This window comes from Brevibacillus fortis, from assembly GCF_046196545.1.
Lineage (GTDB): Bacteria > Bacillota > Bacilli > Brevibacillales > Brevibacillaceae > Brevibacillus > Brevibacillus fortis_A.
Genome location: NZ_CP176370.1, coordinates 5700172 through 5757842, shown reverse-complemented (window position 1 = coordinate 5757842; position 57671 = coordinate 5700172). Strand labels below are relative to the sequence as shown.

The window sequence follows — 57671 nt, the reverse complement described above, 5'->3', positions numbered from 1 at the left end:
CTGCCGGAGATGGGCTTGAGAAAAGCACTGCAACAAATCAGCGCGTTGCATGCGGAGGCGGATGAATCGCCTGAGAAGATCATGGTTTGCAAAAGTGTGGAAGACATCGAGACCGCGAAGCGAATGGGGAAAATTGGTTTTGTCCTCTCTCTGGAAGGCGCGGAACCGTTATATAATGATCTGAGTATGCTCCGTGTATTTTACGAGCTGGGCGTGCGCCTTATGGGCCTTGTGTGGAGCAGGCGGAATTTCGTTGGAGACGGCAGTCATTTCAGTCCGGTACGGGAAGGGCGCAAGGGCGGGCTTACCGAGTTCGGCATCCGTGTCGTCGAAGAGTCAGAATCGATGGGCATCATCATTGATGTCAGTCATCTGAATGACGAAGGCTTCTGGGATCTGATCGAGGTAGCACGTAAGCCTATCATCGCTTCGCATTCCAATTGCCGGACATTAGCAAGTTCCATGCGCAATTTGACAGATGAGCAAATCAGGGCAATCGCATTCACTAATGGCGTAATTGGCATCAATGGCGTCAATCTGTTCGTAGCGGACACAGATGACCAGGCTGATATCGAGCACATGATCAACCACGTCGATCACATCGTGAAGCTGGTTGGGATTGAACACGTCGGACTGGGTCTGGACATCATTGAGCCATTTATGAAATACGATTCTCCCGATGTGTTTATCCAAGCAGGACGCAAAGATTTTGATGTCGTAAAAGGACATACCAAGGTTCCGGAGCTTGTGCGTGCCCTTGCCAAAAGAGGGTACAAGGATGAAGCGATTGAGCGTATTTTGGGCAAAAACTTCATTCGCGTGTTCAAGGACGTGTGGAAATCATAGAGAGATGAGGGAGTGGAACATTGACCATTACGATAGCGGTAATCTCTTCGGAAGAATTTTTGCCAAGGATCTTGAAGCATACCCAATCCATTGATTACATTCAACAGACCTCGTATACATACCAGAACCCAAAAGAGAGTGCTGCGTTGCTTGATCAAATCCATGATTGCGACGTGCTGCTTTTTGCCGGCCCACTTCCTTATTTTTTTGCCAAGGAAAAGGTAGAGCAAAAGAAGTTGCCTGCCGTGTACATCCCGCTTGATGAATATACCATTTCCCTCTCTTTGTTTCATACCTTGCTGAACGTACCAGGAGGACTGGACCGCATCTCGATAGATTTGCCAAAAGCGGAGTATATTGAGAAGGTCGCTGAAGAATTGGGCATTACTTCTACGCCTTGGTATGTAAAAGACTACAGTGAGATTATTGAAGAAGGCGGTACGAGATTTGACGTGGAGGAGATTATCCAGTTCCACAAGGAGCGCTGGGAACAGAAACAGAGCCATTTTGCTTTGACTGGCGTTGACTACGTATACAGTCGATTACGTGAGATGAATATCCCTTCCGCATCGCTCGTCAGTCCCGATAAAAATATTCGGGATGCCGTCAATCAAGCCGTTGCTTATGGTCAATTGAAAATTAGTAAAAATTCGCAAATCGCCGTGGGGATTGCAGCGATCCAGCAAAATGATGGTCCGCCAGTAGAAACAAAATGGCAGGATGCGACGATTATTTTGCTGCAAGAGCTGCTGGAGCTTGTCAAAGAGACCGACGCTTCCATTCAAAAATTGGGACTGGATCAATTCATCATCTATGGAACAAGAGGCAGCATCGAACAAATGATTGAATACGGGAAGATCATGCAAGTCGTGGGCAATGTCGATCTGCTTGCCAAAGTGACGGTTGCCATCGGGTTTGGTTTTGGCCTGACAGCGAAAGAGGCCGAATCGAACGCCCGCATTGCGATTTATCATGCACAAAAAACAAATGAAAGCAGTGCGTATCTGGTGACAGATGAAAAAGAAGTGATCGGTCCGCTGAATAGTGAATCGAAGACGTTCCAATTAAAAAGCGAGAACAAGGAAGTGCTGGAGATCGCGGAGAAGACTGGCGTGAGTGTCGCTACCATCACGAAAATCATGCAGTATGTCAAGCTTCGTCGCGATAACCGCTTCACCGCTTCCGATTTAGCCGAGTACCTCCAGATCAGTCGCCGCAGCTCGGAAAGAACCTTGAAAAAACTGATCGAGCATCAGGTCGTAGAGGTCGTCGGAGAAGAGCAGCCGTATCAGCAAGGACGCCCGCGGGCTGTGTATCGCCTTAATCATCCATGACTTTCCTCATGTAAAATCAACCTGTCCCGGTTTTTCCGTTTTCGAAGGAAGTCCGGGACATCCCATATCTGAGAAATAATCCGATCCAATTAGCGACTATATAACGACGCAAGTAGACTTCGAATGAAATGACTCGAAAAAGGAGGTCGCTACATGCTATCAGAACAGTCAAAAGGCCAAATACGCAGCGTTTTACTTATGTGTGTACTCGTCTTTTCCATAGTGGGCTGCAGCTCTGCTCCCACTCCGGCTACAGACGAGAAGCAAGCAAGTCAACCAGCAAAAAACTCCCAACCCAAAAAGGGAGGGACGATCACCATGGGCTACCAGATGGAGCCAGATACGCTGGACCCGCAAAAGACGTCGTTGTCAGCGGGAAATTTTGTTGGGGGCATGTTGGGGGGAGCTCTGCTGATCCTCGATCCCTTTACGTTTGAGTTGAAGCCGCATCTGGCTGAATCGTACACGATCTCGGAAGACGGCAAGACCATGACGTTCAAGATACGTCCTGGCGTGAAGTTCCATGATGGAACACCGCTCACTGCAGAAGTTTTTAAGCAAAGCTATGAACGTGCACTCGATCCGAAAACAGCCTCACCAGTTACGGGACCGGACGTATCTTCGATCAAATCCATTTCAGCTCCTGATGATTCCACATTGATCTTTCATTTGGATGAGCCCTCCGCTTCGTTACTTTCTAACTTATCATATAGCGGCTACCAGCAACCTATTTCCATAGAGGCACGAAACAAATACGGAAATGAGCTGGGGCGCAATCCTGTCGGGGTAGGTCCGTGGAAATTCGAGAGCTGGAAAACAGGCGAATCGATCACACTGGTACGAAACGACGATTATAAGTGGGCAGCTCCTTTTGCTCTGAATCAAGGACCTGTAAGGCCTGACAAGTTCGTTCTGAAATTTATTCAAGACGACCAGACCATGATGGCTGCTCTCGACAGTGGGACGATTGATATTGCCACTGTGTCCCCGAAAGACGCGAAGAAATACAAGGATCACAAAGATTTTACGGTGTTGGAAGGAATGCAGCCTGCAGAGTTCTTCATTGGGATGAATCTGGAAAATGAAATCCTGCAGGATGTCCGCGTGAGAAAAGCACTGAACTTGGCGATCAACAAAGACGCATTGATCATAGCGGATTTGCAAGGAGAGGGGGTGCCTGTCTACGGACCGATCCCGCCTACGATGATCGGATACGATGCGGCAGTTGAGCAGTACGGCTACAAGTACAATGCTGAGCAAGCCAGACAACTGCTGGAAGAGGCAGGATGGAAGCCAAACGCGCAAGGGATAAGGGAAAAGGATGGGAAGACGCTCAGCCTGACGATGCTCATCGAAGATACAAATCCCGGACATCAGCTGGTGCAAAGCATGTTCAAAGAGATTGGTGTCGAATTGCATATCCAAAAGTATGAATCAGCGACAGCTCTTGAACAGGCACTGAAGGGCGAGTTCGATTTGTTCTCAACGGATCATGGTAGCGTCGATCCAGATATTTTGCACTTGTTACTGCATTCGAGTCAGATCGGGGGCTTGAATTTCTTTCGCCTCAGTGATCAACAGCTCGATAACCTGCTAGATAAAGGACGAACGACAACAGATCAAGCGCAGCGACAGCAGGTTTTTGCAGACATTCAAAAAAGAGTCGTGGAACAGGCCTATTGGATTCCGCTCTATTCCGCAAAAACATTCGTGGTCGTCAGTAACCGGATTCAAGGCGTCAAGCCAAATCCAATAGCATCGTTGATTATTCAGGACATGTGGGTGAACGAGTAGGGCATGGCATTACAACATTCGAAAGAGGTGGAAAAAATGAGACAGCAAGGCTGGTTAGTAGAGTGGGAAGAATTGGTTGAAAAAGAAATGAGAGATGGCAGAGTTCCGGGCTTCGTCATGGGGGTGAATCTGAATGGACAGAGCCTGTTTCGCAAAAGCTTTGGCTACCGGGATCGTGAAAAGGAACTCGAAATCACTCCTGATACCGTGATGGGATTGGCCTCCGTTACGAAGTCTTTTACATGCATGGCGATCATGCAGCTACAGGAAGCGAACAAGCTCTCTGTTCATGATCCGGTGATCAAATACCTCCCTGAGTTTCGCACCCCGGATCGTCAAAAAACGGAGCAGATGACGATCCACCATTTTATGACCCACACGACGGGGATACCGCCGCTGCCGATTGATAACCTGGCGATTCGCAACTCCATGCTCGATGACATGGCTGAAGAGGATAACCCGATGAATCGGTACTTAAAAAAGGAGTACCAGAAACCGATCTATACGTTCGAAGAGCTGATGGAGGCTCTTGCCCTGGCGGAATATGAGCTGGTGGGCTCTCCAGGACAATTGTTCAGCTATTCGAATGATTGCTACTCTCTCTTGGGAGCGGTCATAGCCAGAGTGAGTGGGAAGTCGTATGACGTTTATGTCAAAGAGCATATTTTGGAACCAGCAAATATGAAGAGCAGCACCTTCCTTCTGAGCGATCTGCCTCACCTGCCGGATGTAACGACCATCTATCATTTTAAAGAGAGCAATGGCGTATCTGAGATTTACCCTGATCCAAATTGGGAGGATGGGCTACTCGTAGCGGCATCGGGGCATTTGAATTCAACGGTACATGACATGTTGAACTACGCTGAAATTTTCCGTACAGGAGGATGCGTGGGCAAGGAAAGGATTTTATCCGAGGAGAGCGTCAAACAAATGACCTATCCGCATGTCCAGAACAGCTACGGTAGGTATTACGGATATGGCTTATCCATTCAACCCGACTACTATGGGGGTACCTTGATCAGGCACGGTGGAGCGATCAAAGGTGTCGCCGCCCAATTAGCGATTGTTCCGGAGCGGGGCATTACATCTATGGCTTTGGCCAATTTGATCGGAAGCCCAGTGGAAAAAGCCACACTGACAGCACTCCATGCCGTAGAAGGACGTCCATTGAATACGCCACAGTATCAATTCGAGACATACAGTGTCCCTCTTGCCCAATTAGGAGAGTATGTCGGTCGTTATGCTAGTGGGGAAGGAATGGATATCATCGTATATGTGGTAGAGGATGTGCTGATGATGATAGATAAGACGTCGAATGCGTTTGGTGGAAAAAAGCTGAACTATCCATTGCGACCAATTGGAGAGCATCAATTTATCATCGATATGGAGGGAAGCGAGTTTACAGTTGGCTTTGTGAAAGGCGAAGACGGCTCTGTAAAAGCCATGTCCCTTTTTTATCGAATCATTCCACGAGTAGCAGCTGCGGAGGGGAGTCGATTATGAAAATAACATCTGTAAAGGTTCATGCCATAAGGTTGCCGCTAAAACGCCCATTTATTATCGCGTACGCCTCTTATGAGGATATGCCGTCTATTATTGTAAAAGTGGAGACAGACAATGGCTTGGTCGGACTAGGCGAAGCGGTACCAGATCAAAATGTCACCGGAGAGACTTGGGAGTCTACCTATACGATGCTCGTTCATAACCTGGCCCCAGTTGTGATCGGCGAGAATCCGTTTGATATCGAGAGAATCCATGAGAAGATGAACCAGGTTGTTTGGGGAGCCCCAGCAGCAAAAGCCGCCATTGATATTGCCTGCTATGATTTGATGGGAAAGGCGGCTGGTCAACCGGTCTATCATTTGTTGGGCGGAAAATATCACACGACTCTTTCCTTTCCATATGTGTTAAGCATTTTAGAGCCAGAGGTTATGGCAGATGAAGCTAGGCAAGCAGTGGCAGCTGGGTATGACTCTATCAAAATAAAGGTGGGGGCTGATCTTCGGACAGATATCCAGCGAATTCGGGGTGTTCGGCAGGCAGTTGGTCCTGACGTAGCGCTACGGGTGGACGCCAACCAAGGTTGGGAGAACCGTGCGAACTCCTTGCTTGTTTTGCAACAGATCGAGGATTGTCACATTGATTGGATGGAGCAGCCTGTCTTGGCTGATGATCTCGACGCTCTCGCGGAAATTCGCAGGCAAACAACAATTCCAATCATGGTAGACGAGGGACTGCACGGGACGAAGGAAATGCGAGAAGTCATCGCGAAGAAAGCTGCAGATAAAGTAAACATCAAATTGATGAAAAGTGGAGGGATATATCCTGCTCTCAAATTGGTGAATCAGGCGGAGATGGCCGGAATGGAGTGTCAGATTGGTTCGATGCTGGAGTCTTCGATTGGCAGTGCAGCTGGTGCCCATTTGTCGCTTGCGAAAAAGAATATCATTTCCAATGAATTGGCAGGACCGGCGATCATTTCGCGGGACGTCGCCGAGCTTATGGTTCACGGGAGTCAAATTGTCGTGTCAGATCAGCCAGGGTTAGGTGTAGAGCTAGACGAAGCGGTGCTTGCCGACATAACAGTTAAGTCAGAGCAGGTCATCGGAGCGAAGCGGCAACCCGTATAGGGAGATGACTGAATGCAAAATACGCGCGTAGAAATCGTCGAGGCATTGACAGAAAGCCAGCTTCAGATGATCAAGGCAATGGAGCAGGAGGCTTTTGGCGTACATGGAGCGATTGATGAATGGGTGCTCGTACCACTCGCGAGACATGGCTGCGTTGCACTTTTCATGGAAGCAGAGGAGGCGCGTCCTGTAGGGGTATGCCAGCTCATGAGGGATTTTCGTCAGCCAGACAAGTGCTACATGTATGGGTATTACATCCGAGCAGATCGTAAAGGGATGGGGTATGGGTTCTCTTTCTTGAACCGATTGCTGGAGCAGCTGCGTGAGGATGGGTTTCGTCAGATTTGCCTGACCGTAAGCCCTGATAATACTGGAGCAGTCGGACTCTATCAAAAAGCAGGCTTTGCGGTTATCGAGACACGGATTGCGGAATATGGTAGTGGAAACGATCGCTATTATATGGTGAAGACGCTATAATCCGACCCAAATTAGGCACCGGACATGTTCCGGTGTTTTTTTTGTTTACTTGACAATAACAAGACGATAAATCATTATGTTTATTAAATAACAAACAAATTGTTATTTTGTTTATTTGTTTATAGTGATGAAAAGTGAGGGAGAAACGATGAATCGTGAAGAACTGAAACAACTGTATAAAGAATCGAAAACGCAGGCAGGGGTGTATCAGATCAAAAACACCCAAAACCAAAAAATTTGGATCACCGCCACCCGCAACCTCAAGACAATGAACGGAAAGCTATTCAGTCTCAAAATGGGTTCACATATAAACAAGCAGCTTCAACGGGAATGGAATGAGTACGGAGAAGAGGCATTCGTCTCTGAAGTGTTGGAGGTTTTGAAAAAGAAGGAAGACGGATTCTTTGATGAAAAGGATGCCCTGAAGAAACTGGAACAAAAATGGCTCGACCAGCTCCAGCCGTACGGAGCGCGCGGATACAACCAGGAAAAAAAGATAGAACAATAATCAAACGAAAAGAGGGAAAGAAAATGAAAATACCTACCACCTTGAACCATAAGCCTGTTGTCGTGTCGGATAACTATGAGCGCGTTGATGGCAGATTAGCCAGGAACACAGATGCGAAGGCACTTTCCTTGGGATTGGCGGAGGGCAGCTCCAGAAGAAAGGTCGATCTATCTGCCAAGGTATGGAGATGCACGGGAGAAGAATGGTCAAAACAATCGGAGGAACTGCCCCTCCATCGTGTTCTTGATATGTCCATACTGATTTGTCGGTCTTTGGCACACTTTCGCGACGCATACAGATATGAGCATTATTATGACCCGCAGGAGCCCATCATCGACCGGGTCGCCCTGCAAGGGGATGCAATGACCGTGGCGATATGTACGGACAATGAGAGTCTTCATGAAGACATTAAGCTGTTCAGCCAAGCGCTGAGCAACGACGATGAGATGATCAGCGAACGTCTGCGCACATTAGCAAAACTATTAAAGGATATGGGGTATTGAAATGTTTTCCAATGTTTATGTTCGAACGATTATCCTATCCCGCGTGCTGCTACATTTGGGAATTTGGATCCGGAATTATGCCGTTCTTCTTTTCGTTAGCGAATTGACGAATAATAATCCGGTTTATGTATCACTGATTTCGGTTGCGGAATTTGCACCCATTTTTCTATTCGGCCTGATTGGAGGAACGTTTGCTGACCGATGGCGGCCGAAGCGGACAATGGTTTGGAGCGATCTGCTGTCTGCCGTGTCCGTCGGGGCTGTGCTGCTTGCACTCACGAATGGTGGATGGATGGCACTTCTCATCGGAACATTTATTTCCGCCAGCCTGTCTCAATTTTCTCAACCCTCGGCCATGAAACTGTACAAGCGTCATGTGCCAGCTGAACAACTGCAGGGCGCGATGGCAATGTCCCAAACGCTTGTCGCTGTCTTTACGGTTTTAGGTCCGGTCATCGGCACGTTTATTTTCATCCAGTTTGGAATTACAGTCTCTCTGATTCTGACAGCTGTTCTGTTCCTAGGGTCTTCCCTTATATTAGCGACACTTCCCCGTGACGAGGAGGAACCGAAGTCTGACGATGCCGGCGGCTTCATAAAGGAATTGAAGGCCGGACTGCGCTATATCGGGTCCAATCAATCCTTACGAACTCTCTGTTTGACTTTCTGTGCTGTCGGATTGGCGTCAGGTCTGACACAACCGCTTCAGATCTTCCTTGTCATCGAGAATTTGGGACAGGACAAACCATTTCTGCAGTGGTTGGTTATGGCCAATGGGGCAGCCATGTTGGCAGGAGGAGCGATCATAATCGGGATGGCCAAGAAGGTGAGGCCACAGATGTTGCTTATGGTAGGCTTGCTTGTCGCAGCCGTTTGTACGATGGGAATAGGCGCATCTACAATGATTTGGCTAACCATTTCTCTATTAGTGATCAGTGGTTTCTTTTTCCCTTGTATTCAAAGCGGAATCCAGACGCTTCTTGTACGGAACACAGAAGGGGCATTTATTGGCCGGGTATCTGGTACGATCACGCCTGTTTTTATGGGGATGATGGTGATTGGGATGTTTATATCCGGCTATCTGAAGGAGACGTTTTCCCTGGTTGCGGTATATGTGGTGAGCGGGGTTTTGATGATGATCGGTGCGTCAATGTTGCTCCCTCTTCTTGTTGAAAAAAGGAGCAAAGGCGTGAAGGACTCAGCACTATGAGGGGAGGAGAAGTATGATGACTGAAAATGAAAAATATGAGTTGTCACCCGAAAGACAGCTGACTGATGCAGAAAAAAAGCTTGTTTGGAAAAAGCCTTCCACTCATAAGGTCAGTGAAGAAGAACAGCGCATTCGTAAAGAAGTAAAACGCAACTGGAATCGCGGAGAAATGAAAATCGCCAATATATTGTTAGAAGGTGACGCCGGTTCTGGTAAAACACAACTAGCCAAAGCTTTATCGGCTAATTTTGGGCTGCCGTATACGAAAGTGACTTGTTTTGCTGATATGGATAAATCGGATATTATTGGCGCTATTTTGCCGGTCATTTCTTCTGAACGTTTAGAGAAAATGGAGCCTGCCGATCAAACGGTATGGAAAGCATTATATGAAAGCGATGGGTTTCAAAGCATAGCTGAAATTTTGATGGATGCACTGGGGATTACACAGGAACAGGCTGCTTTGAAGATGAAGCAATTACTGAAGCTTGCAGCAGCGGAAAACACCGATGGAGAAGCGATTGAGTACCGATTTTACCCTTCGGAAATCGTCAGAGCCTATCAAAAGGGTTATCTTCTGGAAATCCAAGAACCAAACGTGATTCGTGATGCTGCGGTGTTAATGGCATTAAACTCTGCCTTGGAGCTGGATGGCAGCATCAATCTTCCCACCGAGATCATACGCAGGCACCCAGACTTCATCGCGGTTATCACAACAAATCGCAGTTATGCGGGAACCAGACCGTTAAACGAAGCGCTGCGCGACAGGGTTCAGCATACGGAAAAGATGGACCTGCCGACCAAAGAAATCATGATCGAACGTGTAATAGCCAAAACTGGTTTTCAAGATGGAAAGGTGTTGGGTATTTTAGCGGACATGATTATGGTTCTAGACAGAACAGCGCGGGCCAATGCGATCAAGGGCGTGGCTGGAATGCGTTCCTTTTTCTACTGGGCAGATGCGATTGCCGGAGGAGCTTCCGCCAAAGAATCGCTTTATCATAAGGTCATCTACAAGATAACCACCGATTCGGAAGAAATAAAGCTTTTAGAAGAAGCTCTAAAAAATCATGGTTTGTTTGTCAGCTTGGAAGAAGCCGAGAGTGAACTAAAAAAAAACGAAAATCTGACGAAGCCATAGAGATCAGGACATGGGGAGATATAGACGACACTGATTTTGGCAAAGACAACCATGGAGAGGAAAAGGGAATCGCATTGAAAAAATCTGCCGATAGTGACGAAGGCTCTTCTCGTGTCTCTGATGATTCTACCCATATGGAACGTTCAGGCTTGGGGAAAGATGGCTCTCCCAACTATCATCGGGCAAATCCTGAATCCATGTCAGAGGAAGCGAAACAAAAGGAACGCGATTTCCGTAAAAAGCTGAATCGAGATGCAAGAGAGGTCATTTCCGATTCGATTCATAAAAAAGTAAAGCTCATTGTTCACCGTCCAGACTACGATGAGGAAAACCAACAGGAATATGTCCGGCTTTGTCAGGGACTCATGCCTATCGTGCAAGAGATTGCCAGAAAGACACTTCCATATCTGGAACATGAGATCTCTTCCGACTTTGCGAGGAATCGTTATTATGGTAGCAAATTTCAAGCAGACAGCGTTGCTTACAGGGATTACAAGTATTTTGCCAAGAAACGTCCTCCAACTGAATCCCCTTCTCTTGTGGTTGGTCTTAGGGTTGATGAATCCGCATCTATGTCAGCTTACGGTAGATTAGAAGCAGCAAAACGAGCAGTGATCGCGGTATATGAATATTGTCAGCTTTGTCATATCCCCATTTTGATCTATGGCGATACTGCGGATGTTTCCAGATTGGAGCAAATGTCGATCTTTGCCTATGCCGACTTCGATAAAGCGGATGCCAATGATCGCTTCAGGTTAATGAGAATTCAAGCGAGAAGTAATAATCGCGATGGAATGGCTCTTAGAATTATGGCGGAACGATTAGTAGCTTCCCCCCAAAAGACAAAACTGTTGATTAGCATAAGTGACGGACAACCGAAAGCAATGGATGACTATTCCGGAAGTTACGCCGTTACTGATATGAAACAGACCATCCAGGAATATGAACGAAAAGGAGTTACTTTTCTAGCAGCCGCAATCGGTCAAGACAAGGATGTGATAAGTGAAATCTATGGGAATGAAAGATTTTTGGATATTACCAATTTACATGAGTTCCCTGCAAAGTTAGTTCGGATTATTGCGCGGTATTTATGATTGAAGCGCGGGCATTCCTCTCTATCTATTTCGCATAGAGAGGATGCCCGCGCTCTATTATTTTTCAATATACGCGTATTTAAAGTAGGAACCGCCGAGAGGGAAGATCACGAAGTCCTTCACCTTGTCGTTTTTCACATAAGCATTGCCGCGGAAGTGCAGAGGTGCCAGCGGCATTTCTTCCATGAGAATTTTTTCAGCATCAAACATCAGCTGCTTGCGCTTTTGCTCGTCGGTCTCATAGTAGCTCTTATTGAGCAGATCGCGGTATTCCTTGTTGTCGAAGCGAACGACGTTGTTGCCACCCAAGTCCTTGTACATTTCGAGGAAATTGATTGGGTCGTTGAAATCGGCTCCCCATAGCCAGATGCCGAAGTCGTATTTGCCATTTTGGACATCCTCGTTGAACACTTTCCATTCTGAGGTGCGAATGTCAATATCGATCCCCAGTGTTTTCTTCCACTCGTCCTGGAGTGCTTGAGCCAGCTTCTTGTCCGTTTCTCCGGTGTCGTAGTAGTACGTGACTTTAGGGAATTGAGTCAATCCGAGCTCTTTCATGCCTTCTGCCAAAAGCTGCTTGGCCTTCGACACATCTTCTTTAAAGTAGCCGTCCGGATTCAACCCCATGGAAACCGGAACCCAGCCATAAGCGGGCGGAACACCGGTCTGCAGGATGTTATCCACCAATTGCTGTCGGTCGATAGAATACGAAAACGCCTGGCGAATTTTTTTGTTGGTAAAAGGAGGCTTCTCTGTATTGAAGATGACGGCTTTGGTGCCGGGGTTATCTGCGACGAGCAGCTTGCCCTCTTCCTTGATCTGACCGACCGCATCTGGCGACAATCCAAAGGAAGGGTAGCCTCCCCAATCCAGGTCGCCATTTTCAAACATGGACAGGGCGGTGTTATTATCCTCGATGATGACAATATGGATCTGATCTAGCTTGACGTTGGCGTTGTCCCAATAAGTAGGGCTTTTGCTGAAGGTGAGCTTGGATTTGTGCTCCCACGTATCCATGATAAAAGGGCCATTGCCGACAATTGTTTTCGCTTCTGTTGCCCACTGGGGGTTGCTCTCGATGGTCTTTTTATGAAGCGGGTAGTAGGTAGTGAATGAGGTCAATTCGCGGAAGAACGGTGTTGGTGAGCGTAAGGTGAAATCTAGTGTGTAGTCGTCCTTTGCCTTTACCCCGACGTCCTCTTGCTTGCCTTTTCCGGAGTAAAAATCCTCGCCCCCTTTGATATAGAAGAGCTGATAAGCGTAGCCGGAAGCGGTTTTGGGGTCGAGATTGCGCTTGATGGCGTACTCAAAATCGTGAGCGGTAACAGGATCGCCATTGCTCCATTTGGCGTCCTTTCGAATGGTAAAAGTAAAATGAGTGAAGTCAGGAGTATGCGTGTAGCTCTCCGCGATGGCGTTGATCATCTGGCCTTGACGATCGACGCTGGTCAGTCCTTCGAAGGTGAGATTGATCATGTCCATTGAGGTTGAATCTGTTGCAATGCCGGCATCCATGGTAGACGGCTCCCCGGTGATGCTCCATTGCAAGACCATTGGCTCTGAGGTAGTAGGCTTTGCTGTTGCTTCCGCTGGAGGGGATTGGATATTGTCGGCGGGCTTCGAGCTACAGCCGACTGAGAGACTAAACAACAAAACAGCAGTAGAAATGCCTAGTAGCCACTTGTTCATACAGTCCTCCTGTTGAATTATTTGAAAAATAAGAAAATTTATAGTTCCTCAAAAGAATAATGCACAGCAATCAGACAGTCATTCAACACAATGTATAAATATTCATTAAAAATCACAGGTACAAGTCGGAATAAATTCATACAATTTGTCCGTTACTTTAAATAACTATTGGTCTGAAGGGACAACAAAAGCCACCCGCAAAAGGTGGCTTTGTCATTCGAGCGGAAAGACAGGATTACTTGTTCATCGGCAAAACACCATCGCGCGATTTTCTCGTCCAAGGTGTTCCGAGATACGAAAGCGCCCAGCGATCAAGACCATACCAGCCCGCAACCTTCCAAGCCAGAACGAGCCAAGTGGCAAAAACAAAAAGAAGTGGATTGGTGCTTACCGTTCCTGCGAATAGAAAGCTGACGTTCATCAAGCCGCCGAAAAACGCTGCGATCCCTGTCAGGCAGCCGAGGATCAAGCCGAGTCCGACGAGTACCTCGCCCCAAGCAACGAGGAAGCCGAACACCTTGGCATTTGGCAATACCATATTTTCCAGGAACCAGGCGTACCACCCCGTTACGTCCTTTCCTTCGGCTGCTTTTGCCAAGGAGCCTTTTACGAACCCTTGGATCGCACCGCCAGCCGCATCTCCGGTCCAGCTATCGGACTGGACTTTTTTCCATCCTGCAGTAATCCATGAATAGCCGACATACAGTCTGATGATCAACCAGATCGCAGCCGATTTTGTGCTGGTAAACAGGAAGTGTGAAACAGGATTTTCAGGAATAATAATTTCGTTTTGACGATTTTGCATGTGGGTGTCCTCCTACATGTTTTGAACATCTTTGTTCGAGCCGATTTTAACATAACAAATGGCGGTGCAGTGCGGTTTTGGGCATAAGTTCATACGGTGTTCATTGACACTATAAGTACGGTGTTAATGGTAAATCCTAGTGTATATATTGCCAAAATACAGTAAATTCATGAAAGGATTGACAAGTTAAGATGTGGTAAATTATGTTAAGTTATGTTAAAAAATAAAACTTCTTGGAGCAGACTTATGAAACGAATGTGGATGTCTTTTCGTACTAAGCTTACCTTGATGATTTCTTTATTTACGATGCTGGTAGCCATTGTGTTGTCTATTATTGACTATGTTCAGTTCAAGGCGAATATTATTTCTGACCAAGCGGTACAGTACCAGCTGGTAGAGGATCATGTCACGAATGCAGTGAAGAATGTGGATATGGCATACGGCGTTTTTGAGAAAGACATGGAAACCCGCATGCAGCAAACACTGCAAGTGTTAACGAACAACTATCGGGAAAATCCAGCGGTGGAGACGTGGGACTATGCAGCCCTGCGTGAGCAGTATGGGATGGATATTTTCATCATTGACCGAAATATCAAGGTCGTTCATTCCAGCGTCAAAACCGATATTGGGCTTGACTTCAGCAATGCCGGGGCATTTACGGAGCTGTTGAAAAAGCGGATCGATGGAAATGAGTTTTCTGCAGATGGCATGGAGGTTTCCGTCAATACAGGCCAAATTAAAAAGTTCGCTTATCTCCCTACGTATGACCAGAGGTACCTGTTTGAAGTCAGTGTGAATTTGCAGGACAGCGCTCTTTTCCAGACATTTAACTTCTTGGCTGTGTCGCAGGCGATCACGGAGAAATACGACATGGTAAAAGATATTCTGGTCTTTTCTCATGATGGTTACGCTTTGGGGAGAACAGGGAGCGACGGGAAAGCCTTGCGGGTGATCGATCGTCACTTGCCGATTTTTACGGAAGCATACCAATCTCAACAGATCAGAGAGTTTCATGAAAAAACAGAGGAGAAAGATCTCACTTATCGCCTCGTCCCGTACAAGCTAGGCAAAGATCCCAATGATCTCAGCCGATCACGTGTCATCAAGATTGTGTATGACAATACCAAGCTGAACCAGAAGCTGGCGGACAATCTGGAGTCTGTTGTCTGGAAGCTGGTATGTTCCGTGGCAGGAGCGTTGCTGCTATCCTTCCTGCTGAGTCGCTGGATTACCCGCCCGATTGATCAAATGAGAGAGATCATTACGCAAACGGCTCAATTTGATTTGCGGGAAAAAATGGCGGTAAACGAGCAGGGAACGCAGGATGAGATTGGATTGACGGCACAGTCGATCATTGTCATGCGTGAGCAATTGAGCGAGGTTGTGAGCAAGCTGACAGTCGTGTCCCGCTCGGTCGCTGAAAATGCACAAAGCGCGAAGCAGTCAACTAACAAAGTAAGCGAGCAGTCCAGCGGAACAGCGGAGGCTACGGGCATCTTGCTCGCCCATATGCAGGAGACGATGGCGGCTACAGAAGAGATGAATGCGACCTTAAACGATATGGAGACGGTCATTCAGACGATTACGAAAAGAACAGAAGAAGCGGCTGCGACCGCGCAGGATGTCAGCTCGCGGGCAACTGCTTTGCGGCAACATGCATTGGCTGCGGATAAAATGACGACAGAGCTCTATATGAACGTAAAGGCGCAAACGGAAATCGCGATCACCGATTCGAAGGAATCGATGGAAAAAATCAACCTGTTGGCAGAGGCAATACTCACGATCTCTGAGCAGACGAATCTGTTGGCATTGAATGCGGCGATTGAAGCTGCACGTGCGGGAGACAGCGGTAGAGGGTTTTCTGTCGTAGCGGATGAGATACGCAGACTGGCGACGCAATCGTCTGAGGTCGTGATTGATATTCAACGCATTATTCAGGTCGCGGGCGAATCCGTAGACAATCTGGCGACTCATTCGTCGAGCGTATTGGAATTCATCGAAACGCGGGTCATTCCTGACTATGACAGCATGATGGAAACATCGGAGAAGTACAATTTGGATGCACACCGTTTCCATACGTTGCTGGCGGAATTCAATGCCTCTTTTGAAGAGTTGACTTCAACGATTAGCAATGTGGTTACTGTGGTGGAGCAAGTGACGAACTCCATGGAGAAAAGTGCACAAAGTGTGGAGGCGATTACAGAGCAATCTCGCATAATCGCGGACAATAATCAACAGATCGCGTCTATTTCCGAACGGAATGTCGGCTTGACACAGACGATGGAAGAGATCGTGCATCGGTTCAAAATGTAAGAGGGCCCCCCTTTCTGGTGAAAACGGAGAGGGGGTTTTGTTGTAATATATTTGCAGGAAGGATGTAGGGCGGAAAATAATAAGTTTCCACGGAGGTTATGTATGAAAACCTTTATTTACATGGTCAGGCACGGAGAATCACCAAAAACCGAAGGGGACGAAAGAACACGAGGACTGACTGAAAAAGGTAGGTCAGATGCCCGTATCATTACGCAATTGTTGAAAGACGAGGGGATCGATGCGTTCATTTCAAGTCCGTATAAAAGGGCAATGGCAACCATAGAAGAATTAGCCCAGTCCGTAGGGAAAGAGATCGTCGTTTTAGAAGAGCTGAGAGAACTCGTTTTTATCGGAAACAATCAAATTATGGCTGATAGCGAATTGTATCCATTAGTAAAGAAGATGTTTACTGAGCCAGACTTTTCTTTGCTTGGAGGAGAGTCTATCACAATTTGTCGGAATCGTGTGGTAAGTACGTTGCGAAAAATTTTAGAGCAATATAGAGGGCAGAAAGTTGTAATCGGAACGCATGGTGCCGTTATGACATTGATGATGGGGTACTTTGACAGTCAGTACGACTTGGATTTTTTATTGACGATGTCCAAGCCTGATATTTACAAAATGGAATTTCAGGGTGAAGTGCTCGTGGAAGCGAAGCGATTATGGAGGAACTGACTTCCTATAGGAAGAAGGAGGCTTTACATATGGATATAAAAGAGTATATCAAGAATGGTTTTGAAGCTTACTATGCCCGATATAATCAAGTAACAGAGGAAGGCTTTTGCAGATGGATGCGGCCAGATGTCCCTGATGTCATGAAGGTAGCTGATGTCGATGAAGAATGGTCCAGATGGAAGCTGGTTCCTTCTATCGTAAGTCAGGAGGATGTGGCTTCGCTCGAAGAAGAATTCGGGCTGACATTTCCGGAGTGGTACAAGGCGTTTATTTCAACCTATCATCACTATTTCGATGTCATTCCTGAGCAAGGGATCGATGAGCCTCTCGAACGTATTAAGGATATGTACAATCCATTGCTTTGCAAGTTAGGCTACCTTCCTTTTTCATGGGATGCGGAGTACGGCAAGCTATACTGTATCGATTTGCAAGAAAGCCCGGATGAAGAGAAGTGTGCCATCTACGGGATTGAACATGAAATATTATTTGAGATGGATGAAGAAAATACAGATCGTAACAAGCTTAAAGAGTCACTTGTCTTTTTGTATTCGAATTTCAAATCCTATTTCGACCACACTTTTTTAGAACGTGCATGACGCGAAATCAAACCCTCTTTCACTAAAATAGGAAAGAGGGTTTTGCTTGTGAGATTTTTGTGAGAATCGTTTGATACGCTAGGAGCCGGCTATGACTCTATAAATTTTAATTTATCAGGATTTCGAACGAAGTAGAGGTTACGAATGACTCCGTGTTCGATATGCAAAAACACAACGGTGTCGATTCTGCCGTCCTGTTTGATCACAAACCCGGTCTGGTTGTTTAAAGGTGCGAGCTCTACAGAGAAATTTGGACGCTTCGAGAAGCTGCGAATCAAGCCGAGTAAGAAGGAAGCCACGCGTTCGCCAGACAAGATCGGATGCAGGGCTGCGGTAACCTTGCCGCCACCGTCGGAGAGCAATACTGCATCTGTGGCAAGCAGAGTAAGTAATGTCTCGACATTTCCGTGCTCCAGCGCAGACAGAAAACGGCTGATCCATTCTTCGCCGAGCTCTTTTTCTGGGGGGAGATGAGGTTCCTCTGAGTCAATCCCCATTTTCTTTTTAGCCCGACTAACGATCTTGCGGCAATTCGCTTCGCTTTTTCCAACCAGCTCGGCAATCTCGTCGTATTGGAAGTCAAAGGCTTCTCGCAAAACGAACACCGCTCGTTCTGGGGGAGACAGCCGCTCCAACAGGACGAGCATTGCGTAGGAGAGCAAATCTTTGGTAATGACAGAATCATAGCTGTCTGCATCAGGGGTAGAGATGGGCTCTGGCAGCCATGGTCCAGTATACAGCTCCCGTTTTTTGCGGGCCGATTTTAACAAATCGAGGCAGCGGTTTGTTGTCATTTTGCACAGGTAAGCCTTCGGTTCTAGCATCTGTTCCAGCGAGAGATCATGGGCCTTCACGAATACGTCCTGCACGATATCCTCCGCATCCGTGGCCGAGCCGAGCATCTGATAGGCGAGGCGGAACATGAGCCCCTTATATTGTTTGTACAGAGCCTCCATGGCTGTGTCACTTCCTCTTGTGTCTTCGTACGTCCCTATTTTTTCCTATTTTATCATGCTGGCAATATTCCAGGTAAACTGGCGAAGTTTCCACCCCAATTTTCCTGTCAAAATAATATCGAGTCCCCATTTTCTCGTCCAAACCATTCCGCGTTCAGGGCCGAGTCCGACGCAGTAAAAGTCCATGTAGCTTTTGTGTGCAGGGGCAGGGGTGCCGTCCAAATCAGCCAGCACAATTTTGCCCAAACGTATCGCCTGTCCGGAGGCTTCCTTGCATGTCATCGTGTCCGCTTGACCGCTGGTTGGATCTACGATGCGTGCACAATCGCCAATACTGTACACCCCCGGCGTTCCCGCTACACGATAGGATTCATCGACGACCACCTGTCCGTGTGTGGTCAGTGGCACGCCCATGCTGCGCAATGCGGGATTAGGCTGCAAGCCGAGCGACCAGACGCATAGTCCGACAGCTATCGTGCGACCGCTGGCTAGCGTCAGCTTTCCGTCCCGCTCATGAAGTGCCTTTTGACTATGCAGAATGGTTACGCCGCCATCCGTGAGTGCACTCTCCAGCTTGCGCCCCATTTTGGCAGACCCTTCCGCAAACAAACGATTTTGTGCGTTGATGAGATAGACCTTGACTTCATCAGGATGGATGCCGAGGTTCTTCGCTTCCTCGCGCATGGCAAAAGCCAGCTCCGCAGCGGTCTCTATCCCGCTAATGCCCGCTCCCGCAACGGCGATGGTCAACAATCGCTCTCGTTCGGATGGCTGCTTTTCATGGACAGCTTGGCGCATGTTGGCAAGCCACTTATCCCGAATCGCTTCGGCCGCATCGACGCCCGTCAAAGCGATACCGCCTTGTTCTGGCTCTGGTTGGCGAATGACGCTTCCTACTGCCAGGATGAGCATGTCGTAGGGCAACGCCTGTTCTTGGCCATTTTTGTTCAGGAATAAGAGGGTCTTCTCCTTCCCTGTGATAGATGTGACTGTACCTTGTACGAATTCGACGCCCTCTGGAAACATACTTTTTAGCGGAATCGAGATGTCTGTTTTGGCAACCGCTGGTTTGAACAACAGGACTTTGCGAAGGTGATGAGGCTCTTTATCGAGTAAGATGAAGCGGATCGGGCGTCCTTTGCACGTATCCCGAACGGCTTTTAGCGCGTTGATACCTGCGTGCCCGCCCCCGACAATCACACATGTTTGTTCTTTCATGCCAATCAGCTCCTCGTTTGGATTTGACCATATAACGAGAGAGGGAGCGGTTGTGTGACACACAAGAGGAAAATGTCGAAGAAAATCGAATAGGGAATAGATGGGAAGATAGACATCTGAGTTCGTAGGAGGATTCCAAGCATGTCATACAACATCTACACTTTCGCACAAAGATCGGATCTAAACGATCAAGCAGATGCACTAATCGAAGCAAGCTGGTCTGCCTTCATGCTGAATGACGAGGTGGCTAACGAATATTACGGTCATCTGTATGACTGGTTCTCCCCTTATCAATTTATGCTGACGGACGAGTCTGACCAGGTGATGGCTGTAGGAAATGCGATTCCATTTTATTGGGATGGCACTGCGGAAGGGCTGCCAAAAGGCTGGGATGATGTCTTTCTGCAAGGGATTGAAGACTACCGCCAAGAAAAACAGCCAAACGCGTTATCGGCACTCTCCATCTCCATCGATCCCCGCTATCGCGGACTCGGTCTCAGCAAGCAGATGGTTACAGCGATGAAGGATATCGCCAAGGAAAATGGCTTGGCGTACTTGGTGGCACCTGTCCGTCCATCGCTCAAGCACAAGTACCCGCTCACGCCCATGGACAAGTATGTTCAGTGGAAAACGACCGATGACGCTCCGTTTGATCCGTGGGTGCGCACGCATTGGAAGCTGGGAGCGACGATCATGCAGGTGGCGCCGGAATCCATGCTGATCAGAGGAAGTCTGACGGATTGGGAAAGCTGGACAGGGATGAAATTCCCCGAGTCCGGATCGTACATCATTCCAGACGCATTAGTTCCGGTGCAGGTTGACGTGGAAAAGGACGAAGTGGTATATATCGAGCCGAATATTTGGATGCAGCATTTTTTATAGATCGATTCAAAAGGTTTGGTTTTTGGAAAAGGAAGAACAAACAGCGAAGTAGCCGTTGTGGAAGCCACAGCGGTTTCTTTTTGCATTTTCTGTCACCTTTTTGCCGTGAGATGGATCATACCTACTAGCAAGCAATCAACGGATGAGGTGAACGGGTTGAACGAAGCAGAAACAATGCCAGCGAGTCTGGAGGTTACACGGGAAGCCAGACTGAAATGGCTGATGCAGCAATACGGGGAGAAGATTTTTCATCTGGTGTGTCTCACAGTAAAGAATCATGCCTTGGCAGACGATATTACCCAAAACGTGTTTATCAAAGCATATCGGCATCTCGATCAGTTCCGCGGGGACGGACAGATCAAGCATTGGCTCTACAAGATTGCGATGAATGAAAGCAAAAAGCATTTTCGGTCATGGTCGTTCCGCAACATTTTTCCGACGATGGATGATCATCTGGGCGACCTGATGGATCGGCAGGCAAACAATCAGGTAGAGGAAGAGATTTTAAATCGGGTGAAGCGGGAAGAGGTCGTCACGTACATTCAATCCCTCGTACCGAAGTACAGGCAGGTTATCCTCTTACATTATTACGAAGACCTGTCTATTGCGGAAGTGGCAGACATTCTCGGGGTTTCGCAGGAGGTCGTCCGTACGCGTTTGCATCGAGCCAGGAAGCAATTAAAGGAGACCATGTCGAAGGAGGTAAAAGGATGAGCGACGATCGCATGTGGAAAGAATGGAGTCAATCAGCAAAGCAATCCGTCCGTGAAAAATATCCGTTTCATTTGGAAAAATTCGAGCAGGAAGTATTCACAAAAATTCAGCGTGAGAAACGTCGCCGTCGTTGGCAAGTAACCTCTTGGGCAGCAGGAGTGGCAGTTGCTGCGACTTTTTTCTTCCAGATTGTTCAGCCCTTTGAGGGAAATTTGTGGGGACTGACGGGCGCAGAGCGAGGCCAGGAAGTATTTGAATGGATCACACCAGATGAAGGTTTCATGCATGCTTTGAAGAACGGCTATCCGATTTTGCCTGAGGTGAAATTGGAGAAGGACGGTTTTGTTTATCAGATCAGGGATGCCATGGTCGATCACAGACGGATTACGTTTACGCTGTTAATCTCCGGTGAAAAAATGGAGGAGATTGCGCGGATTCCGGACGAATCGAAAAGAAGCGAGATGCTCTATGGGAGTCTTCGTGTAGATTTTGGGGAGCTGAAAGAAATAGGTCATGCTCCGAAAGATTTTCAAGTAATCGATGGTGTGCATTATCTTATCATCACACCGAATTACCGAATTGACGAGAAAAAAATGCGGGAGTTTATGAATCAGACGAAGCCCGTTCTGCCTGTGCAAATTGTAGATATGCGCAAGAAAGAAGCTGATGAAGTGGTAGCCGAGCTGTTGCTGCCCCTGCCAAGGTCCGTCACTGTAGCAGAAAAAGTAATCCAACCGGATGCAGGTGTAGATGCTGTGCTTGAAACAGACAGCCTGTTAACGAGTCTGAAAGTAAACCAGATCGTAGCTTCTCCGACTGTGATGGAAGCGGAGCTGGAAGCTACTTTGCAGGATGGGTTCGAGCTGCATCGCTTGGAGAATGTCAAGCTGGTAGATGGGAGTGGAAAGGAATATCCGGCAATGGATGACCGAATCAATAAGAATCTGGAACGGGTTCGAGGTGGCGATGCTACCCGGGTTCAGGGCAGCGACAAGTATACCATGCAGTTTTTCCCATCTCTCTTCTTTGGAGACGTACCGGAAAAACTCGAGCTTCGATTCGACGAGGTATCTGCTTTCAAGCAAATTGAGGAGCATCTCGTGCTGGATCGGAATGCCAAATATCCGCAAAGCATTCCATTTGGCAAAAAGAAAAAGCTGAACATAGAAAAGGTGTATTACGACAAAGGCAAGCTTTTCATCGTCATCCCGAACAAGAGACCGGAAGATATTAACTTGCGTGTAGATGGTCAGTACTACAAGGATTTCATTATCGCAGAGAATCTGGAGACTGTTTCGCTTACTTACAAGGTACCGAAACAGGATACGTATCAGATGGAGATGAGCGGACTGGAGTTTGAGAGATTTCCCATTAAAGGTGTAATACCTATTACGAAATAAGAAAGCCTTTGCACGAACCAGGGGGTCTGGTATTGTGCAAAGGCTTTTTACTGTTTTTTACACCCAACCGAGTACTCTTGCCACCTGGGCAGTCAAGAACGTTACTCCGATCGCAATGGCTAGAGGGAAGTGCGGATAGAAGTGTCCATTTCACACTTTTCGTTTCCTTGTAAATATTGAACAAGGTAGTGCCGCAAGGGTAATGAAGCAGAGAGAACAGCATCATATTGAGTGCTGTCAACCAAGTCCACCCGTGCTGCAAGAAGACATCCTTGATGTTGTCGATGCCGTCCACATCAACCATGGCACCGGAGGACATGTACCCCATCAGAAGGATCGGCAGCACGATTTCATTCGCGGGCAAGCCGAGAATAAAAGCCATGAGAATATAGCCATCGAGCCCAATGATATGCGCAAACGGATCAAAAAACGCAGCCATGTGGGCGAGGATGCTATCCCCTCCAACATAGATATTGCCCAAAATCCAAGTGATGACACCAGCAGGGGCGGCTACAATGACGGCCCTTTTCAATACGCTCCACGATTTATCTTTGCTTGCGATCAGGATGGTTTTCCAAATCTGCGGACGACGGTATGGGGGCAGCTCCAGCGTATAGTGTGTTGGTACCCCGCGCAAGGCTGTTTTGGATAGCGTCCAGGAAACAGTAAGAGTGATAACGATTCCAAAAAGTACCATACCCATGACGATAAGAGCAGTAATCAGAGATTGCCATCCGCTGGTCGTGCTGGTCGCCATAAATAGCGACGCCAATAAGATCAAAGTGGGCCAGCGACCATTGCACGGGACGAAATTGTTGGTCAGAATCGCCAACATTCGCTCCCGGGGAGATTCGATAATCCGGGTGGAAAGGATGGCCGCTGCGTTACAGCCAAACCCCATCGACATGGTCAATGCCTGTTTTCCGTGTCCGCCTGCATTTTTAAACAGACGATCCATGTTGAACGCGACGCGCGGCAGATATCCGAAGTTCTCGAGCAGGGCAAAGACTGGGAAAAAGATAGCCATTGGCGGCAGCATGACGCTGACAACCCATGAGGTACCGCGAAAGAATCCGAGAACCAGAATCCCGTGCAGCCAATCAGGTGCATGTACAGCCTGAAAGCCAGCAGTTAGATAACCCTCGACAACACCGAACATGTCGGCAAGCATTCCGGATGGAACATTGGCACCTGCGATCGTAATCCAGAATACCGCGCCTAAAATCGCCAGCATGATGGGGTAGCCCCATATCTTGGACGTCACAATTTTATCCAGCTTATATGCACTAGATAGCTTTTGCTTGTCTTCGTATGTCACTGCTTCCTTGCAAATACTGCGACTGGTGCGGTAAATGTCACTCACAATCGTGTCCCGAACTGCACTGCCTTCCACTGAGTTGCGGGCTACGGAAAGAAGCGCATCCAGGGGATCAGTCGAATTAGTGGCAAACGGTTTGCCCATGGGTCAAGCACTCCTTCCCTGAAGAGGTAGCTGGTTCTTGCATGCGCTCCTTCAAAGTTCGCAACAAACTTTCATCACCATCTAACAACCGCAGAGCGATCCATCTTGTCGGAAAGCGGCTACCCAAGGTTTTCTCGATGAGCGGCTCCAACTGTGCCAGCTTGGATTCAATCTGGTCACTGTAGGTTATCTGTACAGGATTGGGCACGATTGTTCCGTTCGCTACTTTCTCCACCTGATCGAGCAAATTCTCGATCCCAATATGATTTCTGGCGGAAATGGCGATACAGGGAGCGCCTAATCTTTGCGAGATTTTTTCCAGATCAATACGAATACCAAGCCTTTTCGCCTCATCGATCAAATTGACGCATACGACAACGCGAGGGGTCATTTCCAACACCTGCAAGGCTAAATTGAGATTCCGTTCCAATGAAGTTGCGTCCAGTACCACAATGGTGACGTCAGGTTGCTCGAAGATAATGTAATCCCTCGCCACTTCTTCATCCGCCGAGTTTGAATACAAGGAATACGTACCTGGCAAATCGATGATCCGAAAAGTCGTATTTCCCCGAGAGAATTCTCCCTCAGCCATTACGACTGTCTTTCCTGCCCAGTTTCCCGTATGTTGGCGAAGCCCCGTCAATGTGTTGAATAATGTACTCTTACCGGTATTCGGATTTCCTGCCAAGGCAATCCTGTAGGAATTCATTTTTCGTCACTTCCCACGTACTCCCCGAATATGAGGGAGCTTTCTTCTTTGCGCAGGGCGATGATCGTGTTATTTACCCGAAAGGCAATGGGATCGCCTAGCGGACTTTTTTGCATAACTTCAACGATGTTGCCGGGGACGAAGCCGAGATCCAGCAATCGCCTGCGCAGTATACCCTGAACGTCAATCCGATCCAGACAGATGTGGCTACCAATCAAGGCATCAGACAAAGGAATGCTGATAGACGGCATGATGTTCACTCTCCTTTTTCGTTAAGGACAAACTGTTGGCTTAGGGCAAAAATGAGGGTAAAAAAAAGTGCATGTAGTCGTTATCTTCATGATTTTAGTTTAAGATAAGATTCTTTCCCAGGCAACAAAGTTTTTGCTTAAGGAAACTTTTTCGTCATAAAAAACTGCACCTCCAATCGTTAATGGTCTAACAACTGGGGTACAGTATCTAACGGCTAAATTCGTTCCACTGGGCTTGTCAGGCAAGTAGGCCCACCTGTTCCTTTATAAGAAATCTCCTCGCCCTCATAGTCGTACACAGTCGCACCCGCGTCGAGAAGGCGTTGCTTCGTAATCGGGTTCCCTGCCACGACCATACACACTCGTGGAGCGAGGGCGAGAACATTGCTGCCAAGGTTTTCGTACTCATCATCCGGTACCTCGATTAACTGAATGCCTCTGTCGATGAGCAGTTGGCGGAAAAATACTGGCATCAGCTTGGAGTAGACGACTGCCAAATCATGATCGACCATGCTGATAATCGACATCAGATGCAAACATTCGGCAGGACCGCGATCATACGGGAGCTGTACCACGATGATTTCATCTGTGAAATCTTTGACCATTTCCGTAATTTGAGCGATAGCCGCTTCATTCGTACGGAAGCCAAGACCGATCGCGAGTGTTTTGTCATCCAGCCAGACGAGATCGCCGCCATCTGACAAGGCATCGCCTGTGAGCTGTCCCAGGATCGGAATATTGTTTTCTTCTAAAAAGGCTTTGTATACTTCTGCTTCTCCCTGACGTAGTTCCTTGCCAGATTTAAGGATGATTGCCCCTTTGGAAGTGAATTTCACCGGGTCATGGGCGTAAATGGAATCCAGTCCGGTTTTATCGGATTGTGGCAAGTGCAGGACGTTTTCTACATGCTCGCGCAAAATCGATTCGAATTTGGCGTATTCATGCAGAGCGCGGTCCCAGTCAGGGCGGTCTGTATAGTTAAAGGTTTTCCACGATTGATCGAGATGTTCTTGACTGATAAATGCTTGATGGGGATGCTTGATGATGACGGTTTTCATCTTTTTGACCATGGATTGGCTGCCTTGGAACATAGTTGCCTCCCTTTTTCCACATTGCAGAATATTATTCATATTTCGAAATGTTCATCATTAGTTTACACATTCTGATTTCTGACTGTCAATCTGTGATTCCTACCTGGAGTTTTTTTGCGATTCACAAAATTAGAGCAAATGGTTTAACATAGTTTCATATGAGAAGATAGATAAAAAAGGGGGGATGACCGTGATTCAATCGTTTGATCGAGCGATGGCGATTGCAACGGCACTTTCGTCGGATGAACATAGAAAATGGTGGACGATCAATGATTTAGCGAAGGAATGCCAGCTCCCGGTCAGCACCATTTATCGACTGTTGTACACGTTGATGAACCATGGACTGGTAGAGCAGGATGCTGCGACCAAGCAATATACGTTGGGGATTAAGTGGATGGAGTTCGGTTTACGCGTACTTGATCGAATCGATTATCGCAAAGTGATCAAGCCGATGATCGAGGAGCTCGCCAGAGAAGTGAACGAAAGTGTTTATTTCAGTCAGCCTAGCGGACTCGAATCCATTGTCGTCGAACGTGTAGACAGTCAGCATAATATCCGCATCTATGACCAGTTGGGCTTGCGGATTCCAATGCATATCGGTGCGGCCAATAAAGTCGTGCTTGCCCACATGCCTGTGGAAGAAGCGAGACAAACGGTAATCCAGCTCGTGGGTGAAGAGCAGGCGCCTGCTTTTATGGAGAAGCTCCAGGAGATCAGAGCTGCTGGTCATGCGGTCAGCTTTGCGGAGCGGACGGAAAACACGGCCTCTGTCGCAGCGCCGGTGATAGACTACAATCAAAAGGTAATCGGGGCGTTAAGCATTGGAATTGTCACATATGATTTGAAGGAGGAGCGACTCCAGTATTTGATTGAACGGGTAAAGGATGTCGCTCTCAAAACCTCGCAACGGCTAGGCGGCCTGTCAAAGGCTTGACTGGCCTTTTTTTATTTTCATTTCCTTGTAACATTTCCCTTTTGCTTTCGACTATTGGGCTATGAACGTAAAAAAAGAGGAAGCCAGGAGGAAATTCAAAATGAAACCATACGCAACCAAAAAGCTGATGATCACAGTAGGAGCTGCTGCTTTGCTCTTCTCAACCCCATTGTGGGTTGCGCAACCACAAGTAACTGTACAAGCCGCGGCAGCCCAATCGACACAACCCCAATTGAGCAAATTAGCCCAAAAAACCGTAGACAGGCTGAACAAACACTACCCGGAATTAAAAAATGCGGAAAAAACCATTTCGCGTAACAATCAGGAGCGAGATGTCTTCCACATCCAATTCCGCATCTTCAGCAACAAGGAGCGGACGGAAGTATCCCTGTATGCGGATGCCAAAATCGATGCAAACAACGGTATGCTGTTATTCTTCTCTGCACACGACATTCCCAAAAAGAAACCGACTGTAAGTCCTACGGAAGCGATGGGAAAAGAAAAAGCGCCGAGTATTCTGAAGGATTTCATCGGTGACGCCATCAAGCAATACCAAATAGACGAGGTAACAGTTGATGGTGAGGGTGCAGAGGCCGTGGCAAATGTGCGTTTCGTTCGGGTTGTGAATCAGATTCCGGTAAAAGACGATCTTTACGTAGTAGGGATCAATGGAGTAGGCGAGCTAGACTATATAAACGCAGGAAGCACAACAGGATTGCAGATGGACGCAAGTAAATTCGCCGCTCCGTCAGGGGTTAAGAATCCAGACGAATTCGGCAAACAATTAGAAGACATGCTCCACCTTAGCTATGAGCAAAAAGCAAGAGACATAAGCGCTGGCTTTCGCCCAGTCTACAGCCTGAATTTTTCCGGATATCTGGATGCACGATCAGGAGCCGAGGTAGAGTCCGGATGGACCAAGAAAAATAAGTACGGGAAACCAATCCCGATAACGTCTGGCAACCAGCGGGTCTTCGCCAAAACTAATGAGGAGATAGCCACCGCACTCTCCACTTTTATTTCATTGCCTGAAGGAATTGAGTTTAAAATAACCAAAGGTGCGCCAGTTCTCGAGGGGGAAAAGGAGTATGATGCCGTGGTTGGAAACAAAAAGTTCTCAGTGAGGACAGTGAATGATCAGATTGCGTACTTCCATGTACTTGAAAACCCACCAAAGCAGAAAGTGATTACAGAGGCAGCTGCCGAGGAAAAAGCAGTGGCGTTTCTGCAACCGTTTGTAGACGCAGAGGTAATGGAGCTGGTACCACAAATGATTAACAGAGAAGCAGGCAAGCAAACGTTTCTATTTTCCCCTGTACACCAAGGGATTATGGTTGAGGGACAGGGCTATTCAGTAAAAGTTGACATGCATACGGGAGACATTGTATCCGCCAGTTTACCAGTAACTACTGGTAAATTATCCTATGATGATGCCTCAAATGTCGTAGGGCCCGAGCAAGCCGTACAAGCATTGTTGAAAGCTAATCCGCTTACACTGCGCTACGTGTTTCCTTCCCTTAACGGACGGTACCAGGGAATACCTGTCCTTGTTTATGAGCCGAAAGAAAGAAACGGAAAGGTTGACGCGGTTACAGGTCAATTTATCAAGTAGGGAGCAGGGAGAGGAAATCCAGTGCAGGACAGAGTCGATTACGAAGCGCGGATTAAAGCGATCTATCGCGAGCATTACCGTGATGTCTATCAATATCTCTACTACTTTACGGGGAAGCGTGAGCATGCGGAGGATTTGACACAGGAAGTGTTTATCCGGGTCTTGGACGCTTTGGCCAGATATGAAGAGCGTTCCAGTGTGAAGACATGGATTTTGCATATTGCCAAGCATGTCGCCATCGATGATTACCGGAAGAGGCGGGTGCAAACGCTTTTTGGCATGGATTTGTTAAAAGGGCTGCCTTCTCTTCTGGGAAGGCCGGAAGCGGAGCTGGCTTCCAAGGAAGAACAGCTGGAAATTGAGCAGGCGATGCAGAAAATGAAGCCGCATCATCGGAATGTACTGATTTTGCGTGGCATCAAGGCCTACAGTATTCGGGAAACGGCAGAAATCCTCGGGACAAGCGAAGCCAAGGTCCGCGTAGATTTTCACCGGGCAACAAAAGAACTCAAAAAAGTTTTGCATGTCGATTGGATAGGAGGGTTGGCCAATGAATACTCCAAATGACGAGCAATTCTTCGCGGCTCTTCCTCGGTCAAAGGATGCGGAACCAAGGAGCGAATTCGTAGAAGCGCTGGAAGCAAAGCTGGTGCAACGGGCGCGCACCAAAACGAATCGTCCGAAAAGAATCGTCCTCAAGCTGGCGACATGGACAGTTTCCGCTGCAACGGTGGCAGCAGCAATATGGATGATGGGGGTAACCCCGGAGATATTCAAGCAATCTCGGTTTGAATCACAAGCGCATCTGGTACCCCGCTCCTTCTCATCGACAGAAATAAAAGAAAGCGAGCTAAGCCAAGCGGCGATTAGAACATTGGAAAAGCTGTACGAGAAATATCCTCCTTTTCGGGAAGCGGAAAAGAGGGTCTACGTAACCAAAGCTCCTCGCGAGGTGTACGACATAGATTTTCGCACGTTCAGCAACAAAGATCGAACAGAAGTGTCGCTATATGCTAAAGCGAAATTGGACGCCAAAAGCGGGCTCTTGCTCGGGTTGGACCTAGTAAAAATTCCAGGGCAAGAGAAAGTCGAAGGAGCGCCTTCCAAGGAGAGAATAGAGCGACAGGCGAAGGCATTTATAGAACCGTTTCTAGGCAAAAATCTGGAACAGTATCGGATCGAACAAGTAGATGGGCAAGAGGGAGCAGATACCGTTTCGCATGAAGCCGTCCGATTGCAACGCTACGTGAATGACGTGCAGGTAGAAGGAGACAATTATGTGATCGGCATGAGCGATGCCGGGCATATTCGCTACATCAATTCAGGGGATTCAACGGGAATGAACCTGGACATTGGGCGGTTTCCTCCAATAGCTGAGCTGCCTTCACCGAAGAAAGCGGAGAGCGGACTTGCGGAAGTCATGCAACTGACGTATCAGAGAGTCGGGAAGAAGGATGTGGACTACGTTCTTCGTTATAGGGAAAACTTCTCCGGGTATCTTGACGCTCGTACTGGCAAGGAAGTGAAAACGACCTTGTGGCGCGGGGAGTCGTTTCGCGACAGTATTGCCGTCAAGCCCGGAGGCAAGAAGACAATGGTTACATCGGAAAAAGAGGCTGCGGCCGCCATGGAGTTCTTCGGTCAGAAGGTGGAGGGCTTCACATTGACCGGGAGTAATGTGCCCGATTATATGATGGGAGACAACGAACGGGAATACCAGGCCAAAAAAGGAGAGCGATTCATGCGGCTGACTACTGTCAACAATCGGGCTGCATCGTTCAAGATATCTTATCCGGAGCTGCGAGAAGGTGATCCGACACTTGCCGTCGCAGAATTGCAGGAGCGAGCGATCTTGTTTTTGGAGCCGTATTTGGATTCACGGGTGAAGACTGTTCGGATGCGGGAGCAAATTTATGTGATGGGCAGACAGGTTGAATTGAACTTTGTCCGAGAAGTAAACGGCGTAATGGTGCCGGATCAGTTTTACAAGATCACGCTTGACGGGCAGACAGGAGAAATTATCGGGGCCACTTTGACATTCCCTCATGAGCAGGAGACCTTCCCGGATGCGTCCAAGGTAATTTCAGCGGAAGCGGCGGCGCGGGTTTATCTCCAACATAAATCGTTAAGTCCCCGTTATGTATTCCCGCTTGAAAACAATAGGATTCAAGAGCAACCGATCTTGGTCTATTCGGCAGAGATATTGAAAAGCAACGGGGATGTAGATGCCATTACAGGAGAATGGCTGCCATACGAATAAAGAGAGACACCAGGGGGAGACTCCTGGTGTTTCGTTTTGCATAACGCCTTCCCAGAAATTGAATAGTAAAACTTGAGGGGAAGGGCAACCCACCGTCATTTGCATCATTAGCGATCGAATGGAAAAAGGCACAGTCCCTCTGCAAAACCTGCATGCAGCTACTGTGCCTTATACGGGAGCATAATGGTGAACTTGGTTCCTACTCGTGGTTTGCTCGATACATTGACTGTTCCGCCAATCGCATGAATGACATGATAGGAATACGTCAATCCAAGACCGGTCCCAGTTGTTTTCGTAGAAAAGTAAATCGTTCCGAGGCGGCTAATCTGTCCTGCATCCATGCCGATACCGTTATCCTTGATGACCAACAGTGCTTTGTTTCGCTCGATGAGCAAGTCCAGAGAGACTTTTCCGTCCGAAATATCCGAGCACGCCTCGATGGCATTTTTGATGAAATTCACCAACACTTGCTTGAACTCGTCTGGATTGGCCTTGATCGTCACAGGTCTCTCAAAGTCTTGCAGCGTAAGCTCCACGTTATGCATATTGGCAAAGGGGAGCATCACTTCGCGGATGGCATGCAGATGCTCGCTAAGATTAATGATCTCATGCCGTTCCTTGAGCGGCTTGGAAATCGCAAGATATTCGGTCAAAATGGCTTCAGTGCGTTGGATTTCGTCGAGACTGATACGAATGTATTGATCAACTTTTACCAAATTTTCTGGGCATTCCTGTATTAATTTCAAGAAGCCTTTGACTGCTGTCAGCGGATTCCGAACCTCGTGTGCGAGCGATGCAGCAACATGGCTCATCGTCTGGATTTTTTCATTTTGCGCGTGGCGGATAAACAGCTCCTTATCCGAAACGCATTTGCTGAAAAGCGACATTAATAACCAGAGGCCGAAAAAGTTTTGAATAGGAATCACTATGGTGTAGTAAACGAGGTGTTGAGTTACATAGGTGGGAAAAAAGTAATAAGTAGTCCCTAAAGCAACCGTAGAAAAAATCGCACTCGTCATAAAAAGATACAGTGTTTTCCGATAACTGGCTTTGTAGTGCCGATACAAAAAGAGTGACAAGACAAAATTGACTGTAAGGATCAGCATCGCAACCCATGTTCCTTCGCCACCTAGGTAGTACCGATAAACCAAGGCTTCAATCAGAAGGAGCAAGGCAATCTCGATTCCGCCATAAACCAGTCCGAAAAGAATGATGACATGTCGGATATCAAAAAACATGCCATTCGTGACACTCGGGGCGAAGGTCATCGCGAGAAACATGCAGGCTGAGCTGGTGATGCCAATAAAGGAACGGCTGTAGTTCCTCATTTTGTCACGGTAATAGATGTTGAAAAACACAAACGGGATAATGGCGAAAAACCATTGAAGAATAACTTCTTTTAATAGACTCATGTAGCATCCCCATCGCAAATATTTGCTAGGCTTGTATCAATCTACGATAATTCGACAAGACACAACAAAATCCCTCTTGTTGTTACAGAAGAAACTGGAATATTTATCAAGAAAATTCTTTCGGTAAACCCAGTTGACAGATAGGTAATTGCCAGATTATATTCTGTATATACTTATACAAACGTTTTGAAAATAGAAACTACTCTTATCAAGAGAAGGCTGAGGGAATGGCCCTATGAAGCCCGGCAACCTAGCACGAGAGAATGCGTTCTTTCGAGCCAAGGTGCTAACTCCAACAGGTAGAATACCTGACAGATAAGAGGCGAGAATCTTGTCGATTTTTGTCCTCTTTCTCTGTGAAAGAGGATTTTTTGCATTTATCATCTGTTTTCAAAGAGAAAAAGGGGGAACATTTGCGATGAAAAAGAAACTGGGATTACTGACTTCACTTGTTGTGGCTGCGTCCGTTCTCGTTACAGCATGCGGCGGAGGAACAAGCACCGGAACCGGTAGCACGAACCAGCCGGGTGGAGAGAACGCGAAGAGAATCGCATTAATCATGCGTCAAAATGTAGGGACGTTCTCCGCACAATATATCAATGGCGTGAAGACAGAGGTGGAGAAAAACGGCGGCGAGTTGACCGTATTCAACGCAGATACCGATTTGGCAAAAATGGCGTCCAACCTCGATGCGGCTGTGAACCAAAAATTTGATGGCATTCTGATCGACCATGGTACGGCAGAAGCGTTGCAGCAGGGCACGCAAAAAGCCGTGGATAAAAAAATCCCGGTCGTCCTGTTTGATACAGACATCAACATTCCGGGTGTGCCAGTTGTGGCGCAGGATGACAACAAGTTGGCAGAGCTGAGCCTGGAGAAGCTGGCAGCAGATACAAATGGCAAAGGCAGCATCGTAAAAATTTGGGTAGCTGGCTTTGCGCCGATGGAAAAACGTCAAGTCACGTATGAAGCTTTCCAGAAGAAATACCCGGACATAAAAGAGATTGCTGCATTCGGCTCCGCTACCAACAATACGGCACTCGATACACAAACGCAGATGGAAGCGATCTTGAAAAAGTATCCGAACAAAGGTGACATTACAGCAGTATGGGCAGCTTGGGATGAATTTGCCAAAGGGGCGACGCGGGCCATTCAGCAAGCAGGCCGTACGGAAATCAAAGTATACTCCATCGATTTGAGCGATGAGGATCTGCAAATGATCCAGGCGGAAAACTCTCCGTGGACAGCGACGGCAGCAGTAGACCCATCCAATATCGGACGCATTCATGCTCAAACCGTGTTCCAAAAAATCAAAGGCGAGCAAGTGCCAGACAACGTGAAGCTGAATCCAGTGCTGGTGAAACAGGAAGACCTGCCGAAGGATAAAAAAGTAACGATGGGCGACCTGTCCCAATACGTACAAGAGTGGGGCAAGTAAGAACCAAATTGGCTTTTCCCGTTGATCTGTTTCCGTCAACGGGATTTTTCCTTATAGAGGTTGGGACACGCAGGTAAACAGGAGGTGTGAAACATGTCCACATTGCAGATGAAAGGGATGGCGAAGCAGTTTTCTGGGGTTCCTGCCCTGCGATCCGTCGATTTTGAGGTGCGCGCAGGAGAGGTTCACGCACTGCTCGGAGCTAATGGCGCGGGAAAGAGTACCCTGATGAAAATCCTCACAGGAGCGTATCAGGCAGATGGCGGTACGATCACCATCGATGGACAGGCCGTGTCGATTCAATCTCCGCAGGACGCCAAAGCACAGGGCATTCAATGTGTATATCAGGAAGTGGACACCGCCTTGATCCCGTATTTGAGCGTTGCCGAGAACATATTGGCGGGCCAGCTCGTCCAGGCGAAAACCAAGGGACTGATCAACTGGCAGAGCTTGTACAACGAATCAGAGCAGATTTTAAAAAACTTCGGCTTCTCCATTCCGGTGAGGATGCTCGTCGAAGAATGTACGCTTTCGGAAAAGCAATTGATTTTGATTGCACGGGCTACCGTTCAAAGGGCGAAGTACGTCATTTTCGATGAACCGACAGCGCCGTTGAGCACGAAGGAGAGCGAGCGGCTGTTTCAAATCATTGCGCAGTTGAAAAAAGCTGGAGTCGGGATCATTTATATCTCCCACCGCCTACCGGAAATCTTTGAAATCTGTGATCGGATCACCATTATGCGCGATGGACAGCATGTTGTGACCACAGACACGACCAAGACCAACATGGACGAAGTGATCGCGAACATGCTGGGCAAAAGCTTCGACGAGGAGTTCCCGAAGCTGGAAGTGCCGATTGGCGAAACGATTTTTGAAGCGTCAGGTGTGGCTGGCGGCAAAGTACGGGGAGTCGACCTGCAGGTTCGCGAGGGAGAGATCGTGGGCGTCGTCGGTCTGGTTGGGGCAGGGAAGACTGAGCTCGCCCGATTGCTCTTCGGTGCGGATGAGGCAAAGGCTGGTGCCATTCGATTGCATGGAACACGTGTCCAACTGCGCTCGCCAAAAGACGCCGTCGATGCAGGAATCGTGCTCGTCCCGGAGGAAAGGCGCAAGGAAGGAATTTTCGTAGAGGAGTCTGTGCAGAACAACCTGTCTGTCGCCTCGTTGAAAAAGAAGTCCTGGCTCGGTTTTATCAAAAGAGGGTCGGAAGCGGCTAACGCAAGAGAGCTCGTGCAGCGCCTTGGTGTAAAAACAGCCGATATCAAGCAGCTGGTCGGTTTCCTCAGCGGCGGAAACCAGCAAAAAGTCGCTATCGGCAAATGGCTGGATACAAACGCTCACCTCTTTATGTTTGACGAGCCGACAAAAGGGGTCGATATCGGCGCGAAAAGCGATATTTACCGCCTGATCGGAAATCTCGCTGAGCAGAAAAAGGGTGTCCTGTATTTCTCCTGTGAGTTTCAGGAAGTCATCGGGATCGCAGACCGGATTCTCGTCATGTTCGAGGGTAGGATCGTGAAGGAATTGAGTCGCGAGGAAGCAACACAAGAGCTGATTATGTACTACGCAAGCGGAGGTGAGTAACGTGGCAGATAAAAAGTTTAGCTTATTTGATTTTATTTACAAATACGGAACGGTTGCAGTAATCGTTATTGTCATGTTGTTATTCAGTTTGACCAACCCGTATTTCTTCACGTACGACAACTTGACAGACATTCTTCGCTCCATCTCGATTGTGACGTTTGTTGCGATTGGCGTTACGTTCTCGCTGATTGTCGGGGGCTTTGACTTGTCTGTCGGATCGACGGTTTCATTGACCACAGTCGTTTCTGCTTCGATGATGGTTTGGTACGAACAAGGAGTCTTCACGACACTGGTTGTTCCGATTGTACTCAGCTTGCTCGTCGGGCTGGTCAACGCCTTCCTGGTCGTGAAAATCCGCATTCCTGATTTGCTGGCTACGCTGGCGATGCTCTACATCGTCAACGGCATTCATATGACGTATTCCCAAGGCTACTCGATCTACGCAAACATGCCGATGCAGGACGGCTCACAGGCTCCGGGAAAATTCCAGGAATGGTTCCTCTGGCTGGGCCAAGGAGAAATTCTCTCCGTTCCTGTTCCCGTTATCCTGACCTTTTTACTTGTCGCGATTACGCATGTGTACTTGACCTATACGAGACAGGGGCGGATGCTGTACATGACAGGCGGCAATTTGGAAGCAGCTCGTCTGTCGGGGATTCCTGTGAATCGCTATCGTACCTTGGCTTATGTGCTCTCCGCTCTTTTTGCAGGCTTGGGCGGGATGCTCTTGGCAGCGCGGATTGGTACCGGGCAGGTGAGTAGCGGCGGTTCTATGCTGATGGATGCAGTAGCGGCTGCTTTCGTAGGCTTCTCCGTTTTTGGTGCAGGAAAGCCAAACGTATTCGGTACATTTGTCGGAGCCATCCTGATCGGGGTACTGCTCAACGGTATGACGATGCTCAATCTGCCGTATTACGCTTACGATATTATTAAGGGGACGGTTTTGGCGCTCGCCCTGGCTGTGACCTATTATCAACTGCGCAGAAAACGAAACACTTAGAATCGTAACGTTCTTCTTGCTTTTCTCTCATCAATTTATCATCTTCCTATTATTCCCTTCTCTTTTTTGAAGCTTAGTATTGGTCTTACTCAAGTGAGACCAATGCGAAAGCAAATTCAAATAAAGAGAAGGGATGTTGTTTTTATGCGTATACTCGTTGTGCCTTCGGGCTTTAAGGAAAGTTTAGATGCCGAGCAAGCAGCAGCGTGCATGAAAGAAGGAATTCTTCGCGTACTCCCGCTCTCCCAAGTACAAACACTGCCGATGGTAGACGGAGGAGAAGGCTTTACAAAAGCGATTGTGAAAATTTCGAATGGCTCGATTATCGATAAGGAAGTAACAGGCCCTGTAGGAGAAAAGGTTCCTTCCCATTTCGGGATATTCGGATCGAAAACGACTGGTCAAACGGCTGTGATTGAGATGGCAGCAGCAGCGGGATTGCGACTGGTTCCAAGAAACTTGCGTGATCCGCGCAAAACGACGACACATGGCGTCGGTGAATTGATCAAAGCGGCGCTGGACATGGGGGCAGATCGTATTTTGCTAGGCTGTGGCGATTCCGGTACTTCCGATGGCGGGGCAGGCATGGCGCAAGCACTTGGCGCGAAATTTTTGGATGCAAGCGGTCGAGAAATCCGTATTGAAGGCGGAATCTCGCTGGCAAAAGTAATGAAAATCGATGTTTCCGGCATGGACAAAAGACTCAAGCAGGTGCAAATCGATGTGGCTTGCAACTGGTTTAACAAGCTGTGTGGGGAAAACGGAGTCGCTCGCGTGTTTGGCCCGCAAAAAGGAGCAACACCTGAGCAAGTGGTTGAGCTGGAAGAAGCACTCGAACAATTCGCGGCTATTATCGAGCGGGATTTCGGTATCGACGTCAGAGAAATGCCGGGCAGTGGTGCATCGGGTGGCTTGGGTGCCGGACTGCATGCGCTGACGGGTGCGAATCTGTATCCACGCTACGACATCATCATGAAGTACATTGATTTAGATCGGATGCTTCAAGAGACAGACCTTGTGTTTACGGCGGAAGGCAGCATTGATTTTCAAACACCGCGAGGAAAAATTCCAGTGGAAGTGGCGAAGCGGGCGAAAAAGCATGCCTTGCCAGTAGTGGCTTTGGTTGGGACTGTTGGCAAAGGTGCGAGACTCAATTATGAGCACGGAATTGATGCGTACACGAGTATTTTGCCGATGCCGTCTACGTTGGAAGAAGCGTTCATGCATGCGCAGAAATGGCTGACTGATTGCTCGGAAAGCTCCATGAGAACCATCATGGTGGGGCTACAGCTCGCAAATCGTTTAATGGCAAAGGAGCAAGTATCGTGATTGCACAGACTGTTGCAAAGGAAAGACCTGCCTGGGTCCTTCCGATTGTCCTAATTATGTTCGTTGAATTACTGCTCATGCTGCCGTCTTCCCTGACATTTGAAGCCAAATGGAGCTTGTTCTGCTTCTGTGTCGCCGTGATTCTGTGGACGACCACCTCGCTGAACTCCGCCTATGTAGCGATTGGCTCCGTGTTACTCCTCGTCGTGACAGGAACGGCTGACCAGGAAATTTTGTTCGACTCGCTCGCCTCCGATGTCATCTGGTTAATGATTGGCTCATTCATTCTCGGCGGTGCTCTTCAAGTGACTGGCTTGGCAGGCAAACTCACAGATCTGGTCGTGAGCCGCGCAAAGAATGTCAAAAGCTTGTTTTGGCTCTTGACGGTCGTCGTTCAATTTCTCGCTTTCTTTATCCCGTCTACTTCTGGACGTGCAGCGGTGCTACTGCCTGTTTTCCACTCGCTGACCTCAGAAATCGGGAACAAGCAAATTACGAAAGCCATGGCGATCCTGATTCCGACGATTATTTTAGTATCGACGAGCTCCACCATGATCGGAGCAGGCTCCCATTTTATCGCACTCGATATGCTGAAGGAGTTCAATGGGGGAGGGATTAGCTTTGCGGAGTGGCTGTTGTGGGGACTGCCGTTTGGGATAGTGGCCAGCGTTGTTACTTGCCGGATTGTTCTGGCTCTGTTTCTCACCAAAGAAGAGATGCAGCGCCCACTTGCGAGCAGAAAGCTCTCTCTCACCTTGTCCCGCAACGAAAAATATACGGTTGCTGTGATCGGGGCGATGGTCATTTTCTGGCTGACAGAGCGTTTGCATGGAATCGAGATTGCTACCACGACAGTCGTCGGCGCCTTTCTTTTGACACTCCCCAATGTGGGCGTCATGAAGTGGAAGGATGGCGTACAGTCTGTCTCGTGGAACCTGATTCTGTTTGTAGGGGCAGCCATTGCACTCGGAAAGTCGTTGTTGGAAAGTGGCGCGGCAGAGTGGATCATGAAGAAGCTGTTCACGATCACCGAGCAGCTGGAAGGGGAATCGTCACTGTTGATCATTGTGGTCATTACTTTGCTGACATTGACATCCCATCTGTACATTACATCGCATACAACGAGAGCCGTCATTCTGGTTCCACCGCTCCTCTACTTTGCGAGCAGCCTTGATTTGAATGAAGTGACCGTGTTGTTCTTAGGAATCGTCGGTATGAACTACTGCCTGACCTTCCCTGTCAGCTCCAAAGCCTTGCTCATGTTCCAGGAGAGCGGCAAGGAGACCTTTTTGCCTAAGGATTTGCTGCGATTGAGCTTGTATGCAGGTGTAGCCCACGCAATTCTGATGGTCGTCTTTTATTACGCGTACTGGCAGTGGGTGGGGTTATCGATATAAGTAAAAAATTATATCTTTCGTACGGCTTGCTCTTTGATCCACAGCCAATATTTGCTAAACTCATCTGGATAATGGATGCAAGGTTTAGGAGGATTACATGTCGGAGCGAATATTAATTGTGGAAGATGAAGAGAAAATTGCTCGTGTGATTCAATTAGAGCTGGAATACGAAGGATACGAAAGCGAGATCGCCAAAACAGGGCTAGAGGCGCTGGAACAATACAATCAAGGTGGATGGAACTTGATTTTGCTCGATGTACTGCTGCCAGGCTTGTCAGGCATAGAAGTGCTTCGTCGGATTCGGGTAAAGGACTCCACGACGCCAGTCATTTTGTTGACGGCCAGAAATGCTGTCGTGGACAAAGTAAATGGACTCGATCAAGGCGCGAACGACTACATCACGAAACCTTTTGAAATCGAAGAGCTGCTGGCGCGCATCCGTTCCTGCCTCCGCTTGTCCCAAATGACGAGGATAGTGGAAGCCAGCTCCAAAGTAGAAGTAGCGGATTTAAGCCTGGATGAAAAATCGCGGGAAGTGACGAGAGGCTCCAGTCAGATCGAGCTGACACCGCGTGAATTCGACTTGCTGCTTTATCTGATGCAGAATAAAAACCAAGTTCTGAATCGTGAACAGATTCTTACACATGTATGGGGATTTGACTATTTCGGAGACACAAATGTCGTTGACGTGTATATCCGTTACTTGCGTAAAAAGGTGGACCAAGGGTATGAAACCCCGCTTTTGCATACAGTACGAGGCGTTGGTTATATGCTGAAGGGGTAGATTATGAAAATTAAAAATAAAATTCATTTGTTCTCCACGGTCGCACTCTTGCTCCTGTTGCTCATGGTCAACAGCTTCATTTACTTCATGTTCTACAAAGTGACAACAGACGGAGAGCTGGATCGTCTGCAACGAGAAGTTCTGCATATCCAGAGTGGACTCAATCAGATCGGTGTAGAAAGTTTCGACCCGGCCACGCTACTGCAGCCGTATTTGCCATCGAACGGGATGATCCGGATTATCGATCAGCAATCGCGAGCCATCGTTACGCAGGAAGTAGACAGCACGCAGCCAATCCCTGCACCGAAGCCCATCTTTGAAAGAAAAGCGAGTGACGGTGTCTTCGATGTCAACGGAGCGAAATACGCGTACGTCAAGGTCCCAATCATTTGGACGAATGGAAAAATTGTCACGTTAGAAGTCATTGAAAGTATTGCGGGTTTGCAAAAAAATTTGAGCCTGCTGCAAAACGTTCTGTTATTTGCATCGTTGTTCGTGCTGATTCCTGCTTTTTTTGCCGGACGCATGTTGAGCAATCTGATTTTGCGACCAGTCAACTCGATGATTCAAACGATGGAAGACATTCAAGCGCGCAGTATTTTTAAGAAAATACCGCTTGAGCACACATCCAAAGATGAATTGCACGCGTTAGGAAGCACCTTTAACAAGATGATGGATTTATTACAGCAAAACTTCGAGAAGCAGCAGCAGTTCGTCTCAGATGCTTCCCATGAATTGAAAACGCCGCTGACCGTAGTAGAAAGCTATGCAAAGCTATTGAAGCGTTGGGGGACGAAAAAGCCGGAGGTTCTGGCAGAGTCAGTGGAAGCGATCTATTCGGAAGCCGTGCGCATGAAGGATATGACCAATCAAATGCTGCTACTCGCAAACAATAGCGCCGAATGGAATCTGGATGTCAAAGAAATCGACTTGGTCCCGTTGTGCCAAACGACCATTGCACAATTGACCAATGCGTATGGCAGAGGCTTTCAACTGGGAGCAAACCACGAATCGGTTCCTGTCATGGCCGATGAACAAAAACTAAAACAAGTGCTCGTCGTTTTACTCGACAATGCGATGAAATACAGCTCCAATGAGATAGAGGTTGGAGTGGGCATTCAAGGGGACCGCCCTTATTTCTCGGTGAAGGATTACGGAATGGGGATTCCCAAAGAAGATTTGCAGCATGTTTTTGATCGTTTCTTCCGTGTAGACAAAGCCCGCAGCCGCGAAACAGGGGGCGTAGGACTCGGTCTTTCCATTGCCAAACAGATCGTTGATGCCCATCAAGGCGATATTGCACTGGATAGCGAAGAAGGGAAATGGACGCTCGTGACCGTTTTTCTGCCAGGGCAGGTTAAGAAATAGCAGGAGGTACGTATGAATAAAAAATGGAAAATAGGGCTGCTGGCGAGCTTTCTGTTGGTCACCACGGCATTTGGCATGCAGCGGATCTTCGCGAGTATGGATTTGCAGTCATTATCAGAGGAGGAAGTCAAACAGATCGTGACGGCCCGCTACCCGGGGAAGATTGAATCGATCTCCATGACAGATGTAGGAGAAAACAGCATTTACAACCTCCAACTCCTCAATGAGCGCGGAACGTATAGTGTGATGGTGAATGCACAAACGGGCGAAATTATTGATTTGAAGGAGATCTCCTTGGTCGCAGCGACTGCGCAGCCGAAGGCAAACGAAACGGCGACGAATCCAACGCAGCCAGGTTCAAATCCGACAGCCAGCACAGCGCAAACGAATAACGGCGGGAAGGATGCTTCAGGCAACGCGATCAAGCCAGCTACAACTCAAACCCAAACACAGCAGCAGCCGAAACCGAATCAAAGCTCGAATCCACCAGCGCAGCCACAGACCAAAATTACCGAACAGCAAGCGAAACAGATTGCGACGGAAAGAACGAGTGGCGGCAAGATCGATGATGTTGACTTAATCGAGACAAAGAGTGGAGCAGTCTATCGGGTGATCACGAAAAAAGATTCCCAAACGGTAGATGTGCGCATACATGCCATTACCGGAAAAGTGCTTTCGACGACCACCATCGACAATAGCTCTACCGATGATGATGACGATGATGATCAGACACCAGCCGATAAAAATGGCAGTGCTCCGGCGGATTCATCTGCAAGTGATGACACCAACACCAATGACACCGACGACGATGATCTAGATGATCGTGATGATGATTAGGATTTAGCATTCAAATAGAGAAAGCCGTCAGTGTCTGCATTGACGGTTTTTTCGTTCGGGAGGGAAAGCGATGAGTATATATCCGACGGAAGCCGTTCGGGGGACGATGGAGAGATGGTTTGCTATTTTTCCCGGTATGCTTGAATTGTCTCAGCAGCGAATCAAAACGCGCGATAACTGGAGAACTTGGGAGATAAAATTAGGTCATGAGCGTACCAAGCTGGAAATCGACAAAAAAACGGGTTATATAACGGAGTTTCGTTTGGAGGAAGAAATTCATCAAGATTCGGTTGCTTCTGGAGAGCCGATCGATGCCGAGACAGCAACGCAACGTATCATAGAAGTGGCGGAAGCACTGTATGGCGACCATCTGAATGAGATGGTGAGAGATGGCATGGCGAGCTTGTCGGAGTATCGTGAGGAAAAGAAGTGGAAACTTTCTTATCGTTATTGTTTTCACGACAATCCGCTTGCCAGCGTGTATCTGTTTATTACGTTAGACGAGTGGGGTAATTTGACTGACATCTACTACCGGGGATTTCATGATTTTGATCCGAAAAACAAGCCTTCCAAGCCAAAAGTGATAACAATGGAGGAGGCAAAACAAGCGTATCTTGCTTTGTATCAGGAAAATTTGATGCTCGCCTGCGACGAACAGGAAGAAGGGATACTCCAGTATCTCCCTGATGAGCCACCGATGGACTATGCCGTTATTCATGCCGAGACAGGGCAAATCACCAAGACCGTGATAGGAGGCAGACGACCGAAAGAAAAACACTCAGAGATTATTCCTGTAGTAACCCGAGGGGGATCTCTTATTTTTGCAAACGTGCAAGAGATTGAGTTGTGGGTGAAGGAATCTTTTCAAATTGATGTAACCGAAGCCGATATCGAAAGAAAAACGCTTGTGACACCGAACGAGCATGGGGTTACATTTCATCCTAAGATCGGTTATTTCAAATATATTGATGCTGCGAAGAAGCCAGACTGGCCTTCTACTATCCATTACTTCTGGTCGCTTCCAGAAGCAGAAGACGCGGAAACTGTCTACGATCCTGATTTTGTATGTGTTACTCTCAATCGCCAGACCAACGAGCTACTTGCCTTTACGGTTAATCAAAAAATGGAGTATATAGCACCGCGGCTGTCGGACCGCGATGCTTTGCGAATAGCTACGTGCTACTTGGAAAAATACATCGAGCAGGGAATTACCGAGCTGCATTACTATGAATTATGTTATTTACGCGGGACAGGCAATACGTATTACTTCTATGAGCGCAAAAATGGGATCGTATTGACAAACCGGGTGTACTCCGTGAAAGTAAATCCTTGGACAGGCCAGGTTACGGGTTTTTACAAGCATGATGTACGTAAGAATAAGGTGATTCCCGATCCGGTCTCTTGTGTGTCAGCTCGGGAAGCGGCGGAGAGCTTCATGAGCCTGTATGACATGGAACTGGAATATGTGCAAGTGGAAGACAGAAATACAAGTAGAAGGGAAAAGGCCTCTGTTCCGATTCCAATCTATCGGCTCAAATACGCAAGGCAAGAGCGCTATCAATATTTGGATGCGATCACCAATCAATTCAAGCCCAGGACGTAACCCAAAGTGAAACGGCAGATACTCTTTCACGTAGAATGAAAAGAAGGGAGAGGATGTATCTGTTTTTTGTTGGATTAACGCTTTGCATGATCGCATGGATAGCGGGAGGCGTATTTCTATATCAAGGGGATTATGTAACGGGAGGAGTCTTGAACGTTGTTGGGCTTCTTGTTTTGATTAGCATGTTCCTTTATTATTCGACAAACCGGAGAAAGCGTAAAAATTGTTCGCCAGATTGCAACTATCTTCCCGTTGATTGTCCGAATTGTGATGCAACCGATTGCGATTGCAAGCCAGATTGAGGGAGTTGATGAAGATCAATATGCAGTGGATTCCCTGTCATCGGCGACCAGATCGTTCCTTTTATATCGGTGGTAAGAAAATGCCGCTATGTGCCAGATGTGTTTCGATACTAGCTGGATACCTGCTGGCGCCTGTTTTTGCAGGGATGCATATCGTGACCTCTTACTATTTGATTGGATTCCTGTTATTGCCGATGCTGATTGATGGCTTTACCCAACAATGGAAGTGGCGAACAAGCAATAACAAGCTGCGATTTTTCACTGGGCTCAGTTTTGGAATCGGACAGTCTTTACTCATTTCCAATGTCGTTTGGTTTTTGGTAGAGAGACTCACGTGAAGCGATATGCCTCTATGTACACAAAAATTTCAATATTATGGTAATCCTTTCACCTGGGACATCCCTCCTATATAATACTGGTGGGGGGATATTAGTGATCCATTATAAGACATACATACGTGGTGAAGAGTGCGAATGGGTGACTTTTGTCCATGGGGCAGGGGGCAGCTCATCGATTTGGTATAAACAACTCAAGGCATACAAAGAGAATTTCAATGTTCTTCTAGTAGATATGCGTGGTCACGGAAAATCTAAGAACATCCCAGGCAAGCTGTTCAAAACATACACCTTTGATGATGTCAGCAGAGATATCATTGAGGTTTTGGATCATTTAAAAATCACTTCCACCCATTTTGTGGGGATTTCCTTGGGGACGATCATCGTACAGATTATTTCAGAGCAGGCCCCAGAGAGAATGCGCTCGATGGTTTTGGCAGGAGCTGTGACGCACATGAACGTGCGGTCGCGGGTGCTAATCACGCTGGGGAATATGGTCAAGCATTTCATCCCGTACATGTGGCTGTATCGACTGTTTGCATGGGTAATCATGCCGAGTAAGCGTCATAAAGAATCGCGTTCCTTGTTTATCCGCGAAGCCAAAAAGCTTTGTCAAAAAGAATTCAAGAGATGGTTCAAGCTGACAAAAGGCATTAATCGATTCCTGGGAACCCTCTTTGATAAAGAGCCTCCCATCCCTACCTTGTTCATTATGGGTGATGAAGACCATATGTTTTTGCCGTTCGTCCAGATGCGTGTGAAAAAAAGACAATTTGCACAGTTGAGTCTAGTCGCTGACTGCGGTCATGTCGTCAATGTCGATCAGCCGGAAGAATTTAACCGAATCTCCATCGGGTTTATTCAAAAGCAGTCGACAATAGCGCAAGGAATGTATGCATGGAATCCAGCCTAGCTTCGTAAGATAAGAGCCGCAGAGGATGCTTCTGGGGTTCTTTGTTTTTGCTTCGGTTGCGATTGGCGAAGAAAAATGTTCCAATGAAGAAATGGGTTAGATAAATACTGGCAAGGAGGGAAACACATGTCGATTCAAAATGAAAATGATTTGATCTGCTTGAAGCGGATCGGTAGTATTGTGGCAGAAGCAAGAGAGGCGATGATAAAAGCAGTGCGGGCAGGCGTGACAACAAAAGAACTCGACCGGATTGGCGGAGAGATCTTGGCAAAGTACGGAGCGCGGTCTGCACCGAATATCACCTATGATTTTCCGGGGCACACATGCATCAGTGTCAATCACATTGTTGCGCATGGCATCCCTGATCATACTGTCCTGCAAAATGGCGATATCATCAATATTGATGTCTCGGCAGAGCTGGATGGATACTTTGCCGATACAGGTGCTTCTATCGTGGTAGGGGAAGGCGAGCCTGAGAAACAATCCTTATGCCAATGCGCCGAGGAGTCGTTGTACAAGGCATTGGATGCGGCAAAGGCGGGATCGAAGCTAAGCCAGATTGGTCGCATTGTTCACCAAGAGGCCAGGAAAAAAGGCTTTACAGTCGTCAAAAACCTGACGGGTCATGGTATCGGCAAAAGCTTGCATGAAGAGCCTGCTTACATTTTGAATTACTATGATAAAAAGGATAGACGCTTGCTCACAGAAGGTCTCGTGTTGGCGGTTGAAACATTCATTTCAACGGGGACGGAATATGTGGATGATGGCAGGGACGGTTGGGCGATCATTACGCCTGATAAGAGTTACGTAGCTCAATACGAGCACACCATCGTTGTGACGAAGGGAAAGCCAATTATTTTAACAGCTTGATTGCAGGGAGACCTCAGATTGATGAGGTCTTTTTTTGTAAAGAAAAACTTGCAGAATAGCCAATGATTGTATATTCTATATATAGGAATATATGTTCGTATTAAGTGGAGGAGGTTTCTTTCCATGAATCGGTGCGGGTGGGTGAATCAAGACCCGATCTATATGGATTATCACGATCACGAGTGGGGAGTTCCTGTCTATGAAGATCGTTTGCTCTTTGAATATTTGAATTTGGAAGGCGCTCAAGCCGGACTCAGCTGGTACACGATCTTGAAGAAGCGAGAAAATTATCGAAGAGCGTTTGATAACTTTGAAGCGGAGAAAATCGTTCAATACGATGAAGCCAAGATCGAGCAATTGCTGACAGATGAAGGCATCGTTCGCAACAGGCTGAAGATTCGCGGTGTCGTGAAGAACGCCCACGCGTATTTGCGGATTGTGGAGGAGTTTGGGTCTTTTAGCAGCTATATTTGGTCGTTTGTAGGCGGAAAGCCGATTCATAATCATTTTCAGGAAATGAAGGATGTGCCTGCTTCTACCGAAATTAGCGACAAGATGAGCAAGGACTTGAAAAAGCGCGGTTTTACGTTTGTCGGTTCAACAATTTGCTACGCCTTTATGCAAGCAGTTGGCATGGTCAATGATCACGTTGCGACATGTGATCTCTATCCAAAAAACTAGGACGAGCTAACGGAGAGGGGAGAATGACATGAACGAAAATGATCTCTTAATCTTAAACTTTGAGGAAGTAAGACGTAGAAGTATCAAAGTATGGAAGGCAATTCCTAAAGAAATGCTGAACTGGAAGCCTGACGATAAAGCGTTCACGTGCGGAGAAATGATTCGCCATGTCATTGAGGGTGAGTTTTTGTATCACCAGATTTTGATCCAACGGGGAAGCGCCGCCTTGTCTGACATCCACAATCCGTATGAAACCAAAGAGTTTTCGAGCGTAGAAGAAGATGTGGCCTTTGCGAAGCCGTATCGAGAAGAATTTCTCCGCTTCGTCAGAGGGTTGTCCAAGAGCGACCTAGAGAGTGTCCGCATCGATCGATCCGATGTAGGCTATGTCCGTACGCTTGGAGACATGCTGCTGCGAATCGCCTACCATGAGTCGGTACATACCGGTCAACTGCTAGATTATATGCGAACGATGGGTGTTGAACGCCCGAATATTTGGGATTAAAAGAGTGCGAAAGATAGAAAAGCAAGCTAGCTCTTCTGTTGCGAATGCGAGAGGGGCTTGCTTTTTTATTTTTAAAGGATCTTCTTCATTTAAGGTGTTTCTTGCATGATGGGCAGATAAAACCTAAAAAGTATGAGAATTATGTACTTTCGTGGAGTAAGGACAGTAGTTGTGTAAGAGTAATTTCATACTTCTACACAGGCACGATCTCCAATTGGGATCGTGTTTTTTGATGTCTTTTTTGATATTTATGCTGAGGATCAACCGGGAAAATCATCTCCAAAAATCTGGTAGAAAGAACTTGAACTTATTTCCGTTGTATGAGATACTTGTACTACAAATAGAACGAGTGTTCCTATTTTCCGGATGAAAAAGACAGAAGGTGAAACAAGTGACAGATGAGCAGTTGAAAGAGCATTGCAGAAAAGTGCTCAAGAGGATTGCTTGGCGATTGCAGTACGCCGCCAAGAAGCGTTTGTACAGGGAGACGGTTATCAAAGAGGGGATGCGGGGAACGGAAGCGATCGAGGACAACCTGTCGGACCTGTATGTTCAGGAGGTGTTGATGCAACTCCCAGAAAAAGCCCGAACCATTATCAAACATGTCGTCCTTCAAGGAATGACAGAAGAACAGGTAGCCAAAAAACTGAATATGACCAGACAAGGAGTGAGTAAATGCAAAAACAAATATTTGCGCCAATTGGCCGAGAAGCTGACTCGTTCAGCCTGACCCTCCAAAAAGCCCAGTCAGGGGATAATCGGGCCGTGCTGACCATCCTCGACTTTCTGCTTCCCGACATGGAGTACCTTGCTTCCTTTATCAAACTACCTCGCGAAGAGAGCATGCAAGAAATGAAAACCGCGATGCTCGAAGCGATCCGCAGTGGAGAAGTGATGCTATGATGACGATTGATTACGTTCAGGTTCTCGCGGTTGTCGTGTGCTTCCTTGCTTTAATCGTCACGTTTAAGCAGGTAGATTTGCAGATTCGGATTAATAATCTGTTCAACCTGCAATTAAAGGCAAACAAAGAGAAAAAGAAAGAGCAACTGGAACAAAAAAAGGAGACTCCGACTGACGATCGGAATCCCCATTGAAGGCTTGGGGCAAAGAATACAACTGGTGAGTATCCTCTTTGCCCCCTTTCATTATACAAGAAAATGATGATGCAAAGGAGATACGTACGAAATGATAGAAGCAGCATTAATCGGAGCAGCTGTTTTATTGATCGGAGTCATTATCGGACAGATCGGTTTGTCTCAAAGATTAAGAAAAGATGCAAGAGTCAACGAAAACCGATAAGCAATCATACGGACTTCATATATATGACCGAGGGGGAATAGTGCCTTGATCAGCAAAGATGTTTTCATGGAAGCAGTATGCGAGGTGTGTCCGGCAACGTGTTGGGGAAAGAAATCACATTGCCAGGTTCATGATAAGCACGTAGGAAAAATCGATTCTTGCCCGGAGTGGGACAAGTACATGCGGGATCAAGAGGCAAAGGGGCAGCAAAAGACAGTATCCGCTAGAAAAGAAGGCTTCGTCCGGCTGAGTGAGCAAGCCCCCATCGTAGATTTTTTACAAAAGGCCGAGGAAGAAATCCGCGACTACAATTACATGCAAATCGAGATCGTGCGTATCCAGCGTTTTTTGCGCGAGGCGGGGGAAGGAATGGTCTCTCAGTACGGATTGGATGCATGCATGCCAAAAGGAAAGGGCACCACGGGAGATCGGACGCATGCGGAGGTGGCACGCAGGGAGCGAAAGTGGAAGAGGCTGCAAAATTTGCAGGATAAAATCGAGCGGATTAATAAAGCGGTAGAGATGATTCCGGGTGAGCAAGAGCGATTCGTAGTCGAAGCTTTGTTGGATGGCGATAAGAACAATCTGATTGCCAAAGAGATCGGTGTGTCCCGTCAGCGGTATTATGAAATCAAGCGCAGTGCGGTGATGAAGATGGCATGGGCGATGTATGGCGATCAGGCTCAGCAGACTGGATAATGATAAACAGTGCCCGACTCAATAGACGAGAAGCTGTCAGGAAGATGACAGTTTCTTTTCATTTTCGCAAGCATGTTGAGGCTGACAAAGGTTGACACTACCTGACACATAGGGTCATTTTCCCGGTTTTTTCTCCGAATCGGTTATACTTGAGTCAAGCGAAACAAGTAAGAGAGATACGAGCCATCCGATGAAGCTGTCGGGTGGCTTTTTATGTACGCCGAGGACTTAAATGTCCGGCGAGCGGGGAAAACGGCGATTGGCGCCATACGATGTTGCGAGTTCAAAGCCATAGGCTACTCGCTCCCTGCTCGGCGGGCATTTGCCGTGGATGTCTTGCCAAGTGAAGTAGTGGGGGGAAGAGACATGTGACGAAGACAGAAGAGAATACCGCAAGTATGGGAGGTGGAAGCTTAATGGATCGTGAGCTAGCCGTTCTCAGTGAACTGGTAAAGGAAGCGTATCCAGAGCTCACTACTGTTGTAAATGTGGACGACTGGATGGCGCAGCGATTCCAGCCGCCTATCGCGTTTCTTTTGACGCAAGGGGTCCGTGAAGAAGGAAGAAGCCTCACTTCCTATAAGGTGGTTTCAGAAGCAGCCATCGTCCTCCACTATCCAAAGGTAGCAGGTGTCTATCAGCCACTTTCAGCAGAGCCGCTGCGTGAGCTCCTTCGCCAAAGGCAATTCAGCTATCAAGACAAGACGTCTGGATTGTCCATCGAAATCGACAGCTCCACGTTGCGTATTTGGCGGGATAAAAAGGACCGGACGGAAATCGCGTTCCAGTTCACCTACAACGTGGCATTGCAGAGAGCGGCCACAGAAAAAATCAACGAATTCGATGTAGAGGGGGTCCGATCATAGTGGCACGAAAAGAACAACAAGCACAGGCCTCAGAGCTTGTGCAAACCAAACAAGAGTGGATCAAGAGCGCCGCTTATCTTGGAGCCGAACGGTTCGAGGTAGCAGGTGCTCTTTTTTCTGAAGCAAATGATCAACTACTGGCAGAAGGACAAGTGAAGAGCCGACTGACCAAATACAAAGGCGGGGTGTAAGCATGACCATTCAACGTGAACGTCCGGGTGTAACGGTCGAACTGATCGCAAAAGCAAAAGAACGTGTAGTACCGAAGAACGGTGTCGTACTGGTGCCGTATCAAGCAGAGTGGGGCGCTCCAGATGAGCTGGTGAAGCTGGGGAGCTTTGAGGAGCGACTTGCCCAGACATTTGGCAAGGTCGATACCGTGGAGCTGGCAGCAGAAGGCGGTGCAACGATCCTCGCGTACCGCATGACGAATGGCACAGCCACAAAAGCAGCGTATGAGCAGGCCGATGCGATCAGAGTCGAGGCTCTGTATCCAGGTTTGGTAGGTAACGACTTGAAGGTGACGATCACTGCCTCGACGTCTGAGCCAGGCAAAAAGGAACTCCAGGTAACAGGCCCGCTGCAAACCGAGAAGTTTTCGTTTGCGGATGCGAATGAGCTGGCAGCGAAAACGAGCCAATCCAACTATGTGCGTGTGAAAAAGCTGGGCGAGACTGCCGTTACAATCGTGCCAGAAACAGCGCTGACAGGAGCGAAAAGTGGCACAGTAGCGCTTAGCTCAGCTGACTCGACTAAGCTGTTCATGGCTGTGTCCGGTGCTGATTTTGACACGATGTATCTGCCGTTTGACGATGCGGCTGTACAAGCAGCAGCGAAGCAATTCATGAGCGATCGTCGCACACAAAACAAGAAGCTCAGCACGCTGGTGATCGGCGGCAAAGCGGCGGACGACGAGAACATGGCGAAGCACATCGAACGCTCTGTGGCGCAAAATGCCCGTTTTGTCGTGAATAGTGCTATCGCTGGTCAGCACAACAACGGAAAAGTATACGGCAGCCTGGAGTGGGCCGCATGGGTAGCGGGTATGATCGCCGCGACACCTGCGCATGAATCGCTGACGGCCGTCGTCGTACCATTGAAAAAAGCGCTCAAGGATTGGGGTCACACCGATATTTTGAGTGCGCTGGGCTCTGGTACGCTAATCGCAACTCGCGACGGAGATGTGTACATCATCGAGAGCGCCGTGAATACGCTGGCGGTGCTAGGTACGCATGAGCGCGAGGACTACGGCAAAATCCGTGTCAGCATGACGCTGGATCAGATCGTAAACGACATCAGCCAAGTCGGCAAGAAATACAAAGGCAAGCTCGGCAACAACGATTTGGGCGGCGCGGTATTTGTCTCTGCCGTCAATGCGTACCTGACCGTCCGCGAACAGCAGGGTGCGATTGATACAGGCTGGACATTCACGGATCAAAAGAATGGCATCGGGGATCGCCGTGGTTTCCTCTTGTCTGCGAAGCCGCTTGATGCCATCGAATACTTTGACATTGACTGGGAGGTGCTGTAATTGGCTATTGCACGCGATATTAAACTGAAGAACTGCCAAATTTACGATGAAAACGGAGACCCGATCTTCGGTACCCTGGAAGGAAAAATGGTCCTCAAGGTAGAGTACGGCGACACGAATCGTCTGCAAAAAGGAAAAATCCAGACCGTCAACGACTGGCATGTAGAAGTGACATTGAAAATTACCGCAACCAACGCTGCGCTGAAATACTACTGCGTCGATCAATTGACGCAGGGCAAGACCCCAGTCCTCCCATTCCTGATCGGCGAGACGCTGGACAAGGAAGCGGGCAACTCCGAACGCGTCCGCATCTCCAATATCGTGCTGAACCCAGACGAAATTACGCTGTGGGAAGCCAAAGCAGACGGCAACGATCATGCGACATACGATTTGAAAGGGATGTCCATCGAAAAGCCGGACTACCTGGATGAATTGCCAGCCTACACTGAATAGGAGAGTGCTTGACTATGAACAAAAACAAACTTGAGAAATTTTTGGCCAAAGCCAATGAACAAGCTTCGCGAAAAGAAATCACCGTAACCATCGACGGTGACGAATGGAAGGTTCGCCAACTGAATTTGTCCGAGCTGCGCGATTGCGAACGCATGGCTGACAAAGGCGAGAAAACGGACTGGTTCCTGTACAACGATGCACGTCTGGTGAAAGCCACCGAGCACGACTTCCCTTGGAATCAGGAAGAGCTGAAGAAAGCGTACAAGGTGGGCACCAAGTACGAGCTCGTCGAGAAAATTTTCCGCGACAATCCAGAGGGCTACACCAAGCTGCTCAATGCGGTCCGTGAAGTCAATGCAACCCAGACGGAAGAAGAAGCCATTGAAGAAGCAAAAAACTAATCCGATCTGACGGCGAGGCCTGGCATATTTGCCGCGCTTTTTTAAAAGGCAGAGGCCGCCCGTCGGATCTACTCGAGTACGAAGTCGATTTGTACAAGCAGAAGCTGTTTATTTTTGCTTGTCAGATGATTGAGGCGGAGGATGAGGAAAGAGCTGGGGGGTAGGTCTCCTGGCTTTTTTCGGGTTCTGCTGGGTGGGGAGAGACATCAGGGGAAGACAGGGGGTGAAAGAATGGCAACTGAAAAAGCGAAATTAAAAGCAGCTCGTCAGGAAATGACCAATATGGTCAAGGAGACCGAAAAGCTCACGAAGGCCATGGGTGAAACTAGTAAAGAGATGCAAAAGATGGCGAGAGAGTTCTCTGATGGTATGTCGCAGATGCAACAGGACATGCGGAAGCTGCGTGAGGAAACCAACAAGCTGGACAAGGTGACGGCGAAGCCGAAGATTGAGTTCAAAGACATGATGAGCAAGCTGGGCGAAGTGAAAAAGGAACTTGTCGGGCTTGGAGGTTTGGTTACTGGGGTAGCCTTGGGAGCTAGTATGGCGTCAGTAACAGACGAGGCGAAGTTAGTCGCTAGAGAGCGTGCGTTGTATGCTGCTAGCGGGAAATCCGAAGATAAAATCAGGGACTTTGAAGAGACTGCAAAACAAATGACCACGCTCAATCCATACATGAGCCTTTCTAAGGCAATGGATCTTATTTCCAAAGGTGAGCTGGCCAATGCTGACAATGGTGCACAATACGCCAAGCAAGCAGCACTGCTCAATGTTACGACCAAATTTGCTCCAGAGGACACCGTGAAGATGATGGCCGCGATGGGGGCATCCACTCAAACACAAAATGCAGAAAATCTGGCCAATGCGCTTCAGCATATGAGCAATAATGGTGGGGCGAGTGTCAACCTCAAGTTCGTAGAGGCGATGGCCGAACTGAATGCTCAAAAAGGCAATTTCCTCAAAACACCTGAACAAATGGCGACGAGTTTTGAGGCCATGGGGAAGGTTTTGAATGATACAAAGTCATTTAGTATTCTGCGTGAAGGTGCGTTGAAGCAGTTAACCGCTAAAGGCGCATTGACTAGCCAATTCCAGAGTGAATATGTAAACCAAGGTATGAGCGTGGAAGAAGCAAAGACCAGAGCGGAAGAAGAAGCGAAAAGGCTAACAACAGCTCTCTCGACTGGGGATAAAGACGCTCAGAACATTGCCTTAGCAAAAGTACTGATGTCCACATCTTTGATGAAGAACGATCCGAAAAATCCAACTAAACAACAAGATATAATGACGGCTTTAGTAGGTAGTGGCGGGGTGCAATTATCGTCCAGCTTGGAAGAAATCAAGAAAATTGCTACTGGTGCGACTGGTTCGAAAGTGAATGTATCCGAGGCGCAATTGGCTTATGATGCGGCTGTCAATGAGAATGAATTCATGAAGATGATGCAAGCGCAAAACACAGCGAAAAATGCAGCAATGGACGCTGTCACGCAGATTGCTAGCGATTTGTCTGGAGTAGCTGTAACGATTTCGAATGTGACTGCTGGATTCTTTAACTGGTTTAACACTTGGTCCTCAGAGGCAAGGCTCGCTGCAGTTTATGTAGGCGGTGCTTTTGCAGCACTTTCTACGCTTGGTGTCATGCTTGCCAGTACAGTTACGTCCATGAAAGGTCTATTGACTACAACAAGAGATTTTTTCGGCAGAAAAAAAGAGAAATCTGCTTCCAATGAGAACGCATCGCTTGCCCCTGATAAAGGCAATTTGGGGGCAGGTGGGAGCAAAGGCTGTTGCTGTTGTTGTGATGGCAAGACAACACTGAGACCTTCTTTTAAAAATAAATCGAAGAAAAAAGGTGCTTCAGGTAGCTCTCAAGGAGGTAATAAGCCTAGTTCGGATACTGGGGGTGCACTAGGAGAAGGGACCAAAGCTAACCGCAAGCGCCGAAACGCTTCTCCAACTGCTTCTACAGCAGGGCACACACCTGATACTGTTATGGGTGGTTCCCAACGAGAAACGGCCAAAACAGCAGAAAAAAGCAAGAGCAGCGCCCCAGCTACATCTCCGGCAGGTAACCAACCTGAACCAGATAGTGGCGGCAATCATGCAGAGACTGATAAAGCTGCCAGCAAAGGCGCCTGGAAAAGCATGTTCAAAGGGGGACTCAAAAGGATACCTCTTCTTGGAAATTTACTAGGTGTTAAAGAAATTGCAGAATCAAAGAACAAGCTGGATACTGCAGCAAAAGTGGGAGCAGAGTCACTTGGCGGCTGGGGCGGAGCTGTAGCGGGAGCGGCCACTGGAGCAGCGATTGGTTCCATTTTACCTGGCGTTGGTACTGCAATCGGCGGTATTGTTGGCGGGTTTATTGGAGGTATGGGAGGATCGTTTGCGGGCGGCGCCCTATACGATGGAGTCAAGTCGTGGTGGCAGGATAAGCCTTCTTCAGAGTCTGCGACTATTCAACCAACGCATCAAGCGGGACCTCCTGTTCCAAATCAATCGCCAGTTAGCAATTTGCAAGAAAAACTCCAGCCTGTTGCGATTACGATTCCGCAAATTTCGATACCTTTACACGTTCAAGGCGTACTTCAGGATATCCCGACCATGCTGAATATGCTTAATGACCCGTCTGTCGCCCAACGCATCAAAGACATCATCGAACGTTCTCTGCTGGATGCACTAGAGACGAGGGGAGGGGTAACGACATGATCCGCCTTCAAGGTAAATACAGGCTGACATTTCCCGTGACACCTGCGGAAATCCAGTTTCGCGGCTATGGCAACGACATCGAAAGTACGACATCGATTACATTATTGTCCGGCAACCGCATCTCTTCCAGACGTCCAAAGTCCATCTCCTTTGACTTCATCTTACCCGGAGACAGTACGGCTCCCTATGTCGAGGTACAGGGCTATCAAGGGCCTAGACAGTGGCTTGCTGGATTGGATCGCTTAACGGGCTCTGAAGCGCTTTTGACTATAGACGAGCTTGATCTGGCGTGGAATGTGCTCATCGGGCCATGTGACGGAAAATTCCAAGGGAAAAACGTCGATTTTCACGGCTCGATTGAGCTACCGCTGTTTGTCAAAGACGAATTCATTACGTGGAGCAATCAGACGCAGCTTTTATCCCCGGAGGCGGTTATTACGAAACAGCAGCCAGCTCGCCCGAACACGAGCGGGAAGGTAGCCAAGAAGACGAAGAAGCAGCAAGCGGCTCCACGGATAGACAGCAAAAAGTTGGAAGACAGGAAAAGAGAGATTCACGAAAAGCTAGAAAGAGAAAACAGAATGTAACGGAGGGTAGACGAAATGAAAGTCATTTACGGAAAAGAACAGACCCGCTATGACCTGACCCCAGCCGTTACCGAGCTTTCCTGGTCCTCGGCCAGGGGACAAATTGCTCAAAACTGTGATGTGAGAATCAAGGAAGGCCCGCCGCTGCAATCGGCGGGTTTTTTGATGCTCTTTGCAGGTGCAGAGCTAAAAGAATCCCAGCAGCTTTTCCATGGCCCGTTGGTTCGCTTCGATCGCGACGATCGGACAGGCGACTTATCCGCGACAGCATACGAGCTGGGATGGTATTTACAAAAAAACGAAATCTCCAGACTCAAGCTGGACGGGGATGCAGGGACAGAGCTTGCGCGAATCATCAAGTCGTCAGGTATCCATTTTAGCTGCCCTTCCTTTGGTTTCACGATTAAGGAGAGAATCCCATCCCAATCATACACGTCTCTCTTTACTTCGCTGACCGAGCAAGCTTATGAAAAGACAGGCATCCGCTATTTCGTGCAATACCAGCGTGACAAGCTGACGGTACTCCCCGAGGGGAAAAATAGCATCATCCCGATGTTCAAAGCGAGCTTGCTCACAAGCAGCTCCACGGGTGAGAGCATTGAGGATGTATACACCGTCGTGACAGTAGAGCGCTACCGGGATGATCGAGTGGTAAGTAGTGCAACGAAATCTAACGATAATCTGGTCAAACAAATCGGTCGCATGCAAAAAGTCATCGACGCGGGCGAGGATAAAAACGTAGCTGGATTGGCAGCCAAGCAGCTTACGGAGTTATCCAAAATCCCCAAGACACGCTCCATTTCGGTCAGGCATGAGGATGAAAATGCCGCTAGGTTACGTGCGGGCTGGCTCATCAAAATCATGGAAAAAGATAATAAAACCATCACGGATTGGATCGTCGCCAGCTGCCAAGCGCGCTGGCAAGGCGGTCAATACACAATGGATCTCCAATTGGAAAGGAGGACGTAAGAGATGCATTCGGTTATCGCAAAACTGCGAGGGCAGGCACAGGACGGCATCCAGAATACGCAAGGGGAATTCGGCAAGCTTTTGTCACTCTCGCCCATGTCTGTAAAGCTCGACGAGGACCCGACACCCTTGGAACCGTATGAGCTGTCGGCATTGCGTTCTGCCCAATTAAAGCCAGAAGATGTGGGCAAAAAAGTAGCCCTGTTGCGATGCAACAACGAGCAATACCTCCTGCTTGGGGTGGTGGAGTAATGTTTCCAGAGCTGAACGGAGACGAAACACAACTGGTTCAATCATCAGACAATCCGATCCCATGGACATACAAATTCGACTGGACTACAAAACAATTGCAGCAAGGGCCAGATGGTCGCTATTTGCGGACGACTACCTATGCGGAGTACCTGGAAGAGACAGCAAAGAAAATCTTGAATACGCGTCGTTTCCGGTACGAGATTTACTCAGAAAGGTACGGAGTAGACTTCCTATATGAGACAGGGAGGATGCGCTCGGGCATTTCATTGCCAGCGATTAAGGCGCAAGCACAAGAGGCGCTAGAGGCTCACAGTGAGGTTGAGCGTGCGGAAGTGGTAGACATTCGGTTTGAGGACAACCGGGTCATTTTTTCGCTCGAAATTGAGGGTACGAGAGGGACAACTAGGACGGAGGTGAATACATGGCAACGTTAGACAAACCAG

58 protein-coding genes, 1 pseudogene and 1 riboswitch (2 of these 60 only partly in view) are annotated in these 57671 nt (G+C 48.0%); of the genes and pseudogenes, 50 read left to right on the top strand and 9 right to left on the bottom strand.

Translation table 11 applies throughout. The features are described from left to right. The 11 genes from ACKKE8_RS27985 to ACKKE8_RS27935 all read left to right on the top strand — a co-directional run. Positions 1–846: the 3' portion of a dipeptidase gene (locus tag ACKKE8_RS27985; protein ID WP_409175884.1), read on the top strand. Its footprint begins 159 nt before the window's first position; only the last 846 of its 1005 coding nucleotides appear in the window; the start codon falls outside the window, past its left edge; it ends in the stop codon at positions 844–846. Positions 847–866: 20 nt separating this feature from the next. After that, the gene (locus ACKKE8_RS27980; RefSeq protein WP_409175883.1) at positions 867–2180 is read left to right on the top strand and encodes a transcriptional regulator; all 1314 of its coding nucleotides are present in this window, start codon (positions 867–869) and stop codon (positions 2178–2180) included. Positions 2181–2333: 153 nt separating this feature from the next. Further along, positions 2334–3974: an ABC transporter substrate-binding protein gene (locus tag ACKKE8_RS27975; RefSeq protein ID WP_409175882.1), complete on the top strand. Its 1641-nt coding sequence runs from the start codon at positions 2334–2336 to the stop codon at positions 3972–3974. A gap of 3 nt (positions 3975–3977) precedes the next feature. Further along, the gene (locus ACKKE8_RS27970; RefSeq protein WP_409175881.1) at positions 3978–5477 is read left to right on the top strand and encodes a serine hydrolase domain-containing protein; all 1500 of its coding nucleotides are present in this window, start codon (positions 3978–3980) and stop codon (positions 5475–5477) included. Then, on the top strand, positions 5474–6604 hold the full coding sequence (locus ACKKE8_RS27965) for a mandelate racemase/muconate lactonizing enzyme family protein (protein WP_409175880.1): 1131 nt from the start codon (positions 5474–5476) through the stop codon (positions 6602–6604). The genes ACKKE8_RS27970 and ACKKE8_RS27965 overlap by 4 nt, the downstream gene beginning before the upstream one ends. A 12-nt stretch (positions 6605–6616) precedes the next feature. Next, entirely contained in the window at positions 6617–7081 is a 465-nt protein-coding gene (locus ACKKE8_RS27960; protein ID WP_409175879.1) for a GNAT family N-acetyltransferase, read from the top strand. Positions 7082–7229: 148 nt separating this feature from the next. Then, complete coding sequence (locus ACKKE8_RS27955) at positions 7230–7589, top strand: GIY-YIG nuclease family protein (protein WP_409175878.1); 360 nt, start codon at positions 7230–7232, stop codon at positions 7587–7589. A 23-nt stretch (positions 7590–7612) separates the two neighbouring features. Beyond that, complete coding sequence (locus ACKKE8_RS27950; protein WP_409175877.1) at positions 7613–8092, top strand: DUF6530 family protein; 480 nt, start codon at positions 7613–7615, stop codon at positions 8090–8092. Between the two features lies 1 nt (position 8093). Further along, positions 8094–9302 carry an MFS transporter gene (locus ACKKE8_RS27945; protein WP_409175876.1) on the top strand — a complete coding sequence of 403 codons (1209 nt, stop codon included), beginning with the start codon at positions 8094–8096 and terminating at the stop codon, positions 9300–9302. A gap of 16 nt (positions 9303–9318) precedes the next feature. Next, the gene (locus tag ACKKE8_RS27940) at positions 9319–10440 is read left to right on the top strand and encodes an AAA family ATPase (protein WP_409179216.1); all 1122 of its coding nucleotides are present in this window, start codon (positions 9319–9321) and stop codon (positions 10438–10440) included. A gap of 74 nt (positions 10441–10514) precedes the next feature. Next, on the top strand, positions 10515–11534 hold the full coding sequence (locus tag ACKKE8_RS27935; RefSeq protein ID WP_409175875.1) for a vWA domain-containing protein: 1020 nt from the start codon (positions 10515–10517) through the stop codon (positions 11532–11534). Positions 11535–11591: 57 nt separating this feature from the next. Here ACKKE8_RS27935 and ACKKE8_RS27930 read toward each other — a convergent pair whose 3' ends face one another. After that, positions 11592–13223 carry a peptide ABC transporter substrate-binding protein gene (locus ACKKE8_RS27930; RefSeq protein WP_409175874.1) on the bottom strand — a complete coding sequence of 544 codons (1632 nt, stop codon included), beginning with the start codon at positions 13221–13223 and terminating at the stop codon, positions 11592–11594. Between the two features lie 235 nt (positions 13224–13458). Beyond that, positions 13459–14028, bottom strand: a complete 570-nt coding sequence (locus ACKKE8_RS27925) for a DoxX family protein (RefSeq protein ID WP_106657160.1) — start codon at positions 14026–14028, stop codon at positions 13459–13461. 246 nt (positions 14029–14274) lie between these two features. Between ACKKE8_RS27925 and ACKKE8_RS27920 the strand changes: the two genes are divergently transcribed. From ACKKE8_RS27920 to ACKKE8_RS27910, 3 genes are all read left to right on the top strand, one after another. Beyond that, positions 14275–16341, top strand: a complete 2067-nt coding sequence (locus tag ACKKE8_RS27920; protein WP_409175873.1) for a methyl-accepting chemotaxis protein — start codon at positions 14275–14277, stop codon at positions 16339–16341. A gap of 102 nt (positions 16342–16443) precedes the next feature. Then, positions 16444–17016: a histidine phosphatase family protein gene (locus ACKKE8_RS27915; protein WP_409175872.1), complete on the top strand. Its 573-nt coding sequence runs from the start codon at positions 16444–16446 to the stop codon at positions 17014–17016. Positions 17017–17045: 29 nt separating this feature from the next. Continuing rightward, complete coding sequence (locus tag ACKKE8_RS27910; protein ID WP_409175871.1) at positions 17046–17612, top strand: SMI1/KNR4 family protein; 567 nt, start codon at positions 17046–17048, stop codon at positions 17610–17612. An 89-nt stretch (positions 17613–17701) separates the two neighbouring features. On the opposite strand, the gene ACKKE8_RS27905 is transcribed toward ACKKE8_RS27910, so the two are convergent. Further along, complete coding sequence (locus ACKKE8_RS27905) at positions 17702–18568, bottom strand: RNA polymerase sigma-70 factor (RefSeq protein WP_409175870.1); 867 nt, start codon at positions 18566–18568, stop codon at positions 17702–17704. A gap of 45 nt (positions 18569–18613) precedes the next feature. Next, positions 18614–19786 (bottom strand): NAD(P)/FAD-dependent oxidoreductase, encoded by a 1173-nt coding sequence (locus ACKKE8_RS27900; protein WP_409175869.1) that lies wholly within the window; start codon positions 19784–19786, stop codon positions 18614–18616. A gap of 141 nt (positions 19787–19927) precedes the next feature. Between ACKKE8_RS27900 and ACKKE8_RS27895 the strand changes: the two genes are divergently transcribed. The 3 genes from ACKKE8_RS27895 (at position 19928) to ACKKE8_RS27885 (ending at position 22782) form a co-directional block, all read left to right on the top strand. Beyond that, on the top strand, positions 19928–20668 hold the full coding sequence (locus ACKKE8_RS27895) for a GNAT family N-acetyltransferase (protein ID WP_409175868.1): 741 nt from the start codon (positions 19928–19930) through the stop codon (positions 20666–20668). Between the two features lie 156 nt (positions 20669–20824). After that, positions 20825–21382 (top strand): sigma-70 family RNA polymerase sigma factor, encoded by a 558-nt coding sequence (locus ACKKE8_RS27890; RefSeq protein ID WP_409175867.1) that lies wholly within the window; start codon positions 20825–20827, stop codon positions 21380–21382. Further along, positions 21379–22782 (top strand): hypothetical protein, encoded by a 1404-nt coding sequence (locus ACKKE8_RS27885; RefSeq protein ID WP_409175866.1) that lies wholly within the window; start codon positions 21379–21381, stop codon positions 22780–22782. Before ACKKE8_RS27890 ends, ACKKE8_RS27885 begins: the two co-directional genes overlap by 4 nt. A 57-nt stretch (positions 22783–22839) precedes the next feature. Here ACKKE8_RS27885 and ACKKE8_RS27880 read toward each other — a convergent pair. The 4 genes and pseudogenes from ACKKE8_RS27880 to ACKKE8_RS27865 form a co-directional block, all read right to left on the bottom strand. Beyond that, positions 22840–24244: pseudogene (locus ACKKE8_RS27880) on the bottom strand (nucleoside recognition domain-containing protein). Next, positions 24222–24953, bottom strand: a complete 732-nt coding sequence (locus ACKKE8_RS27875) for a FeoB small GTPase domain-containing protein (protein WP_409175865.1) — start codon at positions 24951–24953, stop codon at positions 24222–24224. Before ACKKE8_RS27875 ends, ACKKE8_RS27880 begins: the two are co-directional and overlap by 23 nt. After that, entirely contained in the window at positions 24950–25204 is a 255-nt protein-coding gene (locus ACKKE8_RS27870; protein WP_251253390.1) for a FeoA family protein, read from the bottom strand. The genes ACKKE8_RS27875 and ACKKE8_RS27870 overlap by 4 nt, the downstream gene beginning before the upstream one ends. A gap of 215 nt (positions 25205–25419) precedes the next feature. Further along, complete coding sequence (locus ACKKE8_RS27865) at positions 25420–26295, bottom strand: dimethylarginine dimethylaminohydrolase family protein (RefSeq protein ID WP_409175864.1); 876 nt, start codon at positions 26293–26295, stop codon at positions 25420–25422. Positions 26296–26485: 190 nt separating this feature from the next. On the opposite strand from ACKKE8_RS27865, the gene ACKKE8_RS27860 reads away from it, so the two are divergent. From ACKKE8_RS27860 to ACKKE8_RS27845, 4 genes are all read left to right on the top strand, one after another. Beyond that, positions 26486–27229: an IclR family transcriptional regulator gene (locus ACKKE8_RS27860; protein ID WP_409175863.1), complete on the top strand. Its 744-nt coding sequence runs from the start codon at positions 26486–26488 to the stop codon at positions 27227–27229. A 100-nt stretch (positions 27230–27329) separates the two neighbouring features. After that, positions 27330–28841: a hypothetical protein gene (locus tag ACKKE8_RS27855; RefSeq protein WP_409175862.1), complete on the top strand. Its 1512-nt coding sequence runs from the start codon at positions 27330–27332 to the stop codon at positions 28839–28841. 21 nt (positions 28842–28862) lie between these two features. After that, positions 28863–29408 carry an RNA polymerase sigma factor gene (locus tag ACKKE8_RS27850; protein ID WP_409175861.1) on the top strand — a complete coding sequence of 182 codons (546 nt, stop codon included), beginning with the start codon at positions 28863–28865 and terminating at the stop codon, positions 29406–29408. After that, complete coding sequence (locus ACKKE8_RS27845) at positions 29392–31101, top strand: hypothetical protein (protein ID WP_409175860.1); 1710 nt, start codon at positions 29392–29394, stop codon at positions 31099–31101. The genes ACKKE8_RS27850 and ACKKE8_RS27845 overlap by 17 nt, the downstream gene beginning before the upstream one ends. Positions 31102–31259: 158 nt before the next feature. On the opposite strand, the gene ACKKE8_RS27840 is transcribed toward ACKKE8_RS27845, so the two are convergent. After that, a complete protein-coding gene (locus ACKKE8_RS27840; protein WP_409175859.1) occupies positions 31260–32513 on the bottom strand; it encodes an ATP-binding protein in 1254 nt (417 codons plus the stop codon). A gap of 202 nt (positions 32514–32715) precedes the next feature. Beyond that, positions 32716–32835, top strand: a riboswitch (SAM riboswitch). Between the two features lie 96 nt (positions 32836–32931). Here ACKKE8_RS27840 and ACKKE8_RS27835 point away from each other — a divergent pair. The 29 genes from ACKKE8_RS27835 to ACKKE8_RS27695 form a co-directional block, all read left to right on the top strand. After that, on the top strand, positions 32932–33951 hold the full coding sequence (locus tag ACKKE8_RS27835; RefSeq protein WP_409175858.1) for a sugar ABC transporter substrate-binding protein: 1020 nt from the start codon (positions 32932–32934) through the stop codon (positions 33949–33951). A 93-nt stretch (positions 33952–34044) separates the two neighbouring features. Continuing rightward, a complete protein-coding gene (locus ACKKE8_RS27830) occupies positions 34045–35535 on the top strand; it encodes a sugar ABC transporter ATP-binding protein (protein ID WP_409175857.1) in 1491 nt (496 codons plus the stop codon). 1 nt (position 35536) lies between these two features. Beyond that, positions 35537–36535: an ABC transporter permease gene (locus ACKKE8_RS27825; RefSeq protein WP_409175856.1), complete on the top strand. Its 999-nt coding sequence runs from the start codon at positions 35537–35539 to the stop codon at positions 36533–36535. 144 nt (positions 36536–36679) lie between these two features. Next, positions 36680–37864: a glycerate kinase gene (locus ACKKE8_RS27820; protein WP_409175855.1), complete on the top strand. Its 1185-nt coding sequence runs from the start codon at positions 36680–36682 to the stop codon at positions 37862–37864. A 56-nt stretch (positions 37865–37920) separates the two neighbouring features. Continuing rightward, a complete protein-coding gene (locus tag ACKKE8_RS27815) occupies positions 37921–39261 on the top strand; it encodes an SLC13 family permease (protein WP_409179215.1) in 1341 nt (446 codons plus the stop codon). Positions 39262–39358: 97 nt separating this feature from the next. Beyond that, positions 39359–40045 carry a response regulator transcription factor gene (locus tag ACKKE8_RS27810; protein ID WP_409175854.1) on the top strand — a complete coding sequence of 229 codons (687 nt, stop codon included), beginning with the start codon at positions 39359–39361 and terminating at the stop codon, positions 40043–40045. A 3-nt stretch (positions 40046–40048) separates the two neighbouring features. Continuing rightward, on the top strand, positions 40049–41413 hold the full coding sequence (locus ACKKE8_RS27805; protein ID WP_409175853.1) for an ATP-binding protein: 1365 nt from the start codon (positions 40049–40051) through the stop codon (positions 41411–41413). Between the two features lie 12 nt (positions 41414–41425). After that, complete coding sequence (locus ACKKE8_RS27800; RefSeq protein WP_409175852.1) at positions 41426–42250, top strand: PepSY domain-containing protein; 825 nt, start codon at positions 41426–41428, stop codon at positions 42248–42250. A gap of 70 nt (positions 42251–42320) precedes the next feature. Continuing rightward, the gene (locus tag ACKKE8_RS27795; RefSeq protein ID WP_409175851.1) at positions 42321–43853 is read left to right on the top strand and encodes a YcdB/YcdC domain-containing protein; all 1533 of its coding nucleotides are present in this window, start codon (positions 42321–42323) and stop codon (positions 43851–43853) included. A 310-nt stretch (positions 43854–44163) separates the two neighbouring features. Next, complete coding sequence (locus ACKKE8_RS27790) at positions 44164–44493, top strand: DUF2085 domain-containing protein (protein ID WP_409175850.1); 330 nt, start codon at positions 44164–44166, stop codon at positions 44491–44493. A 94-nt stretch (positions 44494–44587) separates the two neighbouring features. Further along, on the top strand, positions 44588–45403 hold the full coding sequence (locus tag ACKKE8_RS27785) for an alpha/beta fold hydrolase (protein ID WP_409175849.1): 816 nt from the start codon (positions 44588–44590) through the stop codon (positions 45401–45403). Between the two features lie 126 nt (positions 45404–45529). Next, positions 45530–46273 carry a type I methionyl aminopeptidase gene (map, locus tag ACKKE8_RS27780; RefSeq protein WP_409175848.1) on the top strand — a complete coding sequence of 248 codons (744 nt, stop codon included), beginning with the start codon at positions 45530–45532 and terminating at the stop codon, positions 46271–46273. Between the two features lie 123 nt (positions 46274–46396). Next, positions 46397–46954 carry a DNA-3-methyladenine glycosylase I gene (locus ACKKE8_RS27775; RefSeq protein ID WP_409175847.1) on the top strand — a complete coding sequence of 186 codons (558 nt, stop codon included), beginning with the start codon at positions 46397–46399 and terminating at the stop codon, positions 46952–46954. Between the two features lie 28 nt (positions 46955–46982). Continuing rightward, complete coding sequence (locus ACKKE8_RS27770; RefSeq protein WP_409175846.1) at positions 46983–47459, top strand: DinB family protein; 477 nt, start codon at positions 46983–46985, stop codon at positions 47457–47459. A 391-nt stretch (positions 47460–47850) separates the two neighbouring features. Beyond that, positions 47851–48189, top strand: a complete 339-nt coding sequence (locus ACKKE8_RS27765) for a sigma factor-like helix-turn-helix DNA-binding protein (protein WP_409175845.1) — start codon at positions 47851–47853, stop codon at positions 48187–48189. Then, a complete protein-coding gene (locus ACKKE8_RS27760) occupies positions 48135–48362 on the top strand; it encodes a hypothetical protein (RefSeq protein WP_017251813.1) in 228 nt (75 codons plus the stop codon). The genes ACKKE8_RS27765 and ACKKE8_RS27760 overlap by 55 nt, the downstream gene beginning before the upstream one ends. Further along, complete coding sequence (locus ACKKE8_RS27755) at positions 48359–48556, top strand: hypothetical protein (RefSeq protein WP_017251814.1); 198 nt, start codon at positions 48359–48361, stop codon at positions 48554–48556. Before ACKKE8_RS27760 ends, ACKKE8_RS27755 begins: the two co-directional genes overlap by 4 nt. A 250-nt stretch (positions 48557–48806) precedes the next feature. Continuing rightward, positions 48807–49460, top strand: a complete 654-nt coding sequence (locus ACKKE8_RS27750; RefSeq protein WP_409175844.1) for a hypothetical protein — start codon at positions 48807–48809, stop codon at positions 49458–49460. A 368-nt stretch (positions 49461–49828) separates the two neighbouring features. Further along, positions 49829–50326 (top strand): hypothetical protein, encoded by a 498-nt coding sequence (locus tag ACKKE8_RS27745; protein ID WP_409175843.1) that lies wholly within the window; start codon positions 49829–49831, stop codon positions 50324–50326. Next, the gene (locus tag ACKKE8_RS27740; protein ID WP_409175842.1) at positions 50326–50517 is read left to right on the top strand and encodes a hypothetical protein; all 192 of its coding nucleotides are present in this window, start codon (positions 50326–50328) and stop codon (positions 50515–50517) included. The genes ACKKE8_RS27745 and ACKKE8_RS27740 overlap by 1 nt, the downstream gene beginning before the upstream one ends. Before the next feature lie 2 nt (positions 50518–50519). Continuing rightward, a complete protein-coding gene (locus ACKKE8_RS27735) occupies positions 50520–51857 on the top strand; it encodes a phage tail sheath subtilisin-like domain-containing protein (protein ID WP_409175841.1) in 1338 nt (445 codons plus the stop codon). Next, positions 51858–52310 carry a hypothetical protein gene (locus ACKKE8_RS27730; RefSeq protein ID WP_409175840.1) on the top strand — a complete coding sequence of 151 codons (453 nt, stop codon included), beginning with the start codon at positions 51858–51860 and terminating at the stop codon, positions 52308–52310. Between the two features lie 14 nt (positions 52311–52324). Continuing rightward, a complete protein-coding gene (locus ACKKE8_RS27725) occupies positions 52325–52711 on the top strand; it encodes a phage tail assembly chaperone (RefSeq protein WP_048034815.1) in 387 nt (128 codons plus the stop codon). Between the two features lie 231 nt (positions 52712–52942). Continuing rightward, a complete protein-coding gene (locus ACKKE8_RS27720) occupies positions 52943–55420 on the top strand; it encodes a hypothetical protein (protein ID WP_409175839.1) in 2478 nt (825 codons plus the stop codon). Continuing rightward, positions 55417–56007, top strand: coding sequence for a hypothetical protein (locus ACKKE8_RS27715; RefSeq protein ID WP_409175838.1), 591 nt, complete (start codon positions 55417–55419; stop codon positions 56005–56007). Before ACKKE8_RS27720 ends, ACKKE8_RS27715 begins: the two co-directional genes overlap by 4 nt. 15 nt (positions 56008–56022) lie before the next feature. Beyond that, entirely contained in the window at positions 56023–56976 is a 954-nt protein-coding gene (locus ACKKE8_RS27710) for a hypothetical protein (protein ID WP_409175837.1), read from the top strand. Between the two features lie 3 nt (positions 56977–56979). Further along, complete coding sequence (locus ACKKE8_RS27705) at positions 56980–57228, top strand: hypothetical protein (protein ID WP_409175836.1); 249 nt, start codon at positions 56980–56982, stop codon at positions 57226–57228. Further along, the gene (locus tag ACKKE8_RS27700; protein WP_409175835.1) at positions 57228–57662 is read left to right on the top strand and encodes a DUF2634 domain-containing protein; all 435 of its coding nucleotides are present in this window, start codon (positions 57228–57230) and stop codon (positions 57660–57662) included. The genes ACKKE8_RS27705 and ACKKE8_RS27700 overlap by 1 nt, the downstream gene beginning before the upstream one ends. Next, positions 57650–57671 carry the 5' portion of a baseplate J/gp47 family protein gene (locus ACKKE8_RS27695; RefSeq protein ID WP_409175834.1) on the top strand. 794 nt of this gene lie beyond the right edge of the window, so the window shows 22 of its 816 coding nt (coding positions 1–22); its start codon is at positions 57650–57652; its stop codon lies off the right edge, out of view. The genes ACKKE8_RS27700 and ACKKE8_RS27695 overlap by 13 nt, the downstream gene beginning before the upstream one ends.

Bases quoted from the DNA above. Each gene is read 5' to 3' on its own strand.
- ACKKE8_RS27720 (WP_409175839.1), top strand. From the start codon at position 52,943: ATGGCAACTGAAAAAGCGAAATTAAAAGCAGCTCGTCAGGAAATGACC.
- ACKKE8_RS27950 (WP_409175877.1), top strand. From the start codon at position 7,613: ATGAAAATACCTACCACCTTGAACCATAAGCCTGTTGTCGTGTCGGAT.
- ACKKE8_RS27725 (WP_048034815.1), top strand. From the start codon at position 52,325: ATGAACAAAAACAAACTTGAGAAATTTTTGGCCAAAGCCAATGAACAA.
- ACKKE8_RS27970 (WP_409175881.1), top strand. From the start codon at position 3,978: ATGGCATTACAACATTCGAAAGAGGTGGAAAAAATGAGACAGCAAGGC.
- ACKKE8_RS27955 (WP_409175878.1), top strand. From the start codon at position 7,230: ATGAATCGTGAAGAACTGAAACAACTGTATAAAGAATCGAAAACGCAG.
- ACKKE8_RS27705 (WP_409175836.1), top strand. From the start codon at position 56,980: ATGCATTCGGTTATCGCAAAACTGCGAGGGCAGGCACAGGACGGCATC.
- ACKKE8_RS27855 (WP_409175862.1), top strand. From the start codon at position 27,330: ATGAAACCATACGCAACCAAAAAGCTGATGATCACAGTAGGAGCTGCT.
- ACKKE8_RS27945 (WP_409175876.1), top strand. From the start codon at position 8,094: ATGTTTTCCAATGTTTATGTTCGAACGATTATCCTATCCCGCGTGCTG.
- ACKKE8_RS27700 (WP_409175835.1), top strand. From the start codon at position 57,228: ATGTTTCCAGAGCTGAACGGAGACGAAACACAACTGGTTCAATCATCA.
- ACKKE8_RS27910 (WP_409175871.1), top strand. From the start codon at position 17,046: ATGGATATAAAAGAGTATATCAAGAATGGTTTTGAAGCTTACTATGCC.
- ACKKE8_RS27840 (WP_409175859.1), bottom strand. From the start codon at position 32,513: ATGAGTCTATTAAAAGAAGTTATTCTTCAATGGTTTTTCGCCATTATC.
- map (WP_409175848.1), top strand. From the start codon at position 45,530: ATGTCGATTCAAAATGAAAATGATTTGATCTGCTTGAAGCGGATCGGT.
- ACKKE8_RS27815 (WP_409179215.1), top strand. From the start codon at position 37,921: ATGTTCGTTGAATTACTGCTCATGCTGCCGTCTTCCCTGACATTTGAA.
- ACKKE8_RS27925 (WP_106657160.1), bottom strand. From the start codon at position 14,028: ATGCAAAATCGTCAAAACGAAATTATTATTCCTGAAAATCCTGTTTCA.
- ACKKE8_RS27930 (WP_409175874.1), bottom strand. From the start codon at position 13,223: ATGAACAAGTGGCTACTAGGCATTTCTACTGCTGTTTTGTTGTTTAGT.
- ACKKE8_RS27975 (WP_409175882.1), top strand. From the start codon at position 2,334: ATGCTATCAGAACAGTCAAAAGGCCAAATACGCAGCGTTTTACTTATG.
- ACKKE8_RS27770 (WP_409175846.1), top strand. From the start codon at position 46,983: ATGAACGAAAATGATCTCTTAATCTTAAACTTTGAGGAAGTAAGACGT.
- ACKKE8_RS27940 (WP_409179216.1), top strand. From the start codon at position 9,319: ATGACTGAAAATGAAAAATATGAGTTGTCACCCGAAAGACAGCTGACT.
- ACKKE8_RS27735 (WP_409175841.1), top strand. From the start codon at position 50,520: ATGACCATTCAACGTGAACGTCCGGGTGTAACGGTCGAACTGATCGCA.
- ACKKE8_RS27865 (WP_409175864.1), bottom strand. From the start codon at position 26,295: ATGTTCCAAGGCAGCCAATCCATGGTCAAAAAGATGAAAACCGTCATC.
- ACKKE8_RS27900 (WP_409175869.1), bottom strand. From the start codon at position 19,786: ATGAAAGAACAAACATGTGTGATTGTCGGGGGCGGGCACGCAGGTATC.
- ACKKE8_RS27915 (WP_409175872.1), top strand. From the start codon at position 16,444: ATGAAAACCTTTATTTACATGGTCAGGCACGGAGAATCACCAAAAACC.
- ACKKE8_RS27800 (WP_409175852.1), top strand. From the start codon at position 41,426: ATGAATAAAAAATGGAAAATAGGGCTGCTGGCGAGCTTTCTGTTGGTC.
- ACKKE8_RS27820 (WP_409175855.1), top strand. From the start codon at position 36,680: ATGCGTATACTCGTTGTGCCTTCGGGCTTTAAGGAAAGTTTAGATGCC.
- ACKKE8_RS27885 (WP_409175866.1), top strand. From the start codon at position 21,379: ATGAGCGACGATCGCATGTGGAAAGAATGGAGTCAATCAGCAAAGCAA.
- ACKKE8_RS27870 (WP_251253390.1), bottom strand. From the start codon at position 25,204: ATGCCGTCTATCAGCATTCCTTTGTCTGATGCCTTGATTGGTAGCCAC.
- ACKKE8_RS27875 (WP_409175865.1), bottom strand. From the start codon at position 24,953: ATGAATTCCTACAGGATTGCCTTGGCAGGAAATCCGAATACCGGTAAG.
- ACKKE8_RS27920 (WP_409175873.1), top strand. From the start codon at position 14,275: ATGAAACGAATGTGGATGTCTTTTCGTACTAAGCTTACCTTGATGATT.
- ACKKE8_RS27895 (WP_409175868.1), top strand. From the start codon at position 19,928: ATGTCATACAACATCTACACTTTCGCACAAAGATCGGATCTAAACGAT.
- ACKKE8_RS27805 (WP_409175853.1), top strand. From the start codon at position 40,049: ATGAAAATTAAAAATAAAATTCATTTGTTCTCCACGGTCGCACTCTTG.
- ACKKE8_RS27965 (WP_409175880.1), top strand. From the start codon at position 5,474: ATGAAAATAACATCTGTAAAGGTTCATGCCATAAGGTTGCCGCTAAAA.
- ACKKE8_RS27710 (WP_409175837.1), top strand. From the start codon at position 56,023: ATGAAAGTCATTTACGGAAAAGAACAGACCCGCTATGACCTGACCCCA.
- ACKKE8_RS27905 (WP_409175870.1), bottom strand. From the start codon at position 18,568: ATGGAGGCTCTGTACAAACAATATAAGGGGCTCATGTTCCGCCTCGCC.
- ACKKE8_RS27960 (WP_409175879.1), top strand. From the start codon at position 6,617: ATGCAAAATACGCGCGTAGAAATCGTCGAGGCATTGACAGAAAGCCAG.
- ACKKE8_RS27845 (WP_409175860.1), top strand. From the start codon at position 29,392: ATGAATACTCCAAATGACGAGCAATTCTTCGCGGCTCTTCCTCGGTCA.
- ACKKE8_RS27830 (WP_409175857.1), top strand. From the start codon at position 34,045: ATGTCCACATTGCAGATGAAAGGGATGGCGAAGCAGTTTTCTGGGGTT.
- ACKKE8_RS27715 (WP_409175838.1), top strand. From the start codon at position 55,417: ATGATCCGCCTTCAAGGTAAATACAGGCTGACATTTCCCGTGACACCT.
- ACKKE8_RS27775 (WP_409175847.1), top strand. From the start codon at position 46,397: ATGAATCGGTGCGGGTGGGTGAATCAAGACCCGATCTATATGGATTAT.
- ACKKE8_RS27810 (WP_409175854.1), top strand. From the start codon at position 39,359: ATGTCGGAGCGAATATTAATTGTGGAAGATGAAGAGAAAATTGCTCGT.
- ACKKE8_RS27835 (WP_409175858.1), top strand. From the start codon at position 32,932: ATGAAAAAGAAACTGGGATTACTGACTTCACTTGTTGTGGCTGCGTCC.
- ACKKE8_RS27755 (WP_017251814.1), top strand. From the start codon at position 48,359: ATGATGACGATTGATTACGTTCAGGTTCTCGCGGTTGTCGTGTGCTTC.
- ACKKE8_RS27790 (WP_409175850.1), top strand. From the start codon at position 44,164: ATGAAGATCAATATGCAGTGGATTCCCTGTCATCGGCGACCAGATCGT.
- ACKKE8_RS27760 (WP_017251813.1), top strand. From the start codon at position 48,135: ATGCAAAAACAAATATTTGCGCCAATTGGCCGAGAAGCTGACTCGTTC.
- ACKKE8_RS27795 (WP_409175851.1), top strand. From the start codon at position 42,321: ATGAGTATATATCCGACGGAAGCCGTTCGGGGGACGATGGAGAGATGG.